38 protein-coding genes, 6 tRNA genes and 1 pseudogene (1 of these 45 running past the window's edge) are annotated in these 57671 nt (G+C 63.5%); 17 read left to right on the top strand and 28 right to left on the bottom strand.

Going from position 1 to position 57671, the window contains the following annotated elements; genetic code table 11:
- From HY019_RS08100 to gmd, 6 genes and pseudogenes are all read left to right on the top strand, one after another.
- Positions 1–2940: pseudogene (locus tag HY019_RS08100) on the top strand (heme utilization protein); the annotation flags it as partial.
- Between the two features lie 139 nt (positions 2941–3079).
- Positions 3080–4069 carry a UDP-glucuronic acid decarboxylase family protein gene (locus HY019_RS08105; protein WP_290690123.1) on the top strand — a complete coding sequence of 330 codons (990 nt, stop codon included), beginning with the start codon at positions 3080–3082 and terminating at the stop codon, positions 4067–4069.
- A gap of 33 nt (positions 4070–4102) precedes the next feature.
- Positions 4103–5002 carry an exostosin family protein gene (locus HY019_RS08110; RefSeq protein ID WP_290690125.1) on the top strand — a complete coding sequence of 300 codons (900 nt, stop codon included), beginning with the start codon at positions 4103–4105 and terminating at the stop codon, positions 5000–5002.
- Between the two features lie 45 nt (positions 5003–5047).
- On the top strand, positions 5048–6148 hold the full coding sequence (locus HY019_RS08115; RefSeq protein ID WP_290690127.1) for a glycosyltransferase family 8 protein: 1101 nt from the start codon (positions 5048–5050) through the stop codon (positions 6146–6148).
- A 45-nt stretch (positions 6149–6193) separates the two neighbouring features.
- Positions 6194–7213, top strand: a complete 1020-nt coding sequence (locus HY019_RS08120; RefSeq protein WP_290690129.1) for a GDP-mannose 4,6-dehydratase — start codon at positions 6194–6196, stop codon at positions 7211–7213.
- A 16-nt stretch (positions 7214–7229) separates the two neighbouring features.
- The gene (gene gmd, locus HY019_RS08125) at positions 7230–8372 is read left to right on the top strand and encodes a GDP-mannose 4,6-dehydratase (RefSeq protein WP_290690131.1); all 1143 of its coding nucleotides are present in this window, start codon (positions 7230–7232) and stop codon (positions 8370–8372) included.
- A 120-nt stretch (positions 8373–8492) separates the two neighbouring features.
- Here gmd and HY019_RS08130 read toward each other — a convergent pair whose 3' ends face one another.
- From HY019_RS08130 to HY019_RS08150, 5 genes are all read right to left on the bottom strand, one after another.
- Positions 8493–10400 (bottom strand): glycosyltransferase, encoded by a 1908-nt coding sequence (locus HY019_RS08130; RefSeq protein WP_290690133.1) that lies wholly within the window; start codon positions 10398–10400, stop codon positions 8493–8495.
- Positions 10401–10472: 72 nt separating this feature from the next.
- Positions 10473–13763, bottom strand: a complete 3291-nt coding sequence (locus HY019_RS08135; RefSeq protein WP_290690139.1) for a tetratricopeptide repeat protein — start codon at positions 13761–13763, stop codon at positions 10473–10475.
- Positions 13764–13903: 140 nt separating this feature from the next.
- Complete coding sequence (locus HY019_RS08140; RefSeq protein ID WP_290690144.1) at positions 13904–15301, bottom strand: TolC family protein; 1398 nt, start codon at positions 15299–15301, stop codon at positions 13904–13906.
- Positions 15302–15304: 3 nt separating this feature from the next.
- A complete protein-coding gene (locus HY019_RS08145) occupies positions 15305–16540 on the bottom strand; it encodes an HlyD family type I secretion periplasmic adaptor subunit (RefSeq protein WP_290690146.1) in 1236 nt (411 codons plus the stop codon).
- A gap of 8 nt (positions 16541–16548) precedes the next feature.
- Complete coding sequence (locus HY019_RS08150; protein ID WP_290690149.1) at positions 16549–18849, bottom strand: type I secretion system permease/ATPase; 2301 nt, start codon at positions 18847–18849, stop codon at positions 16549–16551.
- A 298-nt stretch (positions 18850–19147) separates the two neighbouring features.
- On the opposite strand from HY019_RS08150, the gene HY019_RS08155 reads away from it, so the two are divergent.
- Positions 19148–19840, top strand: coding sequence for a hypothetical protein (locus HY019_RS08155; protein ID WP_290690151.1), 693 nt, complete (start codon positions 19148–19150; stop codon positions 19838–19840).
- Between the two features lie 56 nt (positions 19841–19896).
- Here the strand turns inward: HY019_RS08155 and HY019_RS08160 are convergent.
- Both HY019_RS08160 and HY019_RS08165 read right to left on the bottom strand, forming a co-directional pair.
- Positions 19897–19970, bottom strand: a tRNA-Cys gene (locus HY019_RS08160).
- 64 nt (positions 19971–20034) lie between these two features.
- A tRNA-Gly gene (locus HY019_RS08165) sits at positions 20035–20110 on the bottom strand.
- Positions 20111–20334: 224 nt separating this feature from the next.
- On the opposite strand from HY019_RS08165, the gene HY019_RS08170 reads away from it, so the two are divergent.
- Both HY019_RS08170 and HY019_RS08175 read left to right on the top strand, forming a co-directional pair.
- Positions 20335–20426 (top strand) — tRNA-Leu (locus HY019_RS08170).
- A gap of 152 nt (positions 20427–20578) precedes the next feature.
- Positions 20579–21946 (top strand): D-amino acid dehydrogenase, encoded by a 1368-nt coding sequence (locus HY019_RS08175; protein ID WP_290690152.1) that lies wholly within the window; start codon positions 20579–20581, stop codon positions 21944–21946.
- Positions 21947–21950: 4 nt separating this feature from the next.
- On the opposite strand, the gene HY019_RS08180 is transcribed toward HY019_RS08175, so the two are convergent.
- The 5 genes from HY019_RS08180 to HY019_RS08200 all read right to left on the bottom strand — a co-directional run bounded on the left by HY019_RS08180 (position 21951) and on the right by HY019_RS08200 (position 28051).
- A tRNA-Cys gene (locus HY019_RS08180) sits at positions 21951–22024 on the bottom strand.
- A gap of 125 nt (positions 22025–22149) precedes the next feature.
- Positions 22150–23280, bottom strand: a complete 1131-nt coding sequence (locus tag HY019_RS08185; RefSeq protein ID WP_290690153.1) for a carotenoid 1,2-hydratase — start codon at positions 23278–23280, stop codon at positions 22150–22152.
- A complete protein-coding gene (locus HY019_RS08190) occupies positions 23280–25769 on the bottom strand; it encodes an ABC transporter permease (RefSeq protein WP_290690154.1) in 2490 nt (829 codons plus the stop codon). Before HY019_RS08190 ends, HY019_RS08185 begins: the two co-directional genes overlap by 1 nt.
- Before the next feature lie 117 nt (positions 25770–25886).
- Positions 25887–26936 (bottom strand): putative solute-binding protein, encoded by a 1050-nt coding sequence (locus HY019_RS08195; RefSeq protein ID WP_290690159.1) that lies wholly within the window; start codon positions 26934–26936, stop codon positions 25887–25889.
- A gap of 20 nt (positions 26937–26956) precedes the next feature.
- Entirely contained in the window at positions 26957–28051 is a 1095-nt protein-coding gene (locus HY019_RS08200; protein ID WP_290690161.1) for a putative solute-binding protein, read from the bottom strand.
- Between the two features lie 250 nt (positions 28052–28301).
- On the opposite strand from HY019_RS08200, the gene HY019_RS08205 reads away from it, so the two are divergent.
- Complete coding sequence (locus tag HY019_RS08205) at positions 28302–29057, top strand: PEP-CTERM sorting domain-containing protein (protein ID WP_290690163.1); 756 nt, start codon at positions 28302–28304, stop codon at positions 29055–29057.
- Between the two features lie 156 nt (positions 29058–29213).
- Here the strand turns inward: HY019_RS08205 and HY019_RS08210 are convergent.
- The 8 genes from HY019_RS08210 to HY019_RS08245 all read right to left on the bottom strand — a co-directional run bounded on the left by HY019_RS08210 (position 29214) and on the right by HY019_RS08245 (position 40277).
- Positions 29214–29289 (bottom strand) — tRNA-Gly (locus tag HY019_RS08210).
- 196 nt (positions 29290–29485) lie between these two features.
- Positions 29486–31915, bottom strand: a complete 2430-nt coding sequence (lon, locus tag HY019_RS08215; protein WP_290690165.1) for an endopeptidase La — start codon at positions 31913–31915, stop codon at positions 29486–29488.
- Between the two features lie 122 nt (positions 31916–32037).
- Positions 32038–33315 (bottom strand): ATP-dependent Clp protease ATP-binding subunit ClpX, encoded by a 1278-nt coding sequence (gene clpX, locus HY019_RS08220; RefSeq protein ID WP_290690169.1) that lies wholly within the window; start codon positions 33313–33315, stop codon positions 32038–32040.
- Positions 33316–33461: 146 nt separating this feature from the next.
- On the bottom strand, positions 33462–34070 hold the full coding sequence (clpP, locus tag HY019_RS08225; RefSeq protein ID WP_290690171.1) for an ATP-dependent Clp endopeptidase proteolytic subunit ClpP: 609 nt from the start codon (positions 34068–34070) through the stop codon (positions 33462–33464).
- Between the two features lie 283 nt (positions 34071–34353).
- Positions 34354–35676 (bottom strand): trigger factor, encoded by a 1323-nt coding sequence (tig, locus tag HY019_RS08230; protein WP_290690173.1) that lies wholly within the window; start codon positions 35674–35676, stop codon positions 34354–34356.
- A 32-nt stretch (positions 35677–35708) separates the two neighbouring features.
- A tRNA-Leu gene (locus HY019_RS08235) sits at positions 35709–35795 on the bottom strand.
- A 148-nt stretch (positions 35796–35943) separates the two neighbouring features.
- A complete protein-coding gene (locus HY019_RS08240) occupies positions 35944–39108 on the bottom strand; it encodes an efflux RND transporter permease subunit (RefSeq protein WP_290690175.1) in 3165 nt (1054 codons plus the stop codon).
- Positions 39109–39125: 17 nt separating this feature from the next.
- Positions 39126–40277: an efflux RND transporter periplasmic adaptor subunit gene (locus HY019_RS08245; protein WP_290690178.1), complete on the bottom strand. Its 1152-nt coding sequence runs from the start codon at positions 40275–40277 to the stop codon at positions 39126–39128.
- Positions 40278–40448: 171 nt separating this feature from the next.
- On the opposite strand from HY019_RS08245, the gene HY019_RS08250 reads away from it, so the two are divergent.
- A complete protein-coding gene (locus tag HY019_RS08250) occupies positions 40449–41324 on the top strand; it encodes a squalene/phytoene synthase family protein (protein ID WP_290690179.1) in 876 nt (291 codons plus the stop codon).
- Between the two features lie 39 nt (positions 41325–41363).
- Here the strand turns inward: HY019_RS08250 and HY019_RS08255 are convergent, their stop codons facing one another.
- A complete protein-coding gene (locus HY019_RS08255; protein WP_290690181.1) occupies positions 41364–42530 on the bottom strand; it encodes a TIGR03790 family protein in 1167 nt (388 codons plus the stop codon).
- A 174-nt stretch (positions 42531–42704) separates the two neighbouring features.
- On the opposite strand from HY019_RS08255, the gene HY019_RS08260 reads away from it, so the two are divergent.
- Entirely contained in the window at positions 42705–43436 is a 732-nt protein-coding gene (locus HY019_RS08260) for an IclR family transcriptional regulator (protein ID WP_290690184.1), read from the top strand.
- A 93-nt stretch (positions 43437–43529) separates the two neighbouring features.
- Here HY019_RS08260 and pbpG read toward each other — a convergent pair whose 3' ends face one another.
- The 6 genes from pbpG to HY019_RS08290 all read right to left on the bottom strand — a co-directional run bounded on the left by pbpG (position 43530) and on the right by HY019_RS08290 (position 50365).
- Positions 43530–44627 carry a D-alanyl-D-alanine endopeptidase gene (gene pbpG / locus HY019_RS08265; protein ID WP_290690256.1) on the bottom strand — a complete coding sequence of 366 codons (1098 nt, stop codon included), beginning with the start codon at positions 44625–44627 and terminating at the stop codon, positions 43530–43532.
- A gap of 162 nt (positions 44628–44789) precedes the next feature.
- Complete coding sequence (locus tag HY019_RS08270; RefSeq protein WP_290690186.1) at positions 44790–46331, bottom strand: 2-isopropylmalate synthase; 1542 nt, start codon at positions 46329–46331, stop codon at positions 44790–44792.
- Between the two features lie 288 nt (positions 46332–46619).
- Complete coding sequence (pssA, locus tag HY019_RS08275; RefSeq protein WP_290690259.1) at positions 46620–47429, bottom strand: CDP-diacylglycerol--serine O-phosphatidyltransferase; 810 nt, start codon at positions 47427–47429, stop codon at positions 46620–46622.
- 38 nt (positions 47430–47467) lie between these two features.
- A complete protein-coding gene (locus tag HY019_RS08280) occupies positions 47468–48115 on the bottom strand; it encodes a phosphatidylserine decarboxylase (RefSeq protein WP_290690188.1) in 648 nt (215 codons plus the stop codon).
- A gap of 18 nt (positions 48116–48133) precedes the next feature.
- A complete protein-coding gene (locus HY019_RS08285) occupies positions 48134–49417 on the bottom strand; it encodes a mechanosensitive ion channel domain-containing protein (protein WP_290690190.1) in 1284 nt (427 codons plus the stop codon).
- 12 nt (positions 49418–49429) lie between these two features.
- Positions 49430–50365, bottom strand: coding sequence for a histone deacetylase family protein (locus HY019_RS08290; RefSeq protein WP_290690193.1), 936 nt, complete (start codon positions 50363–50365; stop codon positions 49430–49432).
- Positions 50366–50414: 49 nt separating this feature from the next.
- Here HY019_RS08290 and HY019_RS08295 point away from each other — a divergent pair, with 49 nt between their 5' ends.
- The 5 genes from HY019_RS08295 (at position 50415) to HY019_RS08315 (ending at position 56468) form a co-directional block, all read left to right on the top strand.
- A complete protein-coding gene (locus HY019_RS08295; RefSeq protein WP_290690194.1) occupies positions 50415–51383 on the top strand; it encodes a MoxR family ATPase in 969 nt (322 codons plus the stop codon).
- Entirely contained in the window at positions 51380–52486 is a 1107-nt protein-coding gene (locus HY019_RS08300; protein WP_290690196.1) for a DUF58 domain-containing protein, read from the top strand. Before HY019_RS08295 ends, HY019_RS08300 begins: the two co-directional genes overlap by 4 nt.
- Positions 52483–54591: a DUF3488 and transglutaminase-like domain-containing protein gene (locus tag HY019_RS08305; protein ID WP_290690198.1), complete on the top strand. Its 2109-nt coding sequence runs from the start codon at positions 52483–52485 to the stop codon at positions 54589–54591. The genes HY019_RS08300 and HY019_RS08305 overlap by 4 nt, the downstream gene beginning before the upstream one ends.
- Before the next feature lie 40 nt (positions 54592–54631).
- Positions 54632–55849 (top strand): lytic murein transglycosylase B, encoded by a 1218-nt coding sequence (mltB, locus tag HY019_RS08310; protein ID WP_290690200.1) that lies wholly within the window; start codon positions 54632–54634, stop codon positions 55847–55849.
- Between the two features lie 283 nt (positions 55850–56132).
- Complete coding sequence (locus HY019_RS08315) at positions 56133–56468, top strand: H-NS histone family protein (protein ID WP_290690201.1); 336 nt, start codon at positions 56133–56135, stop codon at positions 56466–56468.
- Positions 56469–56521: 53 nt separating this feature from the next.
- On the opposite strand, the gene HY019_RS08320 is transcribed toward HY019_RS08315, so the two are convergent.
- Positions 56522–57671, bottom strand: the 3' end of a protein-coding gene (locus tag HY019_RS08320; protein ID WP_290690203.1) for a pitrilysin family protein. 1655 nt of this gene lie beyond the right edge of the window; 1150 of the gene's 2805 nt are visible here — the last part of the coding sequence; its start codon lies off the right edge, out of view; the stop codon is at positions 56522–56524.

The raw sequence follows: 57671 nt of genomic DNA on the forward strand, positions 1-57671 counted from the left end.
GCCGCCATGCGCGCCATGAGCACCGAGGCCTTTGGCAGCCTGAGCACCGCCCAGATCGCCGTGCTGAGCACCGCGGACATCGCCGCCCTGACCACCGACCAGATCAGTGTGATGAACACCGATCAAGTCGTGGCGCTCACCTCTGCCGATGCGGCCGTGTTGAGTTCCACCCAGGCTGCCATGTTCAGCAGCGAACAACTCGCCGCCCTGGAAACGGTCGACTTTGCCGCCCTGCGCACAAGCGCCGTTCGCGCGCTCAACATCGACGCCATCGCCGGCCTGAGCACCGCCCAGGTCGCTGTGCTGACCACGGCGCAGATCATCGCCATGACGACCGCGCAAATCGCCGCGCTCGACACCGCAGACATCGCTGCGATCACCAGCGCCGACGCCGCCGTGCTGACCTCGGCCCAGGCTGCCGTCCTCAGCAGCGCCCAGTTCGGCGCCCTGAGCACGATGGACACCAGCGTGCTGAGCACTGCCGACATCCGCGCCCTGAGCACCGACGCCATCACGGGCATGACAGCCGCGCAAGCCCAGGCCCTGTCCTCCGCCCAGGCCATGGTGCTGACGTCCTCGCAGACCGCCCAGCTCACCAGTGCCCAGATCGTGACGATGCAGACAGAAGCCATCGCCGCCCTGAGCACCGCGGCCGTGCGCGCCCTGGCCAGCGACGTGATCGGCAACCTGGGCACCGCGCAGATCGCCGTGCTGGGCACTGCCGACATCGTGGCGCTCACCACCGAACAGTTCAGCGCCTTCAGCACCGCCCAGATCGTGGCCCTCACCTCGGCCGACACCGCTGTCATGAGCACTGCCCAGGCCGCCGTGCTCAGCAGCGAACAACTGGCCGCCCTGGAGACCGACGACTTCGCCACCTTGCGCACCGCCGCCGTCCGCGCCCTGAGCGTTGACACCCTCACCGGCCTGAGCACCGCCCAGGTCGCCGCGCTGACCACGGCGCAGATCGTGGCGATGACGACCGCGCAAATCGCCGCGTTCGACACCGCCGACATTGCCGCGATCACCAGCGCCGATGCCGCCGTGCTGACATCGGCCCAGGCCGCCGTCCTCAGCAGCGCCCAGTTCGCCGCCCTGAGCACCCTGGACACCAGCGTACTGAGCACTGCCGACATCCGCGCCCTGAGCACCGACGCCATCACGGGCATGACCGCCGCGCAAGCCCAGGCCCTGTCCTCCGCCCAGGCCATGGTGCTGACGTCCTCGCAGACCGCCCAGCTCACCAGCGCCCAGGTTGTGACCATGCAGACCGAAGCCATCGCCGCCTTGAGCACCGCGGCCGTGCGCGCCCTGGCCAGCGACGCGATCGGCAACCTGGGCACCGCCCAGATCGCCGTGCTGGGCACCGCCGACATCGTGGCCCTCACCACCGAACAGTTCAGCGCCTTCAGCACCGCCCAGATCGTCGCCCTGACCACTTCGCAGGCCGCCTCGCTCACCACAAACGACATCCGTGTGCTCAGCAGCGCCCAGTTCGGCGCTCTCCAGACCGAGGATCTGGCCTCGTTCACCACGGCCGAGATCCGCGCACTGACCAGCGACACGCTCACCGGCATGTCGACCGCCCACGTGACGGCCCTCACCACAGCCCAACTGGCCGCCTTCACGACCGACGCGATCGCTTCGCTGAGCACCGCCCAGGTCCACGCGATCCTGACCGAGCAGATCACAGCCCTGACCAACGCCGAAGTGATGGCGCTGACCACCGCACACATCGTTGCCCTGAGCACGGACCAGTTCGTGGCACTCACGACCGCCGAGTTCGCCATCATGAGCACCACCCAGGTGAGCGCCTTCACCTCGGCGGACATCGTCGCGATGGAGACAGCTGACCTGATCGTGCTGTCCACGCAGCAATTTGCCGCACTCAGCACGGATGCCGTTCACGCCTTCACCGCGACCGAGATCCAGGCCTTGTCGACGGCCCAGATCCACGCCCTGACGGCCGACCAGATCCAGGCGTTGACCACGCAAGACATCGCCGCCTTCCTGACCGCGCAGATCGCCGGCTTCTCGACCGCCCAGATCGCCAGCTTCACCACGGCGGAAATGGCCGCGCTGACCACCACCGAGATCTCGGTGATGACCATGGCGCAAGGTGCCGCGCTGGATGTCAACGCCCTGTCCACGGACCAGACCGCCGCACTCGCCGCCATCTCGCCCATCGTGCTGGACCTGAACGGCGATGGCGTCCACACCATGTCGGCCACCTACGGCACCCAGTTCGACCTGCTGGGAACCGGCTCGACGGCCACCCACGGCTGGGTGTCCAAGGCAGATGGCCTGCTGGCAATCGACCTCAACCACGACGGCCAGATCAATGACGGCACCGAACTGTTCGGCACCGCCACCCGCCTGGCGGACGGCCACAGCGCTGGCAACGGCTACACCGCCATGCTGGCGCAAGACAGCAACCACGATTTCAAGCTGACCGCGGCGGACGCCCACTTCAAGGACCTCAAGGTCTGGGTAGACGCCAACGGCAATGGCATCTCGGACGCCGGCGAATTGAAGGACCTGTCCAGCCTGGGCATCATCGAGCTGGACCTCCACGCCCATGCCAGCTCGACCACCGACAACGGCAACCTGCTGGGCCTGGTCTCCGGCTACAAGACAGCCGACGGCGCCACCCACGCCATGGCAGACGTCTGGTTTGCCAAAGAGCAGCACACTTCGACCGCCGCGCCGGCCACCACGCCATCCACCGATCACGCCGCAGCCGATCACCTCGCCAACCAGCTGCCCATCAGCGCCGGCGACCTGCTCGCCCACCCTGGCGACAACCTGCTGGCCAGCCCCCTGAACAGCAGCCACACCGAGGTAGCCGCGACACCCGCCGTGGTCCACCTTGACGCCCAACTCACCCAGGTGGACCACACCCAACTGGTCGACGACAAGCTCAACCACCCCTTGATCTGAGCGCCTTTCACCATCTGAAGCATGCAAAAGTGCACGGATGGCGCGCCTTTTCGGGCTAATGCAGCAGGCCGAACGCAGCAAAACTGCCTGCTACGTTCCGGGAGAAGGGTCTCCTGGGCGCTCGTCAAGGAGAAGCCTCATGAGCATACGACTCGGCACCAGCAAGACCTGTCTCGTCACCGGCGGCGCAGGGTTCCTGGGATCACACCTGTGTGAACAACTGCTGGAGCGGGGCCATGAGGTGATCTGCCTGGACAACCTGTTCACCGGCACCCGCCGCAACATCGAGCACCTGCTCGATCACCCCCGCTTCGAATTCCAGCGCCACGACGTCACCTTCCCGCTGTACGTCGAGGTGGACGAGATCTACAACTTCGCCTGCCCGGCCTCGCCCATCCACTACCAGCACGACCCGGTCCAGACCACCAAGACCAGCGTGCACGGTGCCATCAACATGCTGGGCCTGGCCAAGCGCGTCAAGGCCAAGATCCTGCAGGCCTCGACCAGCGAGGTCTACGGCGACCCCCAGGTGCACCCCCAGACCGAAGACTACTGGGGCCACGTCAACCCCATCGGCTACCGCTCCTGCTACGACGAAGGCAAACGCTGCGCTGAAACCCTGTTTTTTGACTATCACCGCCAGCACAAGCTGCGCATCAAGGTCATGCGCATCTTCAACACCTACGGCCCGCGCATGCACCCCAACGACGGGCGCGTCGTCTCCAATTTCATCGTTCAGGCCTTGACCGGCAAGCCCATCACCCTGTACGGTGACGGCGCGCAGACCCGCTCCTTCGGCTATGTGGACGACCTGATCGACGGCGCCCTGCGCCTGATGGACACCCCGGATGAAGTCACCGGCCCCATCAACATCGGCAACCCGGTCGAAACCACCGTCAAGGCCCTGGCCGAGAAAGTCATCGAGATGACCGGCTCCAGCTCGCCCATCGTCTACAAGCCCCTGCCGCAGGACGACCCCATGCAGCGCTGCCCCGACATCACCCGGGCCCGCCAAACCCTGGGCTGGGAGCCCACCACGGCGCTGGAGCAAGGCCTGGGCAAGACCATCGCCTACTTCGACAAGCTCCTGTCCACCTCCACCGCCAAAGAGCTGACGGCCGCAGTCTGAGCCTGCCCTCGACATCCCATCAGGAAGCCCCCCATGCGCCCTCTGACCCTGGTATCAGACCCCGCCACCCTCAACGCGGCCCTGGAGGTCTGGTACATCCAGAACCGCATCGCAGGGGGCCTGCCCTTCACGATGGTCCAGGACACCGGCAACCTGCACAACCACGTCATCATCTACCTGGAGCTGGGTGGCGCCGACCTGAACCTGATCCGCTCGCTAAAGAGCCGCGGCAACCGCGTCGTGCTCTTTCAGATGGGCGACGAATACGGCAAGAAAACGCGCGAGGCCTACGACCTGTGCGACGGCGTCATCAAGAACTACTTCTTCCAGGACATCTTTGAAGACATCCGCTGGGTGGGCAAGGTCTTCTGGTCGCCCAACGGCTTCAAGAGCGGCGTGGGCCCACGGGACCACACCCGGCTCAAGCCCACGACAGACCGCAGCTTCCTGTCGGCCTTCATGGGCTGGCTGAGCAACAACGGCTCGTACCACAACGAGCGCGCCCTCTTCCAGGTGCAGATCGAGGCCTGCCAGCCCAACCTCTTCGTGAACCCCAGCGCGGGCTTCTCGGCCGGGTTCAACGTGGGCCTGTATTCCACGGTGCTGGAATCGGCCATTTTCTGCCCCTGCCCCGCCGGCAACTCGCCCGAAACCATCCGCTTGTACGACGTGCTGGAAATGGGCTGCATCCCGATTTCACTGAAGCACGACTTCATGGGCTCGCCCTTTGCCCTGGGTGGCGTGCCCTTCCCGGTGATCGACAGCTGGGAAGACCTGCCGGCCTTCCTGGCCGAACAAGCCCGCATCCGCCAGACACAACCCGAGAGGCTGCTGGACCTGCAGCGCACCACTATCGCATGGTGGCAAATGCGTCAAGCCGAAATCGCCGGACGAATCGGGCACTTCCTGTTCGATCTGCGCACCCGCGCCTGACGCATCCTGCACCTGCTGCACTCAACCTCAAGAACTGACACAGCCATGACGAACACCGCCGACACCCGGATCCAAGTTGCTTACTGCACCGACCTGGCCTACGTTCAACACGTGGCTGTGGCCCTGGCCTCGCTGCTGGAGCACAACGACCCCGCCAATGTCTGCGTGCACGTGGTCTCGCCCCCCCTGCCCCAGCAGGACCTGGATCGACTCAATTCGGTGGCCCAGCGCTACGGCGCCACGCTGAACTACGTGGCCTTTGACGCCTCGGTGCTGTCCTCGCTGCGCGAGCACCTGCACATCTCGCGCGCCACCTACTACCGCATCCTGCTGCCACTGCTGATCAATGTCGACAAGGTCATCTACTTCGACTGCGACATGGTCATGGAAGCCGACGTGACCGAGCTGTGGAACACCGATGTCGAAGGCTGCGGCTGCGCCGGTGTCGATGAAGAAAACCCCGGCCAGACAGGCCGCCTGGGCCTGAGCGACGACTTCTACATCAACGCTGGCGTGCTGGTCATGAACCTGGCCTACTGGCGTGAACACCAGATCGCCGACAAGTGCCTGAAGTGGCTGGCGGCCAACCCCCAACTGGCCATCCTGCTGGACCAGGACGCCATCAACGTCGTGCTCAAGGGCCAAAAGCGCAAGGTGCCGCTCAAGTGGAACCTCAACCCGGTTCCGCTGGAAGACATCAATGTGCTCAAGACCTACCCCTCGCGCGTGATCCACTTTGGCGGCAACATCAAGCCCTGGCACCGTCACTACGACTTCGACCTGCAGGCCATCTACAAGAAGTACCTGGACAAGACCCCCTGGGCCGCCGAGTTCCAGCTCAAGGAGCCCACCAACATGGCGCAAGCCCTGATCGTGGCCAACCAGTGCTTCGAGCGCCAGGATCTGGGTACCGCCGCGTACTACTACGCCCGCGCCATCCGCTTCCGCCTGGTCACCAACAAGCTGGAGTCGGAACTGCTGCTGGACGTGATCAACAGCGCCCACCGCCTGACCAACAGCCAGCGCTTTGACGAAGCCTGTGCCTTGTACCGCGCTTGCTTCAAGAGCTGGGGCATGCCCATCCAGCACTACATCAACATCTACCGCGTCCCCGGCGTGCTGGACAAGCTGCCTGAAGCAGCCTGAGAATGAGCCGCGCTTGTCGCTGCCTGAACACAACCGGGGAAAGACATGGCAAAGGTACTGATCACAGGTGTGTTGGGGCAAGACGGAGCCTACCTGGCGCAGCACGCCCTTGAGCATGGCCATGAGGTCATTGGAGGCGCGCGCGGTGAGCTCACCGACGAGCGCCTGTGGCGTCTGCGCCATCTGGGCATTGCCGACCAAATCGCGTTCATCCCCTTTGACCTGGGTGACAGTGCCTTGATCGAGCAACAGATCAAACAGCATCGGCCCGACTTCATCTTCAACATGGCCGCGCAAAGCTCGGTCGGCGATTCGTTCTCGACGCCTTTGGCCACCGCAGAAATCGGTGGCATGGGCGCCTTGCGCATCTTTGAGGTGGCCCGCTGGGCCGACTGGGCACCGCATGTCTTCCAGGCCTCATCTTCCGAGATCTTCGGTTGCATCACCGATGCCCAACATACCGAAGACTCCAGCTTCAACCCCAAGACACCCTACGGCGCCACCAAGCTGTTCGCGCACATCATGGCCGAGGCCTACCGCGCCAGCTATGGCACCTTCGTGTCCACCGGCATCCTGTTCAACCACGAAAGCCCGCTGCGCGGCGAGAACTTCGTGACCCGCAAGATCACCAAGAGCCTGGCACAGATCAAGGCAGGCCAGCAAGACACCGTCTACCTGGGCAACCTGGATGCCCGCCGTGACTGGTCGCATGCGCGTGATTTCGTTGAAGCCATGTGGCGCATCGTCCAGCTGCCCCAACCGGACAACTTTGTCATCGCCAGCGGCCGGCTGGTCAGCGTGCGGGACTTCACGAGCATGGCGGCTGCCCGCGCCGGCTTCGACCTGGTCTGGGAAGACCACGGCGTCAACGAAAAGGGCTTTGACCGCAAGACCGGCAAGCTCATCGTGGGTGTCGATCCGGTCTTCTACCGGCCCTACGACCCGGCACAGCCCAAGGTCAACACCGGCAAAGCCGCATCGGTTTTAGGCTGGACACCCCAGACCACGCTGGAAGAACTCGTGGGCGAAATGGTGGACTTCGAGCTCCAGCAAATCAAGCATTGATCCTCAAAGGTACATCATGAAGAAAGTGGCATTGATCACCGGCGTGACCGGTCAGGATGGCTCCTATCTGGCTGACTTTCTGTTGAAAAAGGGCTATGAAGTCCATGGCATCAAGCGCCGCTCCAGCCTGTTCAACACCGACCGCATCGATCACCTGTACCAGGACCCGCACGTCAGCAACCGCAACTTCGTGCTGCACTACGGCGACCTGACCGACTCCACCAGCCTGGTGCGCATCGTCCAGAAGGTCCAGCCTGACGAGATCTACAACCTGGCCGCCCAGTCCCACGTGGGCGTGAGCTTTGAAGAGCCCGAGTACACCGCCAATGCCGACGGCATCGGCGCGCTGCGCCTGCTCGAAGCCATCCGCATCCTGGGGCTGGAGAAGAAAACCAAGTTCTACCAGGCCTCCACCTCCGAGCTGTACGGCCTGGTGCAAGAGATCCCCCAGAAGGAAACCACGCCCTTCTACCCCCGCAGCCCGTATGCGGTGGCCAAGATGTACGCCTACTGGATCACGGTGAACTACCGCGAGGCCTATGGCATGTATGCCTGCAACGGCGTGCTGTTCAACCACGAAAGCCCGGTGCGGGGCGAGACCTTCGTGACCCGCAAGATCACACGCGCCATCAGCCGCATTGCGCTGGGCCTGCAGGACTGCCTGTACCTGGGCAATATGAGCGCGCTGCGGGATTGGGGCCACGCCAAGGACTACGTGGAAATGCAGTGGCTGATGCTGCAGCAGGACCACGCGGAGGACTTCGTGATCGCCACGGGCGTGCAGTACAGCGTGCGCCAGTTCGTCGAGTTCGCGGCTAAGGAGCTGGGCATCACCCTCGCGTTTGAGGGCGAAGGCGAATCGGAAGTGGGCCGCGTGACGGGCATAGCGCCTGTGGTCAACGCCAAGGGCGATAGCCAGGTGCTGGCCAAGTGCAAGGTGGGCGACGTGATCGTCAAAGTTGACCCACGCTACTACCGCCCCACCGAGGTGGAGACCCTGCTGGGCGACCCCACCAAGGCCAAGCAGAAACTGGGCTGGGTGCCCAAGATCACCCTGGGTGAGCTGGTCAAGGAGATGGTGCTGAGCGACTACTCGGCGGCCAAGCGCGACAGCCTGGTCAAGCTGGCGGGCTTCCAGGCTTACGACCATCACGAATAAGCGCTTTGGCGCTACAGCCGCAGGCCGGGGGCTGCACCGACAAAGCGCCCCATCCACCCACCAAACAAAATGGCCCAGCTCACAAGCCAGGCCTCATTCAAAAAAGCACGAGTTCAGCAATCACACCGCGTTGGCCTTGTCCTTCAACAACTGGTTGTCCTGCCCTGCATGGAAATACGGCTTGGCAAACATACCCTGCCACAGCCCCACCAGCACATTGTTGAACGCCTGCTGATGCTCGGCCCTCACCGCCCCCGTCGCCGGGTCAATCAGCTTCACCGCAATCTCCGGCGTCACCAGCACCTGAAAGCCAATCACATTGATCGCCACCCGCTGATACGTCTGGCACAACCAGTTCAAGGTCTTTGGCGACATGAAAAAGATGTGCTGCCCGTGCTCTGCCGTCAGATAGTCCCAATCCGCCGCCACCTGGTTGGCGATCCCCGTCTGGATCACCACCACCTTCGGATTGGTCTCAAAGATCGCATCAAACGCCGCCTTGGGCTCATCGAAGTGCTCGACCACCTCGCACAGGTTCACCACATCAAAGCCGCTGAACGTGGGCGTCTGAAAGCCCAATGCCAGCCGCGGTTGGCTGTAGCGGTCATAACCCCAGGCGTCCCAGCCAATGTCGCGCATGGACCGCACAAACAGCCCCGAGCCACAACCGTAATCCACGATGCGGGTCTTGTTGTCCATGCCACACAGCGGCAACAAGGTGTTGAGCACCCCGGCATTGATCAGCGAGCGCGTCACCTGCCCCGTGTCGAACATCTCGTTTTCAGGCACATAGGCCTCGGCCAGCCAATAAGGCTTCTCGGTCTGCACCGCGCCGCAGTGGTCGCACTGGCTGTACTGCACATCAAAGCGATGCAGCACCTGCTTGTTGAAAATCGCGTGGGTGGGCGAGCCGCACAAACGACAGGCTGCATGCGCCTTTGCCACCTTCTTCGCCTTGCAATCGTTGGCCGCATCGCTCAGGAAGCGCTGCATGATGTCGCCCATCGTGTCCCAGCGGAACTTCCTGGCCTGAACGCGCCCTGCTTCGATCATCGTGCGGCGCACTTGCGGGTCCTGGATGGTGATCAGGTGCTCGGCCAGTTGGGTGACGGCGCGGCCATCCATGTGCACATACAGCGGCACATCCCCGCCCACTTCCGGGATCGACGAAGAGTCTGAGGTGATCACCGGGCAATCACAGGCCATGGCCTCCAGCACGGGCAGGCCAAAGCCTTCGTACAAGGACGGGTAGACCAGAGACACGGCGCCTGAGTAAGCCGCCTGCATGTCGTTGTCATCGAGGATGACCACCTTCACGTCGGCCGGGCCGGCCTGCGCCGCGAACTCGGGCTCGATCTGGCCGCCGCCCGTGCAGACAATGCTGTAGCGGGCACGTGCGTCGCCCAGGGTCTCGAATGCCTTGAAGAACAAGGCCACGTTCTTGTAGCCGCCGCGCGTGCCCGAGATCAGGAAGTACGGGTGATCGATGCCGTGTCGGGTCTTGAAGCTGTCAATCGCGGCAGGCGTCGCCGGCACGAAGTCGGTGCCCGTGTAGGCGATCTCGACCTTCAGGTCCGGGCGGTTCAAATGCTTGCGCAGGTCACGCGCCGAGTTCTCGGAAATCGCCGAGAAATACTGGCCGTACTGCATGGCTTCCTGCTTCTGGCGCCACATGGGCTGCGTCAGGTCCCAGCCCAGCGCCTCGGGGATCATGTCGTAGATCAACATGGCCGAGGGCGTGCTCACCGGGAAGGTGTAGTAGCTTGAAATGAAGAGGTCGGCCTGCTCGTCATTGCACAAGGCCTGCACCATGCGGCGGTCTTCGTCCAGGTTGTCATAGCCGAAGGGCGGCACATCGCGGTAGCGCACACCGTCAACGCGCACGCAGGTGCGGTTGCGGTCCAGCACCACCACCTCGCTGGCAAAGCCGGTGTTCACCCAGTGCTGCAGCAGCTTGGTCCACACGCGGGCAATGCCCGAGCGGCCAATCTGAAAGAACACCCCGTCAATGACGATCTTGGAACTCATGTTCATCCTTGTTGAATACGCGGTCGGCCCGACCTGCCCCGCCTGATGACCTGGCTTGCGATGACCTGGTGATCACCAGTTGTGCAGCATGAGGTTGCGCTCGCCCAGGAAGTCCGCCCCCAGCAGGAAGAAGGTGCCCGGGCGCCAGTCCTTGAGGTGACGGATGCCCACGGACACGTTCGAGCCACCGTTGCCCAGGAACATGTCGCAGCGCGCGGCCAGCCAGGAATCGAGGATCACCTGCTCGCCCAGTTCTACACCAGAATGGCCCGCGTAATGCACGCCTGTGTCATTGCTGCTGCGCACGCAATCCAGGCTCAGCACCTTGTCGCCAAAGCGCTGCTTGAACTCGACCAGCAACTGGTCGCTGTCGGTCAGCAGGAAGATGTTCAGGCCCGGGTTGACCTTGAGGATCTGCTCGATCGAGGTCCAGTAGGCCTGGTTGATCGTGTCCAGATGGGCCATCTCCTTGACCTTGTCGCTGCCGCGCATGTGCACGGCCAGCCATTGCTTGCCGGCAAACAGCGTGGCGGCCTGCTGGTCCACCTTGGCTTGCAGCGCGGGCTTCAGGCGCAGGTACTTGGTGAAGATGTGGCGGTAGAGCTGGTTGCGGTCCTTGCCGAACAAGGGGCTGCTCTCAGGGATCCAGGGGATCAGGTCGTTGACCTTGGTGTGGAAGTCGCTGACGACCACGTCCTCTTCACGGCGCAGCTGGTACAGGCCGGTGATGCGCGAGCCCTCGCCCGACCACTTCTGGTGGTCTTCCAGTTGCAGGTTGCTGCTGCTCCACTTGGCCGGATAGAAGCTCAGGCCCTCACGCGTCAGCGCGTCCATGGAGAGCGTGCTCACGGGTTCGAAGAAGTTATCGAAGGCGTTGCCAGTGGCATGTGGGTTGCGGAACAGGCTGTTGCTGCCCCAGTTCACGATGGGCTGGCGGCCAGTGATCTCGGCCAGCAGCAGGCCGGCGGCCACATGGTCCAGATCCGACCAGAAGCCGTAGCCCCAGGCCTTGATCAGCAGGTACTTGTCTTTGGCGTTGGCACCAGCCGCTGCAAGCTTGGCCTTGGTCTGTGCCTGGCTCAGCAGCGCGTTGACGCTGGAGCCCAGAGCCTGCACTTCAGGCATGGTCTTGAGCGCGTCGGCGTAGTAACGGGCAGCGAGGTCGTGCGCGCCAATGCGGCTGGCGATGTCACCCAGCAGCTTGAGTGCGCCGGTGTGGCCAGGCGCCTGCTCCAGTTGCTGGCGGCACAGCATCTCGGCCTTTTGCAGGTTGCCGCGCTGCAGGTCGCTTTCGGCCGTGCCGACCGAGAAATCTTCGACCAGGGCGGGCGCGGCGGCAACCACACGCGGGGCTGACTCGACCACATCGGGCGCACCGATCAGCTTGTTGACCTGCGAGTCATGCCAGATGGTGGTGTAGACGTTCTCAAGCTGGCGGCAGAACTCGGCGGTGTCGAACAGGGCCGTGGTGTGGCGGTTGGCGGCCAGGCGGGCCTTGACCTCGGCCAGCTCTTCAGGATGAGTGGCCAGGCGCAAGGCCAGGGCTTCGTAGCCTTGCACCGAGTCGGCCACCAGATCAGGCATGTTGATGGCATGCAGCAAGCTGCCGGCCACGCGAGATGGGAAGGCCCCACCCAGGTAGGTCACCACAGGCAGACCGGCCATGAGCGCGTCGGCAGCGGTGGTGTGGGCGTTATAGGGTTGGGTGTCCAGGAAGATGTCGGCCTGGCGGTAACGTGCCAGGTGGTCTTCCACCATGGGCACGCGGCTGGCGAACACGATGCGTGACGGGTCCACACCACGCTTGGCGGCTTCGGCGCGCAGATTGCGCTGCGAGGCTTCGCTGCGCGACATCAGCCACAGCACGCTGCCGGGCACCTGGCTAAGCAGGCGCATCCAGATGTCATACAACGCCGGGTTGATCTTGTAGTCGTGGCTGAAGGAGCAGAACACGATGCCTTCGTCGGGCAGACCGCACTCGGCGCGCGTGGGGGTGCGCTCCGAAATCTTCAGGCTGGCATCGGTGGGCAGGTAGGCATCGGGCAGGTAGACGACCTTCTCGTCGTAGTAGGGCTGGTGCGCCGGCGGGATCACGAAGCGGTCCGCCACGATGTAGTCCATATAGGGCACGCCCATGGTGCCAGGGTAGCCCAGGAAGTTGACGTGGGCCGGCGCCGGGCGGTGGCCGAACACATCGGTGCGCGAATCGGCGGTGTAGCCGGCCAGGTCCACGGCGATGTCCACTTCCATCTCGCGCATCAGCTCGGCAATGGCGCGCGAGCTCATCAGGCGCGCGTCCACGAACTTGTCGAAGGCGGCCAGCATGCGGCCACGCAGGCGGCTCTTGTCGTCGATGCCCAGTGAAATGGCGATGGTCTCGAAGCGGGATTTGTCGTGGTGCTCGAAGATGCCAGCCATCAGGTGGCCCACGGGGTGTTCGCGCAGGTCAGGCGACACGTAAGCCACGCGGATCTTCTTGTGGCGGTAGCGCTGGCCCGTCCACAAAGGCTGGGCCGAGATGGGGAAGCGTTCGCCGAACATGCGGGCGCTGAGCTGGTGGCTGGCGCAATCATCGGAGATGGCCATCAGCGGCAGGGATTTGCAGGTGTGCTTGCCCTGCTTGATGCCGTCGATGATCTGCTTGGCCAGGGGCTCGAAGTCGGTCCAGTCGCAGGCGTGCATGCGTTCGTAGACCAGCAGGCCCAGGCCCCACTCGTAATTGGGGTTGAGGGTCAGCAAGCGCTGGAACATGGCGACGGCTTCGTCCGTGCGCTTGAACTCCGTCAGGATGATGCCGCAGTTGCCCAGGGCGGTTTCGTGGTCGGGCTTGATGGCCAGCACGCGCTGGAAGAAGTCCAGTGCCTCGGCATGGCGATGCTGCTCGCGCATCAGCACGCCGCTGTTGACCAGGGCTTCGATGTACTGAGGGTTCAGGGCGATGGCCTTGCCGTAGGCCGCCAGGGCCTCATCGCGGCGCGCAAAGCCCTGCAGCACGCTGCCATAGGCCATCCACAACGGCGCAAAGTTCTGGTTGGTGGTCAGGCAGTTGGCCAGCAAGCGCAAGGCACCGGCCTGGTCCTGCCTCTGGGTCATGATCAGCGCCAGGGAATACGTGGCGATGCCGTCAAACGGGTGCGTCTGCAGGTAGTCGCTGAAAACGACTTCCGCCTCGGCCAGCCGGCCAGAATTTTGCAACTCCAGCCCGCGCATCAGGGCGCTCTGGTCGACCGTTGCCTGGGGCGCGGCCGCAGGCGCCGCCGGCACCGGATCGCCTTTGCCACCCTGGCTCACGTCACGCAACACTTTGGACACGGCTTGCGGAGCGGGGCGCTTGGCGGCGGCGAGGTGGGGGCGAGTTCCCATTTGGTCATTCCGGTTGTCACGGCACGCAGCGCCGCAGAGCCAAGAATATGGGGGTACGCCCAGGGGTGATCCCGCCAAGAGTGCGTGAAAAACCCCACAAATTGAGCTTGCCGGTGGCAAGCGCCCGGCTTACCGGGTCATCACTGCGGCATCTGGTCAGGAATCAGCCAGGCCGTCAGGCCCGACCCCAGGGAGCGCAACTGCGCGCTGGCCATGTAACCGTCATGCAGGGCATTCACGTAGGCAATACGCAAGTTGAAATGATCGCTCTCTGCCGACATCACGTCAAACAGAGAGCGGCGCCCCAGTTGCGACCACTGCTGGAAAGTGAAATTGCGAACGCGCTCGCTGTCGCGCAGCACGTCGACATAGCGCTTGGCCCGCTCGAACGAGGTGGCCGCCACGTCATAGGTTTCGGCCGTGCGCGAGAACTTGGTGTTGAGCAGGTCGGCCAGTTGCTGGCGCGCGGCCTCGGCCCGCTTGACAGCAGCCTGGGACACCGCGTCATCGGAGAAGCCGTTGAACAGGCTGTAGCTCACGGTCACGCCGGCGTGCCAGGCAGACACCTGGCTGGAACCCTGCACACCGGAGGATTTGCCCACGCTCCAGTTGAATTGAGGGCGCTGGCCTGCCACCACGGCTTTGGAATAGCTGTCAGCCGCATCGGCCTGGGCCCGCAACTGCTGTGCGTCATTGCCCATTTCGATCTGGCGGTTGATCTCGCCGATTTCCGGCACAGTGGCCAGCGGCAAGGTGATGCCATCGCCCGGGGGGGGCGTGTCGCCAATCAACTTGCGCAGCTTGATCTCGATCTGGCGGCTTTGAGCCAGGGCCTGGTCACGCTGCAGCTCGGTCTGGGCCTGTGTCTTGCGGGCCTGCACCAGTTCGCTGGTACGGCCCTTGTCCTCGGCGACGATGCCTTCCAGCGCCTCCACCAGGCAGCTCATCTTGCGCATGTACTGCTGGTAGACCTGGGCCTGCAGGCGATAGCGGTTGCGCTCCAGCGCGGCCGAGACGGCCTCCAGCACCACCTGCTCGCCGGTGATCGCCGCGCCGAACTTGGCGGAGCCGGCCAGTTGCGAGCGCCAGTCCGTCAGGTGGCTGATGCGGCCGTTGTCCCACAAGGGGGCCGACACGTTCAGGCTCACGCTGGACTGGTTGCCGCTGGTCACGGTCGTGCTGTCCTGCTTGCTGCCACCCGTCCCCAGGTTGCCGCTGACCGACACCTGGGGCCAGCGCCCTGCCTTCACCTCCGTCACATCCAGTGCGGCGGCTTCGGCCAGCAGGCGCGATGCCCCGAAGGCGGCGCTGCGGCGCGAGGCCTCCCGCGCGATCAGTTGCAGCTGCTTCATCGGGTCCATCGGCTCGGCTTCTGCAGGCGCGGCAGCCGCTGCCGCCTTGGCCGTGCGGGACGCGGCCTTGTCCGCCTTGCCGTCACCGGCAACGTCATCACCGCAACGGGCCCAGGCGCTGCCCTGCGCGGCCAATACGGCCACGGCCAGGCACAGCGCGGTCTTGATGAGTGTGGATTGGCTCATGTCTTAACGCTCTCGAAAAGCTTCCTGGGACTTGACCAGGGGCAGCAGCAGGTACTCCGCTACTGTTCGTTCACCGGTTCGCACCTCAACCGTTGCCGTCATGCCGGGCATCACGGCCAGCGGCTTGCTACCCTGGTGCAGGGTGGATGTGTCCGAGCGGATCATGGCGCGGTAGTAGGTCGCGTCCTTGGCGCCCGTCTTGGCGTCATCGCCCAGGGCATCGGGGCTGATGTACTCGATCACGCCCTTGAGGCCGCCATAGATGAAGTAGTCGTAGGCGCTCAGCTTGACCGTGACCGGCTGGCCCACGCGCACAAAGCCAATGTCCGATGGCTTGACGCGTGCTTCGATCAGGATCTTCTTGCCCACCGGCAGGATTTCCATGATGGGCGCGCCCGCCGGCACCACACCACCCACGGTGGCGATGCGGATGTTCTTGACCAAGCCGCGCACCGGCGACTTCAGGATCGTGCGGGTCAGCATGTCCTGCTTGACCACCATCTGCTCTTCGAGCTGGGCCAGTTCGGTACGTACGCGAATCAGTTCGGCGCTGGCATCCTGCCTGAAGCGGTTCACCCGCTCCTGGATCTGCAAGGTCAGGTCATTGACCTGGCGCTGCAAGCGCATCACCTCCACCTCGGACATCAGCCCTTTGGCCGACATGCGCTCGGCCATGCTCAACTCGCGGCGCAACAGCGCCTGGCTGCGGCGGGTCACCGAGACGGCCTCTTCCAGCGACTGGCGCCGGGCCTCGTAAGACTCGGTCTCGCCCTGCACGATCTGGCGATCGGCCAGCACCTCGGTGGGGAACACCAGCTTGCGCCCGGTGGACTCGGCCAGCAGACGCGACAGCGTACCGGTCAAAGCCAGGCGCTTGGCCAGGCCTTCGTTCTGCTGCGCTTCAGCGCGGGTCGGGTCGATCTGAACAAGGTCCTGCCCCTTCTCGACCATCATGCCTTCACGCACCAGCACATTGCTCAGGATGCCGCCTTCCAGGCTGGCAATGACCTGCTCGCGGCCATCCGACACCACGCGCCCGTCGGCCTTGGTGATCTGGTCCACGCGCGCCAGAAAAGCCCAGGTGATGGCCACGACCACGGCGGTCAACATCAGGTAGAGGGCCCAGATGGCCTGGGGTGTGGTCTCGACCAGCTCGGCCTGCTTGATGCCAGACAGGAACTCGTCATCGCCACGGAAATACTGCCCGTCGCCGCGTTTTCTGGAGAGAAACAATGCCATGGCGGGCCTCAACCTGCTGCGGCCAGCTCACGCGGCGCGGCGGGCCCCGCTGGCGATGCAGGCGCCTGCTGCGGCACGGGTTGCACATGGCCGGGCTTTTGCCCTGCCAGCATGGCCAGGACCTTGGCCTTGGGCCCGTCCGCCAGGATCTTGCCGCTGTCGACCACGATGATGCGGTCCACCACGTCGAGCAAGGCGGGGCGGTGCGTCACCACCACCAGGGTCTGGCCATGCACGGCCGAGCGCAGGTGATTGATGAAACCCGCTTCGGATTGCGCGTCCATCGAGCTGGTCGGCTCGTCCATCAACAGGATCTGGGAGCGCGTCACCAGGCAACGCGCCAGTGCCACCAATTGGCGCTGGCCACCCGACAAGAGCGAGCCCATCTCACCCACAGGCAGGTCATAGCCCATCGGGTGGGCTGCAGCCAGCTTGTCCAGACCGGTCTGGCGCGCCACTTCAAGGAAGTGCCCTACATCGGCATTGGGGCGGCCCAGCAACACGTTTTCTTTCAGCGTGCCGTAGAACAAGCGAGGCTCTTGCGACACGAAACCCACGTGGCTGCGGAAGTCGACCGGGTCGATCTGGCGCAGGTCCAGGCCATCGACCTCCACAAAGCCGTCGGTGGGCTGATACAGCCCGGCCAGCATGCGCAGGATGGTCGATTTGCCACTGCCTATCTTGCCCAGAATGGCGATGCGCTCACCGGGCTGGATCTCCAGGTTGATGCCTTTGAGCACCGTTGGCGCGTGGTCATGCTTGCCCTTGGGGTAGGCAAAATTCACATCGTTGAGCGCCATCTGCCCTGTGATCTTGCGGCGCGTCAGATATTGCTTGCCCGGCACACGTTCGGTGGGCATGGCCATCAGGTCATTGAGCACCATCAGGGCTGCCTTGGCACCTTGATACCGCCCGGCCAGCGCGACCAGCGATGTCAACGGCGCCACCGCGCGCCCGGCGAACATCACGGCACCGATCAAGGAGCCGCCAGAGATCTGCCCATCCTGGATCAGGATCACGCCCCAGATCAGCATCACCACCGTGACCAGAGGCTGCAACACGGTCGAGAAATTGCTGACGATGCTGGCAATGGTGCGGGCGCGCAGGGACGAGGCCGCGGCCGCCGCGTTGGCATCTTCATACCGTTTGGAGAAGTAACCCGCGGCACCCGCGGCACGCACATCCTCCAGGCCTTCCATGGCTTCCACCAGCACGCCTTGCAGGTCGGCATGCTGCGCCATATTGGCCCGCATGGAGCGGCGCAGCATGCGCTGCACCCCCAGCGACACACCCAGGATCAGGGGCACGGCCACCAGCAGCACGAACACCAGCGGCCCGGCCACCACATAGGTCATCAAGATGAACAGGAAGACAAAGGGCAAGTCCGTCAACACCGAGGCACTGGCCGATGTCGAGAACTCGCGCACGATTTCGATCTGGGACAGGCGGTGCGCAAACGAGCCGGCCGATTCAGGACGATGCTCCAGGCGAATGCCCATGGCCTGGTTGAACAGCATGTTGCCCATGATCAGGTCGGCCTTCTTGCCGGCCGTGTCGATCAGGTAGCTGCGCAACTGCCGCGCGATCAGGTCAAAGCAAATGCCCAGCAAGGTGCCCACCCCCAGGGACCACAGCGTCACCATCGCGTTGTGCGGGATGACCTTGTCGTACACGACCGAGGTGAAAAAGCCCGTGACCAGCATCAGCAGGTTGCTGAGCAAGGCCGCCAGCATGGCCGAGCGGTAATAAGGTACGTAGCGCTTGAGCGTGGACCATAACCAGTGCGAGGGCGACAGCTCCTGCGCCTCGCGGTCACCATGCACGGTGCCCGACTTGAGGGCCGCCAGCAGCGTGTAGCCGGAGTACTCGGGCAACAGCTCTTCTTCGGTGGCGGTGCAAACCTCATTGCCCGACCCCGGCATGATCACTTCATACCGTGCGCCCCCTGCCCGCTTGGAGCGACCGCTGATGCGGCGCGTCAAGATGACCGCATCGCCGTTCTTGAGCAGCATGACCACGGGCATCAGCAAAGACAGGATCTTGCCGGGCGGGCGTCGCACCAGGGTTGCGCTGAAGCCCACCCGTTTGAGCAACTGCACCGCCTGAGGTGCGGTGATGCCGCCCTCACCCGGGTGGAAGCCATCCAGGATCGACGACTCGGAGCGGTCGATGCCGTGGTGATGGCACAGCCACACGATGGCCTCCAGCAGGGGATCTGCCGGCAACGCTGCGCCCACACCTGCCTGCTCGGGCGCTTCAGGTGTGTCTTCAAACGTTTCGATCAGATCGGGCTCGGAGGTGGGGTCCACCAATAGCTCCCATGGTCAACAACAACAGGGCACAGGCCTTTTTGGGCGTGTACCTGGGATGCTAGGTGGGGGGAGCCAGAACCTTAAGCGGCAATAGAGCGGTCTTCTCAGCGCAATTCCCGCACTGCGGCCACGACGTCAGGCGCATCTATATAGCCAATGGCCAGATGCAGCGGCGCCAACCGAACAGGCGGTCAAACCGCATCTTTTTTCACGTTTTTCAACAGCGCAAGGCCCCCACCATGTGCAAGCAGCAGTACGAGCGACCACCTCTGTTCAACTCACACCGAGCCTCAACATGACCCCAAACGAAGAAACCTCCATCCGGATGTCTGGCAATTTCGATCAGAGCACCTATGGCGCCCTGCTGCGTCATGCGCTGCTTCGTTCGCTGGCGATGGACACCAAGTTGCCCGGTGGCATCCTGACCATGCAAGGCATGTCGGGCCGCAAGTACCGCTCGCTGATCAACAACTTCATCGGCAGCCTGTCAGATGCGCGGTATCTGGAGATTGGCTCCTGGGCTGGCTCGACCGCCTGCTCGGCCATCTTCGGCAACAAGATCCGGGTTCGCTGTATCGACAACTGGTCCGAGTTTGGTGGCCCCAAGGCGCACTTTCTGGACAACATCCATCAGGTCAGCTCGCCTGTGGTCGACTTCCAGTTCATTGAAAGCGACTTCCGCCAGGTTGACTACAGCACCATCGGCAAGAGCAACGTCTATCTGTTTGACGGCCCTCACACCGAGGCAGACCAGTTCGATGGCGTCATGATTGCCCAGCCGGCACTGGACGATCACTACGTGCTGATCGTCGATGACTACAACTGGCAGGAAGTGCGCGACGGCACGCACCGCGCCATCAAGACACTGGGTGCCAGCGTCGAGTGCGCCATCGAGATCCGCACGACACACGACAACTCGCACCCGCTCAACGGCATGCAGACCAGCGACTGGCACAACGGCTACTACCTGGCCGTGTGCCACAAATAAACGCCCAAACAAAAACGCACCGTCATCGGTCAGATGAAGGTGCGCGCAAGGATGGGTGGAGGCGCGGCCCGGAGTCGAACCGGGCTCAACGGATTTGCAATCCGACGCATAACCGCTTTGCTACCGCGCCTCAAAAACAGCATCCAGCGGGGGGGCTGGAAAAAAGGGAAGCACGCTGGCTTCCCTTTTGAATTTGGAGCGGGATAAGAGACTCGAACTCTCGACCTATACCTTGGCAAGGTATCGCTCTACCAACTGAGCTAATCCCGCATATCGCCAGACTTGATTCTGGCAATTTTCTTCGCTTTGACTTGCGTCTTGATCGTTTCTGGTGTCGCGATCAGCGAAGACCTGAACTATACATCGAATTTAGCCCTTCGCGCAAGGTGTTGCAACTTTTCATCAAGATTTTGTTGGCCTGGCTGCCCGCGGCGGCGCCTTCAAGCCTGGGCGTCCAAGCCTGATCTGGCCAAGGACGTACACTTGCGCCCCAGGCCCCGATGGTGAAATCGGTAGACACAGCGGACTTAAAATCCGCCGCTTGCTGAAAGGCGGCGTGCCGGTTCGACCCCGGCTCGGGGCACCAGGCCGTTTACCGATGACACGGCACCCGCGGCAAGGTTGCAGCAACACGACTGCGGCACTTCAGCACAAATGGCTGGCCGGCAAAGCCCCAGCCTGCTGCTCTCCCATCCCCACATGCCTAGAATGGTTCCAGCGACAAGCGGGAGCCACACCATGCGTGTACTCGTCCTCGGAAGCGGCGTGATCGGCGTCACCAGCGCCTATTGCCTGGCGCGAGCCGGTGCCAAGGTCACCGTGATCGACCGGCAACCCGGGCCTGCGCTTGAAACCAGCTTTGCCAATGCGGGCCAGATCTCGCCGGGCTACGCCTCCCCCTGGGCCTCACCCGGCCTGCCGCTCAAGGCCTTGCAGTGGATGCTGCAGCGCCACTCGCCCCTGTCCATCCGCCCCGATGGCAGCTTTTGGCAATGGCACTGGATGGCGCGGATGCTGCGCGAATGCACACCCGAGCGTTATGCCACCAACAAGGAGCGCATGGTCAGGCTGGCCGAATACAGCCGCGACTGCCTGCGCCAGTGGCGCCAGGAGCTGGACCTGCGCTACGAAGGCCGTGCACTGGGCACACTGCAGATCTTCCGGACGGCCGAGCAACTGCGCAGCGCCCACAAGGACACCACCGTGCTCGACCGTTGCGAGGTGCCCTACAGGCTGATGACGCCCGACGATTGCATCGAGCAGGAACCTGCCCTGGCCGCCCGCAAGCACCTGTTGACCGGCGGGCTCTACCTGCCCGGCGACGAAACCGGTGACTGCCAGCTCTTCACCCAGCTGATGGCCGACAAGGCGCGGGCCCTGGGCGTGCAGTTCCGCCACGATGTGCAGATCGACCAGATCCTGCATGACGGCCAACGGGTCAACGGCGTGCGCCTGCTCACCCCGCAAGGCGCCGAAGTCCGCCTGGCAGACGCCTATGTGGTGGCCATGGCCAGCTACTCGCGCGCGCTGCTGCGTGAGCTCGGTCTGGATCTGCCGGTCTACCCGGTCAAAGGCTATTCCCTGACCCTGCCCATCACGCAGCCCGATGCGGCGCCCCGCTCCACCGTGCTGGACGAAAGCTACAAGGTGGCACTCACCCGTTTTGATCAGCGCATCCGCGTCGGCGGCATGGCCGAGCTGGCAGGCTTCGACCTGACGCTGCGCCCCAGCCGGCGCGCCACACTGGAGCGCGTGGTGCAAGACCTCTTCCCCGGCGCCGCGCCACTTGATCAAGGCGAGTTCTGGACAGGCCTGCGCCCCATGACACCAGACGGGACACCAGTCATCGGCCCCACCCGCATCGACAAGCTGTGGATCAACACCGGCCACGGCACCCTGGGCTGGACCATGGCCGCCGGCAGCGGCCAGTTGCTCGCCGACCTGCTGCTGGGCCACGCACCCGCCATCCGCAGCGATGACCTGGCCCTGCGCCGCTATGACCGCGCCTTCTCGCACACGGGCCTGGGCGCGCCCCCCACACCCGCGGCACACGCACCTGCGCGCAAAAGAAAAGCCCCTCCAGGTTCGCTGGAAGGGCTTGTCTGAAAGCTGGAGGCGCGGGCCGGAGTCGAACCGACCTACACGGATTTGCAATCCGGTGCATAACCGCTTTGCTACCGCGCCTTGGGTATCGACGAACAAGCCGGTTGACCGATCTTGTTCGTCGAGGCACGAAGTATCTCTGAAAATTCAAACACCTGCAGGCGGCCCTCCAAATTTTGTACAAGGCCACTGCGCCGGGCGGTGCCTCACAACATCAACTCGCCGGCATAGCCCGTCATCTCGAGATAGCCCGAGCCGATGACGCGCCCCTGCGCGTCCAGCAGGTCGCTCAAGCCCTCCCAGTAGACGTCGCCAATGCCATTGCCACCGTCCACCTCCTGCTGGTTCATGCGCGCCTTCACCGTGTAAACCGCGCCGGCCAGATCGATGCGCCAGCTCACCGGGTATGAGGCCCCCGTGGCGGGGCTGCGCCAGGTCTGCCCAGGCGTCATGCGGATCTCCTCGTGCTTGAAGACGTGGTCAGGCCGGCCGGGTTGCCTCAGGGTGGCGCCTTCCCACACCGCACTGCCATCGCCTCGCCGCATGCGAAAGGCCATCAAGGCCGAGCCATCGTGCAGGTTCATGCACACCCAGTCCGCCCCCACGGCGTCGGGCGCCATCATGCGCCGGCCCCAACCGTGGTCCAGCCAGGCTTGGCCCGTGACCTGCACCGTGCGCCGCTGGTAACCCACCCGCCCCGCCACCTTCAATTGCGGCTGCGAGTAATAGCGCGTGGGGTAGCCCAGGAAAGGGTCCCGGTGGATGGTGCCGCCCTCGCCATGCAGCATCACGGCTTGTGTCTGCGTGCAACGCAGATCCAGCATGAAGTCCGCCGCGGTCGCGCGCCCCAGGAACACGCCCTGCCCCACCGCGCCACTGCGGGCCAGCAGCCAGTCCTGCAAGGTGACACGCATGTCGTCCTGCGCCACGTCCACCAGGCCGAAGCCCACGCGCGCCATGCGCTGGTTGTGCCATGCGGCGCCATGGAGCGGGTCGCTCAAGGAGGCGCGCGCCCCGATCAGGTGCCTGGGCGCAAAGCGGCTGGGGTTGTGCTCGGCAGACTCCACGGCCGTGCGGAAGTAAGCGATGTGAAAGCCCAGCGTCTGGCGCCCCTCCAACTGCAACACCCCTTTGAGGTTCCACCACTCGGCACGCGATGCCAGGTGCGCCCCCTCGTCCTGCGGAAAGCGCAAGGGCACATCGGGCGGGTGCGCCGCGCTCACCACAGGCAGGCTTTGCTGAGCCCCAGCGCCCAAGGGCAACAGGCCCGACGCGCCAGACAAGGCAGACACGGATGACAAGCGCAGCCATTGGCGGCGCGTCAGGCCCCAGCTCATCACCAGTCCTCCTTCACGGCGCTCACCACGTCGCGCCCGATCGCCGCCCTGGCGGCCACCCCGGCGGTGACCGTGCCGGCCACCACCACACCCAGGCACAAGGCCACCAGACGCAGCCAGGGCAGCGACATGTCCATGGTCCAGTGAAAGCTCTGCGGGTTCACCACCTGGACCAGGATGAAGCTCACGGCCAGGCCCAAAGCGAGCCCCATCAAGGCCCCGACACCCGTCAGCACCGCGCCCTCGCCTGCCAGCACACGCCGGATCTGCTGCGGCGTGAACCCCAGGTGGCTGAGCAAACCAAACTCCTTGCGCCGCGCCAGCACCTGCGCCGAAAAGCTGGCCGACACACCGAACAGACCGATACCCAGCGCCACCGCCTGAAGCCAGTAAGCCACGGCAAAGCTGCGGTCAAACACCTGCAAGGTGGACTGCCTGATATCGCGCGGCGACTGAAAACTCAGCAGCGAGCCATCCAGGCCCTGCCCGCCGGCCACCTGACGTATGCCTTCCTGCACCTGCGCGACCCGGGCCTGCGGCCTCAACCACAAAGCCAGATCGTTGACGGCCCTGTCGCCCGTGAGCCGCTGGTAGTCATCGGCCTGCATGATGAGTGCGCCCTGCTGGTGGGCATAGTCCCGCCACACACCCAGCACCTGGGTGCCGACAGGCGCATGCCCAGCCAGGAGCGGCAAGGGCAAGGGCGAGCCAGGCCGCAGCCCATACAGCTCGGCCATGGTCTCGCTCACATACACACCCACGTGGCCCGCTGCCGCCGGCAAGGCCGCGCCCACCAGCGGCAGGGCCAAACGCTGGTCGCCCCCCGTGGCACTGAAGGGCCGTGAAATCAGGACCACCGGCGCTTTACCCGGCTGCAAGCTCAGCTTGCCCACGCGCACGCCCATCACCTGCGCCACACCGGGCTGATGCGCGATCGCATCCAGCAGCGCAGGCGCCAGGTGCAAGGTCTCGCTGCCGTTGTTGGCCGCACCCGTGCGCACATACAGGTCAGCGGGCAACAGCGTATCCAGCCAGGATGTGATCGAGGCTCTGAAGCTGGACACCATCACGGTCAGCGCAATCGACAGCCCCAGGCTGACCACGATGCCGGCAATGGCCACCGATGCCGACTGCCGCATGTGCCGCACGCGCTCCAGCGACAACAGCAGCGAGGCCCGCCGCATCAGGCTGGCGCGGGGCACGCCCTTCATCACTGCATTGAGCAGCAGGCTCACCGTCGCCGGCACGCACTCGATGCCGCCCAGCATCACGCAGGCCATGGCCAGGTAGGCCCACACGGGCACACCACGAACCGGAGGCATGCAACTCAACAAGCCACCCATCAGCAACAAGATGGGGCCCAGCCAGATCGCGTGGCCAGATCGCTCCGCCAGCGTCGCCCCTTTGAGCGCCTGTGCAGGCGCGAGACGCTGCGCCATGCGCGCAGGCAGCACGCCACCCCAGATGGCCGCCAGCACACCCAGGCCGCCATACAGCAGTGCCGCACGCCATGACCACTGCAGCGCGGGTGCACTGCCGGCAAAATAATCACCACCCAGGTCACCACCAGACACGGTCAAGGCCAACTGAGCCAGGCCCGTGCCCAGGGCAATGCCCATCACGCCCCCCAACACGCCCAGCACACCGGACTCCAGCAACACCAGGCGCAAGCGCTCGCGCGCACTCAGCCCCAGCACACCCAGCAAGGCGAACTGCTTCTGGCGCTTGGCCACAGACAAGGACAGGGTCGAAAACACCAGAAAACTGCCTGTGAACAAGGCCATCAAGGCCAGCACACCCAGGTTGACCCGGTAGGCGCGAGACAACTGCGACGCCTGCGATGACGCGGCCTGAGGCGACTCCACCAGCACGCCGGCCAGTTGAGGGATCGAGCCCAGCACCGCGTCCGGCTGCCGCCCCCCCTTGAACTGGATGTCCAGACGCGTGACTTGCCCCAGCATGGCAAAAGCCAGTTGGGCACCCGCGATGTCCATCACGCCCAGCGCCTCCCCCCCCGCGCTCACGGTCCCGGCCACACGCAACTCGACAGTCTGCAAGCCAGCCTGAACCTTGATCTCGCTGCCAGGCACCACTCCCAGCACAGCTTGCGCCCGCGCATTGAGAAAGATCACCTTGGGGTCGAACAAGGTCAGCCGCTCATTGCCGATGACATCGCGCGACACCTGGGGCATCAGCGCCGGTGTCAGCAGCCTGGCGGCCAGCGGGTCCAGGCCCAGCACCCGCAAGGGATGGCCGCCCGATTGCGTCTGTACGTCGATGATGGGACTGACCGAGCGCACGTCCGGGTGCCCGGCCAGCAAGGGGTACAAGGCCTCGTCAAGCCCACCTCTGGCCGCATGCAGGCTCACATCGGCCTGGCCACTGACGGACCTCACCGCGCCATCGAACTCGCTCAAGGCTGATTCGTGGATCAGGTGCACCGAGAACGCCTGCGCCACACCCAGCATCACCGCGAGCAGGGCCGCCATGTGGCGTGCACCATGCCGGCGCCATTCCTGCCAGGAAAAAGTCAGCAGCAAGCGCCAGATGGGTGAGCGTACAGGCCGCAGAGTGCGCGCTTCAGCAGACATCGCGCGCGGGGCTCATCACCACTCTTCAGTGGGCTCCGAACATTCGGATGCCACCGGGTTCACGCTGCAGCGGATCTTCTTGATCAGCTTGAGGCCCTTCTTGTCGTACAGGCCCTTCTCCGCCATGAGCACCCGCCCCTGTCGCAAGAGCAAGGCGTAGCGCTCGTTGTCACGCGGCGTCAAGTCAACCCAGAAATGCTCCGGCACGTCTTTGTCGGCCAACTTCAGCGTGGCCATGGCCAGCTCGAAATTACCTGCAATGTATTGCCGCGCCCTTTGCCCGAAGCCCTTGGGGAACTTGGCCGACCGGATCACCATCTGGTAGGTGCTGATGGTCATGGGCATGCGGATCACGGCGCCCTTGCTACCCAGGCCCCGGTACAGCTCGAAGGGCATGTAGGCAATGGTGGGCAGCACCACCATGTCCACATTGTGATTGTTGAACATGGGGCCCACATTGCTGATGTCCACCGACACGGGGCGCGCGCCAATGCGCTGCACCAGTTGCGACTCCGCCTTGTCCTGGTCAAAGGTGCCGAAACGCTTGCCGGCCTGCCCGTCAATGGAGGCGTTGGACTTGTCGCTGGTGAACACATAAGCCGCACCCAGCGGGAAGATGCCGGCAACCTCGTACGGCCCCTCCACCATCATCTCGGCGGCTTTGGGTGTGCTGACCAACTGGATGAAGCGGCGCACCACGTCGTAGCTGGCATCCAGATCGACCTTGCCGTTGCGCACGATGCTGGACGCACCGACCGCATCCAGAGAGGCCGCCATGGCATGGAAGGATTTGGTACGCAGCCCCGTGGCCATCACCGCATCGCACTGGCCGGTTCTGAAATCCTCGACGGCCACACGCTCGTCCACATAAGGCTTCACATCGATGTCGACACCGGCCTCCAGCATTTCCACGCGGAAGTCACGGGCGGCGCGAAAGCCATCGCCCTTGGCCCCCAGCGGATCGAAAACACACATCTTGGCGGGCAGCAGCGCCGGTTCGGCCATGGCGCCCGCAGACACCCCCAACAACGCGCACCACACAACGCATGATCTGAACAAGTTCATGACAAGAGCTCCTCGCTTGATCACCAGTTTTCAGTGAGTTCCGTGCACTCGGATGCTTCCGGGTGGATGCTGCAGCGGATCTTCTTGATCAGCTTGAGGCCCTTCTTGTCATAGAACCCCTTCTCCGCCATCAACACGCGGCCCTGGCGCATCAGCAACACATAACGCTCGTTGTCGCGTGGCGTGGAGTCGATCCACAGCTTCTCCGGGATCTCGCGGTCGCCCTTGACCACGATGTTCAAAGCTGTGTCGTACTGTGAGGCGAAATAGTCTCGCGAATCCTGCCCGAAGCTCTTGGCAAACCGTGCAGACCGGATGATGGCCTGCCCCGTCAGGATGACCACCGGGAAACGTGCCACGCCCCCTTTGGTACCGATGCCTTTGTACAGCTCCAGCGGCTTGTACACCATGGCCGGCGCCATGATCACGTCCACCAGGCCATTGTTGAACATGGTCGAAAAGTTGCTGATGTCAGCGGCAACCGGCTTGGCACCCACGCGCTGGATCAGCTGGGCCTCGGCCTTGTCGTAGTCCATGGCGGCCACACGTTTGCCGGCGGCTTTCTCCAGGGTGTCGATGTTGCGATCGTTCACAAAAGGATAGACCGCGCCCAGCGGGGCAATCCCCGCCAGCTCATAAGGGCCGGCCACGATGAAGTCCAGCGCCTTGGGCGAGCTGATGACATTGACGAACTGGCGCACAACCTCATAAGAGGCTTTGAGGTCCACCTTGCCATTGCGAACGATGGTGGACGCCCCCACCGAGTCCAGCGCGGCAGAAAACGGCACATAGGGGCGTGTCCGCAAACCGGTGGCCATCACGCCATCGCACTGGCCGGTGCGAAAGTCCTCCACAGCCACACGCTCATCGACATAGGTCTTGAGTTGCACGACGTGGCCCTTTTTCAGCATTGCCAGGGCGTAGTCCTGCATGGCGCGGTGCGTCTCCCCGCTGCCGATCGGGTCGAAGACGCAGAACTGGGCGCCATTGCCCTCGGGTTTGGCGTCCGGCCTGGCATTGGGTGCGGCCTGAGCGGCACACACGCAAGCCGCCAGAAAGGCGGACGCCAGCAAGGTGGATGAGAACTTCATGATGTTGAGCAGGAAAAAAGACAAGGATCGTTGACTTCTGCGCTGGCAGGTTAACTGCCATCAGGACAGGCATCCCTTGAGGAAACCCCGCCCCGCCCTCGCCCAAAACCCCTCATATGGCGCCTCATCGCCCCTCACATATGGGGCAGTCCCGAGGGAACCCTGATATCTGAGCCCCGACCCTTTGCTAATCTGACGGTGCCGTACATCAAATCGCTTTACGTATGACGTGCAGCATTACATTCACACATTTGGAAGAGATCGAGGAACACTCATGAAATTCACCAAGCACCTGTTTACCGCCGCCGTCCTGGCGGCCATGGGCACGGCCGCACACGCCGACATCCTGACCGTCGTCAACGGTGGCGCCACCTTCACGGGTTCTGGCGCACTGACATTCAGCGCCGACCTGCTGGGCGCGCTGGACACCGGCAAGATCGCCGCCACGGGTTACGGCGCTGCCACCCCGTCCATCCTGAAGGACACCGACGGCTTCTACACCAGCATCCAGGTGTCGGCCCCGATGGCCACCCTGTCGCTGGACACCGATACGCTGGAAGTGGTCGGCGTGGGCACCAAGGGCGGCCTGACCCTGACCGCCCCCGTGGTCAAGAGCGTGTCGAGCGGCGGTTCGCTGACCGTGACCGACATCAAGGCTGACCTGACCAGCAAGACCATTTTCGCCACCATCATTGGCGCCAATGGCGTGGGCACGGTCAACAACTTTGCGTTGTGGAACTTCAGCACCATCACCGGCACCACCGCCTACGCTGGTCCTGGCAACTACGTGAACGACATCAGCGGCCTGAGCCTGACGACCGACGGCTTCACCAAGTTCTCGCAAGCCCTGGGCCTGCTGAGCCTGGGCAAGGCTGCCATGAACGGCATCACCGACTACGGCACGATCCACTCCACGCTCAACACGACGCTGGACCTGGGCACACCAGCCATCCCCGAACCCTCGACCTACGCCCTGATGGGCCTGGGCCTGGTCGGTGTGGCTTTTGCTGCACGCCGCAAGTCCGCCTGATTGCCGCTGTCCGCTTGACTCCACTGGCGGGTGGCTGACAGGGTCACCCGCATCTTTCAAAACACACGGCCGTGAAAACGGCGCGTGTGTTTTTTTATACCGGGGCGTAGCGCAAATGAAAAAGGGCCCTTCTCAGCGAAGGGCCCTTTCAAAATTTGGAGCGGGATAAGAGACTCGAACTCTCGACCTATACCTTGGCAAGGTATCGCTCTACCAACTGAGCTAATCCCGCATTGTTCACTTTGCAGTGACATCACCTTGAAGTGACGTTTCGCCTTATGCAGATGCTCTAGAGTTGCCCCTTGCTTTGCTGCATCGACCCCTGTTGGTCACAAGCATCTTGCGATGTTTTGTGCAGTGATCAGCGAAGAACTGAACTATACAACGTTTTTGACGTTTTAGTCAAACCGTCGCATTTTTTTCAACCATCAGTGCTTCATCACATCGGTGGTGGTTGCTGCGGGTGCAGCAGCCGCGGCGGCTTCTGGCTTGGCTTCCACCTTCACCTCTTCGTCGGGCAGCGGCTGAGGCTGACGCTCCAGCGCGACTTCCAGCACCTTGTCGATCCACTTCACGGGCACGATCTCGATCTGACTCTTCACGTTCTCGGGGATCTCGGCCAGGTCCTTCACGTTCTCTTCGGGGATCAGCACGGTCTTGATGCCACCGCGGTGTGCAGCCAGCAGCTTCTCCTTGAGGCCACCGATGGCAGTGACTTCACCACGCAGGGTGATTTCACCCGTCATGGCCACGTCAGCACGCACCGGGATGCCTGTCAGGGCCGACACGAAAGCCGTGGTCATGGCTGCACCAGCGGACGGGCCGTCCTTCGGTGTGGCCCCATCAGGCACGTGGATGTGGATGTCGCGCTTCTCGAACAGATCATCGGTGATGCCCAGGCGGCGAGCGCGTGAACGCACCACCGAACGAGCAGCCTCGACGGACTCCTTCATCACATCGCCCAACTGGCCGGTGCGAATGATGTTGCCCTTGCCGGGCATGATCGCGGCTTCGATGGTCAGCAGATCGCCGCCCACTTCCGTCCATGCCAGGCCCACGACCTGACCGATCTGGTTGTCCTTCGTGGCTTCGCCGTAGCTGTACTTGCGCACACCCAGGAAGTCATTGAGGTTCTCGTCGGTGACGACCACCTTCTCGGTGTACTGCTTGAGCGCAAAGCCCTTGATCACCTTGCGGCAGATCTTGGAGACTTCGCGTTCCAGCGAACGCACACCGGCTTCACGGGTGTAGTAGCGGATGATGCCGCGGATGGCGCTTTCAGCCACTTCCAGCTCACCGTCCTTCACACCGTTGTTCTTGATCTGCTTGGGCAGCAGGTAAGTCTGAACGATGTGCACCTTCTCGTCTTCGGTGTAGCCAGCCAGGCGGATCACTTCCATCCGGTCCAGCAGAGCTGGCGGGATGTTCAGCGAGTTCGAGGTGGCCACGAACATCACATCCGACAAGTCGAAATCGACTTCGATGTAGTGGTCGCCGAAGGTGTGGTTCTGCTCGGGGTCGAGCACTTCCAGCAGCGCCGATGAAGGGTCGCCACGGAAGTCCATGCCCAGCTTGTCGATTTCATCGAGCAGGAACAACGGGTTGCGCACACCGACCTTGCCCAGGCTCTGCAGCACCTTGCCCGGCATGGAGCCGATGTAGGTACGACGGTGGCCACGGATCTCGGCTTCGTCACGCACGCCGCCCAGGGCCATGCGCACGAACTTGCGGCCGGTCGCACGGGCGATCGACTGCCCCAGCGAGGTCTTGCCCACACCAGGAGGGCCAACCAGGCACAGGATGGGCGCCTTGACCTTGTCCACGCGTTGTTGCACAGCAAGATACTCAAGGATGCGTTCCTTGACCTTGTCCAAGCCGTAGTGCTCTTCGTTGAGCACCGATTCGGCCAGCGACAGGTCATGCTTGACCTTGGACTTCTTGCTCCAGGGCAGGCCGACCAGCGTGTCGATGTAGTTGCGCACCACCGTGGCTTCGGCCGACATGGGCGACATCAGCTTGAGCTTCTTGAACTCGGCATCCACCTTCTTGCGTGCCTCCTTGGGCATGCGGGCGGATTCGATCTTCTTGGCGATTTCTTCGAGGTCTGCGCCCTCTTCGCCCTCGCCCAGCTCCTTCTGGATGGCCTTGACCTGCTCGTTCAGGTAGTACTCGCGCTGAGACTTCTCCATCTGGCGCTTGACGCGACCACGGATGCGCTTTTCGACCTGCAGGATGTCAACTTCATGTTCCAGTTGCTCCAGCAGCTTTTCCAGGCGGCCAGTGACCGAGAACAGGTCCAGCACCGACTGCTTGGCTTCGAGCTTGAGCGGCAAGTGAGCGGCGATGGTGTCAGCCAGGCGGCCAGCATCATCGATACCGGAGATCGAGGTCAGGATCTCGGGCGGGATCTTCTTGTTGAGCTTGACGTACTGGTCAAACTGTTGCGTCACCGCGCGGCGCAGGGCTTCGACCTCGGGCGTGATGTTGCCCTCGGGCTGCACCGGCACCACGTCAGCGGTGAAGTATTCGTTTTCGTCGTGGATGGCCGACGTGTTGGCACGCTGAACGCCTTCAACCAGCACCTTCACGGTACCGTCAGGCAGTTTCAACATTTGCAGGATGCTGGAGACGCAACCGATGTCGAACATGTCTTCCGCCTTGGGCTCATCCTTGCCTGCGGCCTTTTGGGCCACCAGCATGATTTGCCGGCCAGCTTCCATCGCGGCTTCAAGCGCCTTGATGGACTTGGGGCGCCCCACGAACAGCGGGATCACCATGTGCGGAAAGACCACGACATCGCGCAATGGCAGCAGTGGCAGCGTGATGGGTTCAGAAGGAAGAATGGGGTGTCCAGACATATTGGGCTCACTTTCTCTGATGCCCACATGGGGCTTCAGCGATAAAACACAAGGGCACCGCGAAAACCTTAAGAATCAGGGTTTTCAGCGGTGCCCATCAGAGCTGACCTATAAGGTTTCGCTCAGGCACTGGCCTTAGCCTGTTCCCGATACACCAACAAAGGCTTGGCGTTCTCTTCGATGGTGGACTCATCCAGGACCACCTTTTGCACTCCTTCCTGGGTAGGCAATTCGAACATCGTGTCAAGCAACGACTGTTCCAGGATGGAGCGAAGACCACGTGCGCCGGTCTTGCGGGCCAGGGCCTTGCGGGCGATGGCAGCGAGCGCCGGTTGACGGATCTCGAGTTCGACCCCATCCATGCTCAGCAGTTGCTGGTATTGCTTGAGAAGCGCATTCTTGGGTTCGGTCAGGATACGCACCAGCGCATCCTCGGTCAACTCGCCCAAGGTGGCCACAACGGGCAGACGGCCAACCAGTTCGGGAATGATGCCGAACTTGATCAGATCCTCGGGCTCGACCTCGCGGAAGACCTCGCCGAGCTTCTTTTCTTCCTTGCTCTTGACCGCAGCGCCAAAACCGATGCCGGACTTGACCGAGCGGTTCTGGATGACCTTCTCCAGGCCATCAAACGCCCCACCGCAGATGAACAGGATGTTGGTCGTGTCGATCTGCAGGAAGTCCTGATTGGGGTGCTTGCGGCCACCTTGCGGGGGCACCGAAGCCATCGTGCCTTCGATGAGCTTGAGCAAGGCCTGCTGCACGCCTTCACCCGACACGTCACGCGTGATGGAGGGGTTGTCGGACTTGCGCGAGATCTTGTCGATTTCGTCGATGTAGACGATGCCGCGCTGGGCCTTCTCGACCTCGTAGTTGCAGTTCTGCAGCAGCTTCTGGATGATGTTCTCGACGTCTTCACCCACATAACCGGCTTCGGTCAGGGTGGTGGCGTCGGCGATCACGAAAGGCACATTCAGCAGGCGGGCCAAGGTCTGGGCCAGCAGCGTCTTGCCGGAGCCCGTCGGGCCGATCAGCAGGATGTTGCTCTTGGCCAGCTCGACATCGGGCTTCTTGTTCTCGCCCGTGCCCATGTGCTTGAGCCGCTTGTAGTGGTTGTAGACCGCCACGGACAGCGTGCGCTTGGCCGTGTCCTGGCCAATCACGTACTGGTCCAGGCTGGATTTGATCTCGCTGGGCGTGGGCAGGTCGCTGCGCGCAGGGCGTGACTGTTCGGCTTCGGCTGCGACCTCATCACGGATGATGTCGTTGCACAGCTCGATGCACTCGTCGCAGATGAAGACCGACGGGCCGGCGATGAGCTTTTTCACCTCGTGCTGACTCTTTCCACAGAAGGAGCAGTACAAGATTTTTTCGCTGGAGGAGCCTTTTTTCTCGGGCATGGTGCAGGCCTGTCAAAGAGTCGGCAAGGGGGTTGGGGACATGATAAGACAAATGCCCTGGCGGCGATCCCCGTGAACTGCCCCATCTTGGCGCGGCTTTTTTGCCACTTCCAGGGGTGTTCCGGGGTGCCCAGGCACCCGTCAGATCACTGTCGCTTGTCCAGCACCTTGTCGATGAGTCCGTAAGTGGCGGCCTCATCGGCCGACATGTAGTAGTCGCGTTCGGTATCGTTCTGGATCTTCTCCAGGGGCTGGCCGGAACGCTCGGCCAGGATACGGTTGAGTTGCTCACGGGTCTTGAGGATCTCGCGGGCGTGGATTTCAATGTCCGTGGCCTGACCCTGTGTACCGCCCAGAGGCTGGTGGATCATGATCTTGGAGTTGGGCAGCGCAAAACGCTTGCCCTTGGCACCAGCGGCCAGCAGGAAGGCGCCCATGGAGGCGGCCATGCCCATGCACAGCGTGGAAACGTCCGGCTTGATGAACTGCATGGTGTCGAAGATCGACATGCCAGCGCTCACGCTGCCGCCAGGCGAGTTGATGTAGAACGAGATGTCCTTGTCCGGGTTCTCGCTTTCCAGGAACAGCAACTGGGCCACGACCAGATTGGCAGTGGCGTCGTTGACCGGACCAACCAGGAAGATCACCCGCTCACGCAAGAGGCGGCTGTAGATGTCATAGGCGCGTTCACCACGACCCGATTGCTCGATGACCATGGGCACCAGGCCCAGGTTCTGAATGTCTGTTGCGCTCATGTGCTTCCTTCTGTAGGCGGCACCTTGTCACTGCAAGGTGCGGCAAATGTGAGGTTGTAAAAAAGATTATGACGCTGGATACGCCCCGGCCGAACGCGAGAAAAAGCGCACGACTACCTTGGTCGTCTTTCCGTTGTTTGCAAGCACAGACAAAGTCGCACAAAACAAAAGGCACCTGCCTCCACTGGGGATTGCAGGTGCCCTTTGCAGGATGGTGAGGTTATGCCAGCCAACCGCCCGGCGTTCACCGGGCAGCGGCATATCCCACTGCCCTGGTGGGTAATCAGGCTGCGGCCTGCTGACCCATCAGTTCCTCGAAGCTCAGCGCCTTGTCAGTGACCTTGGCCTTGGACAGCACGAAGTCAGCCACATTGCCTTCGATGACGACGGCTTCCACTTCAGCCATGCGCTGACGGTCGCTCATGTACCAGGCCACGACCTGGGCAGGCTGCTCGTAGCTCTGTGCCAGCTCTTGAATGTGGGCTTGCAGTTGCTCGGGCTTGGCTTGCAGGTTGTTGGCCTTGACCAGTTCAGCCACGGTCAGGCCCAGACGCACGCGGCGCTCGGCTTGGGGCTTGAACATTTCGGCGGGGATCGGGGCCTTGTCGGCGTCCTTGATGCCACGTGCCTTCAGGTCTTCGCGGGCGCCTTCGACCAGACGGTCGGACTCGGCTGCCACCAGCGACTGGGGCAGATCGAAGTCGACCAGCTTGAGCAGGGCTTCCATCACGCCAGCCTTGTTGCGCGCGGCCACGCGGAACTTGACTTCACGCTCCAGGTTGCGCTTGATGTCGGCGCGCAGGGCGTCGATCGAACCGTCGGCCAGGCCCAGGCCCTTGATGAACTCGTCGTTCAGCTCGGGCAGGTTCTGGGATTCGACCTTCTTGACCGTCACCAGGAAGTCGGCTTCCTTGCCGGCCACGTCCTTGCCGTGGTAGTCCTCAGGGAACTTCAAGGGGAAGGTCTTGGAGTCGCCAGCCTTCATGCCGCGCACGGCCTTCTCGAAAGCTTCGAGCATCTGGCCTTCGCCCACCAGGAACTGGAAGCCTTCAGCCTTGCCGCCTTCAAAAGGCACGCCGTCGATCTTGCCTTCGAAGTCGATGGTCACGCGGTCGCCGTCGGCAGCGGCTTCAGCAGCCGGACGCTGGGCGAACGTGCGACGCTGCTTGCGCAGAATCTCGATGGTGCGGTCGATGGCGGCATCGTCGACTTCGGCGGTCACGCGCTCGACTTCAACCGAGGCCACGTCGCCGAGTTTCACTTCGGGGTAGACCTCGAAAGTGGCGTCGAATTGCAACTGGCCTTCAACCGGGCCGCCTTCCTTTTCGGAGATGCGGGGTTGGCCGGCCACGCGCAGCTGCGCTTCTTGAGCAGCTTGAGCGAAAGCCTCGCCCAGCTTGTCGTTGACCACTTCGTATTGCACGGAGTAGCCGTAGCGCTGGGCCACCACGTTCATCGGCACCTTGCCGGGACGGAAGCCGTCTGCCTTGACAGTGCGGGCCAGCTTTTTCAGGCGGGCATCGACTTCAGATTGCAGAACGTCAGCTGCCAGGGACAGCGTGATGCGGCGCTCCAGCTTGTCGAGGGTCTCCACGTTGATCGCCATGATGTGATCTCTCAGTAAATAAGAATTAAGTCTGGTGCGCGGGGGGGGACTCGAACCCCCACACCATTGCTGGCGTCAGGACCTAAACCTGGTGCGTCTACCAATTTCGCCACCCGCGCATTGACTGTGAAAAGTCCGGCCGCCGATCGTGCCTGCGAAGCGGCTCACGAAGTGAAACGGTCTCACGCAGGCCCGCCCGGCACCCGGACAGGCTAATTTGGTCTGAACCGCCGATTCTAGCGCGGCTCAGACCGTGTTTTTCACGGCTCAGGCCGTTGTCGACTGGTGGCGAACCCTGAACCAGGCCGCGTACATGGCGGGCAAGGCCAGCAGGGTCAGCAAGGTGGCCACGATCAGCCCGCCCATGATGGCCACCGCCATCGGGCCCCAGAAGGCGCTGCGCGTCAGCGGGATCATGGCCAGCACGGCAGCGGCGGCGGTCAGCACGATCGGGCGGAAACGGCGCACGGCCGCCCCGACGATGGCATCCCAGGCCGGCACGCCCCGGGCGCGGTCCTGCTCGATCTGGTCGATCAGGATCACCGAGTTGCGCATGATCATGCCCATCAGCGCGATCACCCCCAGCATGGCCACGAAGCCAAAAGGACGATCGGACGCCAGCAAGGCCATGGCCACCCCGGCGATGCCCATCGGCCCGGTCAGGAAGACCAGCAGCGCACGCGAGAAGCTCTGCAACTGCAGCATCAGCAGCGTGAAGATGATGAACAGCATGGCCGGCACATTGGCAAAAATCGAGCCTTGCCCCTTGCTGCTTTCTTCGGCCGTGCCCGCCAGCTGCACGTGGTAGCCCTCGGGCATCTTCGCTTCCAGCTCCTTCATCTTGGGCCACAGCGCCTGGCTGACGGTCGGGCCCTGAATGCCCTCACGCACGTCACCCTGCACGGTGATGGCGAAATGGCGGCCCTCGCGCCACAGCACGCCCGGCTCCCACACCAGCTTGGGCTTGGCCACCTGCAGCACCGGCACCATCTTGCCGGAGGCGGTCGGCACGTAGGCGTTGTCCAGCGCACCCAGGGTCTGGCGTTCAGACTGGGGCGAGCGCAAGGCGATGTCGATCAGGCGGTCACCCTCGCGGTACTGGCCCACGGTGGTGCCCGAGGTCAGCACCTGGCTGGCCTGGGCGATGGACTGCGTGGTCACGCCCATGGCGCGCGCCTTGTCCTGGTCCACGCTCAGGCGGATGGATTTGACGGACTCGTTCCAGTTGTCATTGACGCCACGCATATCGGCGTGCGCGCGCATCATGGTCTTGGCCTCTTCCGCCCAGTGGCGCAGCGTGGTCACGTCGTCACCCACGATGCGGAACTGCACCGGGTAAGGCACGGGCGGCCCGTTGGGCAGCAGCTTGACGCGGGTGCGCACTTCAGGGAACTCGGTGGCCAGGATCGTTGGCAGCTTGTGGCGGATCTGCTCGCGCATGGCCGCGTCTTGCGGCAGGACCACGATCTGGCTGACGTTGCTCTGCGGGAAGATCTGGTCCATCGGCAGATAAAAACGCGGCAGGCCCGAGCCGATCCACGAACTCACCGTCTTCACGCCGGGCTCTTTCATCATGCGGGCTTCGAAGCGCTGCGCCACGGCCTCGGTCGAGTCGAAGCTGCTGCCTTCGGGCAACCACAGGTCCACGATGATCTCGGGGCGACTGGAGTCCGGGAAGAACTGCTGCTGCACCTTGCCCATGCCCACAAAGCCCAGGAACAAGGCCCCCAGGGTGATGGCGATGGTGATCCAGCGGTGCGCCACACACCAGTTCACCAGCGCCTTGAAGCGCGAGTAGAACGGCGTGTCATACAGGTCGACCAGTTCGCCCTCGCCCGCCTGGATCTTGGGGCGGGTACGCAGCAACCATTGGCCCAGATAAGGCACGAAGTAGACCGACACGACCCAGGAGATCAGCAGCGCGGCGGCGGTCACGGCAAAGATGGCGAAGGTGTACTCGCCCACGGCCGAATTGGCCATGCCGATGGGCAGGAAGCCTGCCGCCGTGATCAAGGTGCCGGTCAGCATGGGCATGGCGGTGATGTCGTAGGCGGCCGTGGCCGCACGCATCTTGTCGTAGCCCTCTTCCAGCTTGTGCACCATCATCTCGACGGCAATGATGGCGTCGTCCACCAGCAGGCCCAGCGCGATGATGAGCGCGCCCAGCGAGATCTTGTGCAGCCCCACGCCCCACAGGTCCATGATCAGGAAGGTCACGGCCAGCACCAGGGGGATCGTGATGCCCACCACCAGCCCCGGCCAGACGTCCAGGCGCAGTGGCTTGGTGTGCAGGCCCAGGCTGAGGAAGCTCACGGCCAGCACGACGACCACCGCCTCGACCAGGGCATGCACGAACTCACCCACCGAGTTGGACACGGCTTGCGGCTGGTTCTGGATCTGATCAAGTTCGATGCCGACAGGCAGGCTGGCCTTGATGCGCTCGGTGGCGGCTGACAGGTTCTTGCCCAGCTCGATGATGTCGCCGCCCTTGGCCATCGAGATGCCCATGGCGACCACCTGCTTGCCTTGATGGCGCACCTTGGTGACGGGCGGGTCTTCATAGCCACGGCGGACGTTGGCGATGTCCCCCAATCGGAAGGTGCGGGCCTGCCCTGTGACCGGGTTGAGCACACGCAAAGGCATCTGGCGCAATTGCTCGACGTTCTGGAAGGCGCCGTTCACGCGCATCTGCACATTGGTGCGGTCGCCGTTGTAGACACCCGCGCCCTCGATGCCGTTTTGCGCATTGAGTTGCTGGATCACCTGCTGCAGGTCCAGCCCAAGTTGGGCCAGTTTGAACTGCGGGATCTCCAGGAAGATTTTCTCGGCCTGCACCCCGAACAACTCCACTTTCGCCACACCGGGCACGCGCAAGAGATCGGAGCGGGCGCGGTCTGCGAACTGACGCAACTCTTCTTGCGAGAAGCCATCGGCCGACAAGGCGTAGATGGAGCCATAGACGTCACCGAACTCGTCGTTGTAGAACGGGCCGATCACGCCTTGCGGCAAGGTGTAGCGCATGTCGCCCACCTTCTTGCGCACCTGGTACCAGAGGTTGGGAATCTCCTTGGGGGGCGAGGAGTCCTTGACCATGAAGAGCGTGAAAGACTCGCCCGGCTTGGTATAGGACTGGATCTTGTCGGCGTAAGGCACCTCTTGCAGCGTGCGCTCGATCTTGTCGGTCACCTGCTCGGCCATCTGCTGCGCGGTCGTGCCAGGCCAGTAGGCGCGCACGACCATGATGCGGAAGGCAAAAGGCGGGTCTTCATCCTGCCCCAGCTGGAAGTAGGCAGCCAGGCCCAGCAGCATCAGCACCACCATCAGGTAGCGCGTCAGCGCGGGGTGCTCCAGCGCCCAGCGAGAAATGTTGAAGCGCTGGCCTTGCGGCCAAGCAGCTTGCGCCTCGTTCGAGGAATCTGGCTTGTGACTCAAGACTCGCTCCTCGCCGATCAGGGCTTGACCGCCGACGCGGCCGCCGCACCACTGGCCTCAGCCTGCGCATTGCCTGGCTTGTAGCGGTGCACTTTCTGACCCGGATTGAGCGCATGCACACCGGCCGTCACGATCTCCTGGCCGGGCGTGAGGCCCTTGGCAATCAGGATGACATTGCCGGTGACGTCGCCCGTCACCACGGGCAGCGGCTTGACCGTCATGGATTGGCCGTCCAGCACCCAGACCATGGACTTGCCGTCGCGCTCGGCCAGGGCGTACAAGGGGATGCGCACGCCACCGGAGATGCGCACCGGCGTGTTGAAGGCCACGCTGGCGGATTGCCCCAGCTCGAACCCGGCCTTGCCCACATCGGCCTTGGCCAGGAAGGTGCGGGTGGCCGGGTCGGCCGCGGCGGCCACTTCCCGCACCGTGGCTGACACCCATTCACTGCCGCCCCAGCGGCGCACCTTGATGGCGTCCTTCTTGCCCACCAGGCCGCGCACGGCCTGCCCCAGGTCTTCCGGCACGGCAAACACGGCGTCACGCGGGCCGTCATGTGCCAGGGTCAGCACCGGCAGGCCGGCATTGACCACCTGGCCGGGCTCCATGTCCACGGCGGTGATGACACCAGCGGCATCGGCCACCAGGGCCGCGTAACTGGTCTGGTTGCTTTGCACGCCGGCCTGGGCCCGAGCCTGACGCAGGCTGGCCTCGGCCGTGGTGGCCATGGTGTTGTGGCGATCCAGCTCGGCTTCGCTGATGAAGCCTTGTGCCTTCAGCTCCTTGAAGCGCTTGAGATCGGCGGCGGCCTGCGTGGCATTGGCTTCAGCCGCAGCCAGACCGGCGCGGGCTGCGTCTTGCTGCAAACGCAGATCCTGGGGATCGAGTTGTCCCAGCACCTGCCCTGCGCGAACCGGCTGCCCCAGCTCGACCAGCCGGCGCGAGACCTTGCCCGGCACCCGGAAACCCAGGCGCGACTCGCTGCGCGCGCGGATGTCTGCAGAGAACTCGCGCTCCAGCACGCCACCCGTTTCAGTCACCACCAACGTGCGCACGGCCCGCTCGGGTGTGGGCGCGGGCGCCTCCTTGCTGCAACCTGCCAGGGCCAGGACCAGGGCGGACGAGATCAAAACGATGACCGTCGGGACGCGGCGCGCATTCAATTTCATAGGGTGATGTGATTGGAGCAAAGGGTGATGCGCGGCGAATCAACAACAAGAAGACGACGGACATCAGGCGACGACAGAATAACTGACTCGCGGGTCAGTAATGTAGGCAATGATTTCCAGATCTGTCAATTCAGCTATTGAGACAATACGGTTTGCGTCTTGCCATTTGTCATGAATTCATCCTCCCCACTTCCGTCTGCTGACGTTTTTCCGCATCCAGGCAGCAGCCTCTATTACGCACTCGCTACGGCACCTGCCGGACGAGGCGCCGCACTGCGTTTATGGCTGCAATGGTGGCACGAGACTGCCGAGATTCCGTTCAAGATCCACGATCCTGGCGTGGCGGAAACGAAACTGCGCTGGTGGTTGCAGGAGCTGCAGGATGCCGCCAAGGGGCAAGCCCACCATCCGCTGATCAAGAGCCTGCTGTCTGAGGCCGCCATCCAGGCCCCAGGCAGGCTGCCGGACTGGCCTTTGTGGACGAGCCAGATCGAGGGCTTGCTGACCCTGGTCCACCAGACGCGCTGGCTGGATGACACCAGCTTGCAGCGCCATGCGCAACAAACCACGGGGGCAGCCTGTGAAGGCGCCGCCTGCCTGCTGGGCGCCCACAGCGAAGCGGCACGACAGGCCGCGCGTCAGTTGGGCTGGGGCTTGCGTCAGGCACATCAACTGGCCAGGATCGGCCAGGATGCGCGCGCGGGCTGGGTTCAAGTGGGCATCGACGTCCTGCAAGCGCATGACGTCAAGGCACACCAGTTGAGCAAACCTGATAAGAGTCTGCCCCCCGAGGGCTGGCCGGCGCTGCTGCAGCATCTGCACAAGCAGGCCGCCCACAAGCTCCAGGCAGGCCTGCAGGCCTGCCACGCGCTGCCCGCCAAGGAAATGCGCGCCCTGCTCCCGCTGCGCGTGCTGGCGCACCTGCACCTGCAGTTGATCAACGAGGTCGCGGGCCAGGGAGACCGTGTCTTGCACGAACGCATCGTGCTGACACCGCTGCGCAAATGGTGGGTGGCGCAGCGCGTGCGCTGGGGCTTGCTGCGCTGACCTGATGCCAATTCAGCAAGCTACCCGACCTCATCGGCCTCATCGGCCATACGGCGCGGCCAGGGGCTCCCCGACAAACAGCCCTTGCTGCGGCCACATCACGCTTTTCCAGTAAGCCTCCAGGGCAGTGGCGCCCTGGATATAGAAGAGCAACAGCACCTGCGGATTGGGGAACTTCTGCACATGTGCACAAGGCTCGCTGGTGGTGCCATAACTGGCCGTGGCGCCGGCGTCGATCCATGAGAGCACGCTCATCTGGCCATGCGGGTCATCCAGCTTGCCGCCGAACGAGGTCAGGTGATCGGCCAGTGCACCGGGCACGAAGCTGACGCTGTCCAGGCCCTCCACCGTTGCCCTGCCCGTCATGTAGAGCAGCACGCGGTCCACATTGCGCAGCGCATCGGTTTGGTCCAGGAAAACATTGAGCCCCACCTTGGGCTCGGGGCCAGCAGGTGGGAAAAACACCTGCCGCACACTGCGCACCGTGTCCGAGGTGGTCACAAAGTGAACGTCCACGGGCGGTGCGCCACGCAGGCCCAGCGTGCCGTCCGAGCGCACACCGCGGTCTATCAGTGCCTTGGCCGCGTCCACATCCTTGGCCGCCAGCAACATCCCGGGGCGAATGTGGTGGTCCTTGTAGGGCCTGGTCGAAATCGACCCGAAGTAGGAGGATGGGCGGCTCTTGTCACAGGTCTTGCTGCACAAACGGCCGTCATAGCCCAGCGCCAGCGCACCGGTGATGGAGTTGCAATCCACGCTGAAAGGTTGCTTCCAGGCCAGGGCCAGGCCCTGGACACGGCTGCCGTAGAACTCGTCCACCTTCTTCGAGAAGACCTCGAACTCCTGGGGCGTCAGACCGGGTTTGAGCGGCAAGCTGACCCGCAGGATCTGGTCTGCCGGAATGCGGCGGGCTTTGGCGTAATACGCCCCGACCTGCACCGAGTAGGGGTCGTCTTCGTTGATGACCAGGCCCACGTCCTTGGCCGAGAGCCGCCCGTAGACCCGGGGAATGGGTGAGAGCCACTTGCGCACAGGCACCGTGGCGGCGGACGCGGGGGGAGCGCCTGCCACCCCGGACGAAGCCGCCTGAGACGCCGCGTTGCCACTGGGGGGGGATTCTTTCTCCGAAGCACTGGGTTGGGCTGCGGCCAGACAGGTCAGGCTGGCTGCCGTGACGCCCATCAAAAACCGGAGCAGGATGGGCAAAGGGCGTCGAGCGCCGCACCAAAGTGGCGCAATGAAACTGGAAATGGTCATAGGCGTTATGAAATGCCGAAAACGACAGGCCAAAGGGGTGAAATGCGCTCAAGGCACAGTTTATTTCGCCGATTGATGGGGGGTTCCACCTTTCAAAATCCCTTCTCACGGAGGAAAACCCCGATGAGTGACTCCAAAGCAGCATCCACTTCGATCCAGGTTCTCAGCAGAATGTTCAGTCTGCTGGACACACTCGCGCGTGACGGAGATGCGATTTCCCTGAAATTGATCAGCGAGCAGACCGGTTTGCACCCGTCTACCGCCCACCGCATCCTCAATGACCTGGCCGTTGGCGGCATGGTCGAGCGCTCTGGCCCGGGCGCCTATCGCCTTGGCCTGCGCTTGCTGGAGTTGGGTAACCTGGTGCGCGCCCGACTGGATGTGCGTGACCTGGCCGTGCGCCCCATGCAGGAACTGCATCGCCTGACCGGCTTCCCTGTGTCGCTGTTCATCCGCCAGGATGAGGATGCCTTGTGCATCGAACGCACGGTGTCCGAGCGCAATGGCGTTCAGGTCACCCGCGTGATGGGCCTGCGTGTGCCGCTGACCAGCAGTGCCGCCGGCAAGATCTTGCTGCTCAACGAAACAGGCTCGGCCTTGCAGGCTTTGTCCGCCAGCCACCCCGGCCTGCCTTCGGAGCTGTCCCAGATCCGCCAGAACGGCCTGGCCCAGGAAGGCGAAGGCCAGGACCCTTCACTGCAACTGGCTGCCGCACCGATTCTGGATGACCAGGGCCGCGTGACCGCCAGCCTGGCGCTCAACGCCCCCGCTTCACGCATCAGCCCGGAATGGGGCGAAGCGCTGAAGAACACGGCACAGCGTGTCTCAGGCAGCCTGGGCTGGAACCACGCCTGAACCTGAGCAGCACCAAGGCCGGCACCCAGCCGGCACCAATGACAAAGCCTCCCGCGGGAGGCTTTCTTCATGGGCAAATGCGCTGGGGTCAGATCACGAGGTGACCTTGTTGTGCGGCAGGCTGCTCAAGGCGCCCTTTTGCGTGGCCGACTCGATCCAGCGGCGAACGCGCTCGGCATCCGCCTGGCGCGAGTACTTGCCGGAAGAATCCAGGAACACCATGATGAACTTGCGCCCGGCCATCTTGGCCTGCATCACCAGGCAGCGCCCTGCTTCCACGATGTAGCCGGTCTTTTGCAGCCCGATGTCCCATGCCGGGTTGCGCACCAGGCTGTTGGTGTTGTGGAACTGCAGTTGGCGGCTGCCCACACGCACGGCGTACTCGTGCGAGGTGGAAAGCTCACGGATCAAGGGCTGCTGATAAGCCGCCTTGACCAGGGACGCGAGATCCTTGGCGCTGGACTGGTTGCCGCTGTTCAGCCCGGTAGGGTCGACATACTTGGTATCGGCCATGCCCAGGGAACGGGCCTTGGCATTCATGGCGATCACGAAGGCGGGCAGGCCACCGGGGAAGGTACGGCCCAGCGCATGGGCGGCACGGTTCTCGGAGGACATCAGCGCCAGGTGCAGCAACTCGCCACGGGTCAAGGTGGCACCCACAGCCAGACGCGAACTGCTGTTCTTTTCGGTGTCCACGTCTTCCGAGGTGACGGTGATCTGGTCTTCCAGCGGCAGCTTGGCCTCGACCATCACCATGGCGGTCATCAGCTTGGTCAGCGAGGCGATGGGCAAGACCGCATCGGAGTTCTTGGCGAACACCACTTCATTGGTGTCCTGATCCATCACCAGGGCCACGCTGGACTTCAGGTCCAGAGGGTCTTGTGTGTGGTGCAAACCATAAAGCTGGCCAAACGAGGCACCGGACGCACTGGATGCGGCGGACAGATTGGATGCGGGCTTGACGGCGCCAGCCGCATTGATCGAAACGGGTGTCAGCCTGACGGGCTCGGCCGAATCGTTGTCAACGGCAGCGCGAGCCAGCTTGACACGGGATGCAGCCGGCGTGGCACGCACGCGCGATTTGCTCTGGCGTACACCCTTCTTGGCCTTGACGGGAGCCTTGGCCGAACGGACAGACGAATGACGTGCCTTGGTGGCGGCTTCAACAGAGGTCGCCACCGTGAAAGACAACACGGAAACGAGCGCAATAACCAGCCAGTTTTTATTCAATTTCGAGCACACCACGGTACAGCCCTTTCGTCTTCACGCAAGTGTAATAAAAAAACGCGCAAGATCAAAGACTTACGCGTCTTTTATCAAGCGGTCTGGCTGATCAGACCACCGTCGTGCGGGTCAACCCTGTGCGGCCACCCTCTCGGACTTGCTGTGCAGCTTGTTCAACGCAGAGAGATAGGCTTTGGCTGACGCCACAACGATGTCCGGATCTGCGCCGACCCCATTGACAACGCGCCCGCTATGCTGCAAGCGAACTGTGACCTCTCCTTGCGATTCTGTACTTCCGGACGTGATCGCATTCACCGAGTAGAGGACGATTTCCGCGCCACTTTTCACGACAGCCTCGATTGCCTTGACGCTGGCGTCCACGGGGCCATTGCCATCGCTCTCGGAACGGTGTTCCTGGTCACCCGCGGCAAACACGATGCTGGCGTGTGGACGCTCACCCATCTCCGAGCGCTGCGACAGCGCGACCAGGCGATAGTGCTCGTGCTCGTTGGTGACGCTCTCGTCGCCAACCAGGGCAATGATGTCTTCGTCGAAGATCTCGCTCTTGCGGTCAGCCAGCTCTTTGAACTTGGTGAAGGCGGCGTTGACTTCGGCTTCCGAATCCAGGTCGATGCCCAGATCCTGCAGGCGCTGCTTGAAGGCGTTGCGGCCCGAAAGCTTGCCCAGCACGATCTTGTTGGCGGCCCAGCCCACGTCTTCGGCGCGCATGATCTCGTAGGTGTCACGCGCCTTGAGCACGCCGTCCTGGTGGATGCCGGAGGCGTGGGCAAAGGCGTTCGCGCCCACCACTGCCTTGTTGGGCTGCACGACGAAGCCAGTGGTTTGCGACACCAGGCGTGAGGCCGGCATGATCTGCTGGGTCTCGATGCCCACATCCAGGCCGAAGTAGTCGCGGCGGGTGCGCACGGCCATGACGACCTCTTCCAGCGCGCAGTTGCCAGCGCGCTCGCCCAGGCCATTGATCGTGCACTCGACCTGACGGGCACCGCCGATCTTCACACCGGCCAGGGAGTTGGCCACGGCCATGCCCAGGTCGTTGTGGCAGTGCACGGACCAGATGGCCTTGTCCGAGTTGGGCACCTTCTGGCGCAGCTCGCGGATGAAGTTGCCGTACAGCTCGGGGATGGCGTAGCCCACGGTGTCCGGGATGTTGATCGTGGTCGCGCCCTCGTTGATCACGGCCTCGCACACGCGGGCCAGGTAATCCAGGTCGGAGCGGTACCCGTCTTCAGCCGAGAACTCCACGTCCGACGTGAGGTTGCGGGCAAAACGCACGGACAGCTTCGCTTGCTCCAGCACCTGCTCGGGCGACATGCGCAGCTTCTTTTCCATGTGCAGCGCGCTGGTGGCGATGAAGGTGTGGATGCGCCAGGAGTTGGCGCCCTTCAGGGCTTCAGCAGCACGGCTGATGTCGCGGTCGTTGGCACGGGCCAGCGAACACACGGTCGAGTCCTTGATGACATCGGCGATCGACTTGATGGCTTCGAAGTCACCATTGGAGGAAGCGGCGAAACCGGCTTCGATCACGTCGACCTTCAGGCGCTCCAGCTGGCGGGCGATGCGCAGTTTTTCTTCACGCGTCATGGACGCGCCTGGCGACTGTTCGCCGTCGCGCAAGGTGGTGTCGAAAATGATGAGCTTGTCGGTCATGGTGGTCTCCGTGGGACAGAAGTCGGTCAAGTCGGTCGGGTCAGGTTTGAGCGGGCCGAGGACTTCTTCCATCCAAAACAAAACGGCCCGCAAGAAGCGCTTGGCGGGCCGTGATGCAAGGGGTACTTTTGGTACAGACGATAGCGATCAACGCGCCCGGGGCACTCCTAGCAGTAGTAGCAGCGATGCGTTGAAGGTATTCATGGGTATCAATATAGCATGCGTGCCCAGGGCTGGATGCCGGCAAATACGCCTATTAATACGGCCATTGCGCCCGGGCAATAGCGATCAGCGATGCAGGCCGGCCTCTTCGGGCTCGTCGGTGGAGGTGGAGATCACGCTCACCGGCTTGCCCTTCATGCGCTTCCACACATACACGCCGTAGCCCGACACTCCGTAGATCACGAAGATGCCAAACAGCACGATGGGCGGATGGATGGTGATCACGGCGATACCCAGGGCAATCGCCACGATGGCGATGAAGGGCACGGTGCGGCGGAAGTTGACGTCCTTGAAGCTGTAGAACGGGATGTTGGTGACCATGGTCAGGCCCGCATACAGCGTGAAGCCGCAGGCCAGCCAGACCATGCCGGGCAGCGAACGCGCGGTTTCACCCAGGTCGGTCACCACCCAGATCAGGCCCATGACCAGGGCCGCAGCGGCCGGGCTGGGCAAGCCCTGGAAGAAGCGCTTGTCCACCACCGCGATGTTGGTGTTGAAGCGGGCCAGCCGCAAAGCCGCGCCAGAGCAGTACACGAAGGCGGCGATCCAGCCCAGCTTGCCCATGTCCTTGAGCGCCCATTCGTAGGCGATCAGGGCGGGGGCCGCACCAAAGGACACCATGTCGGACAGGCTGTCCATCTGCTCGCCAAAAGCGCTTTGCGTGTTGGTCATGCGCGCGACGCGTCCGTCCAGGCTGTCGAGCACCATGGCGCAGAAGATGCCGACCGCAGCCTGGTCGAAATGGCCATTCATGGCCATGACGATGGCGTAGAAGCCACCGAACAAAGCGGCCAGGGTGAACAGATTGGGCAGGATGTAGATGCCCTTGCGGCGCGGGCGGGGTGCGTCGTCGGCATCGTCCAGGCTCAGATCCACGTTGGGATCAGCCTCTTGCGGGGAAACAGGTTGCACAGTCAAGCCTTGTTCAGGGTTGCCAGAATGGTGGTGGTGGCCGAGACCTTGTCGCCGGGGGCGACTTTAGGTACGGCGTTGGGCGGCAGGTAGACGTCCACCCGCGCGCCAAAGCGGATCAAACCGTAGCGCTGACCACGCGTGAGCGTGTCACCCGGCTTGACCCAGCACAGGATGCGGCGCGCGATGAGCCCCGCTACCTGCACCAAGGTGACCAACTGGCCGTTGGACTCGATCACCAGCGCATTGCGCTCGTGGTGACGAGAGGCCGTGTCCAGATCCGTGTTCAGCAACTGGCCGGGAATGTACTCGACCTGCCGGATCACGCCGTCCACACTGGCACGGTTGGCGTGCAGGTTGAACAGGCTCATGATCACGCTGATGCGCAAGGCATCGCGGTTGGCGTAGGGATCACGGGCCTTTTCAATGCGGACGATGCGGCCGTCTGCGGGCGACAGCACGACGCCAGCCTGCGAGGGGATGACACGCGGGGGGTCGCGAAAGTAAACCGTGTGGACAACCAGCCCGGCCAGTGCCAGCGCACCGGCAACCAGGGGGCCTTGCCAGGCCAGCGCAATCAGGCAGACCAGCAGGAGCACGCCCAGAAAAGGCCAGTTCTCCCGGCTCGGTAGGGGAAAGGGAAAGCTCATCGTGCGGCGGAGGATACCTCAAGCCGCGTGTACTTGGTGCATAACCCGCTGCGGGTACGGAATGTCCACCCCCAGGCGATTGAGCGTGTCCAGGATCGCCAGGTTGACCGCAGAGCGTGCGCCAAGCTGGCCGTTTTCGGGGTCGGCGATCCAGAAGGCGATGGTCAACTCCAGGCCGTCCGAGGCGAAATTGCTCAGGTGCACGGCAGCCGAGGGCTCCGTCACGACACGGGGCACGGCCGTCACGGCATCCCGCAAGGCCGGCATCACCATGGCCAGGTCCGTGTCGTAGCCCACCTGCACCACCGTGGTCAGCATGAGTTTGTTGTCCGCCAGCGAAGCGTTTTCGACCCGCTGGGTGATCAGCAACTCGTTGGGCACGATGGACTCGCGCCCGGAGGACGAGCGCAGCACGGTGTAGCGGGTGTTGATGTCGGTGATGCGGCCCTCGAAGTTGTCCACCTTGACCAGATCGCCAATGCGCAGGCTGCGTTCAGCCAGGATCACGAACCCGCTCACATAGTTGGCGGCCAGCTTCTGCAGGCCAAAGCCCAGGCCCACGCCCACGGCCCCGCCCAGCACGGACAAGGCCGTCAGATCGATGCCTGCCGCCGACAGGGCCATGATCAGGCCCAGGGTCAGCAAGATGGCGCGGATGGCGTTGGCCGCGATCTTGCGCATCGACAGGTTGTCGGTGGCGCCCTTGAGCAGCTTGGTCTCGATGGCCGACGACAAGCTCAGGCTCAGGATCAGGACCAGCACGGCACTGAGCGAGCCTTCGATCAGGTTGCGCAGGCTGACCTGCGTGGCGCCGATCTTCCAGGTGATGCCCTCCAGCTCGCCCATGACCATGGGCATGATGCCCGTGACCCACAACACGGTGACGATCCAGGCCAGCCAGGACACGGTGCGCTCGACCACCCTCACCGTCTGCGATTTGGGGAAGGCCACCCGCAGCACCTTGACCGTCAGGCGGATCACGGCCAGGGAGGCCAGCACCGGGATGACGAGCCGGAAAACCGTCAAGGGCAGCATGCCCATGAAGGCGCGCCGGGCCGCCAGGGAAAGCAGCAAGGCCAACACGGGGAACAGCACCCCGTCGACCACATGGCGGCCAAACCAGACGGAATGGGGATCGCCCTTGGCGCCGCGCCACAAGCGCAGCAGCAACCATGACAGCGCCAGGCAGCCCAGCAAGATGCCGGCCTCGGCCAGGGCCGAGCGCTGCTGAAGCCCGTCTAGCAGCTGGATCAGTTCTTCGGAGGTGATGGGATGGGTGACCTGCGCGGTGCTCACTGACATGAAGGTGTGTATTTAGTTTTCGATCAGCGTTCGCACATGCGCCGCCACGCTGCGGGCCAGCGCGCTGAGGTTGTAGCCGCCTTCCAGGCAGGACACGATGCGCCCCTTGCTGTACTTGCTGGCCACTTCCATGATTTTCGCCGTGATCCAGGCGTAGTCGGCCTCGACCATGCCCAGGCCACCCATGTCGTCTTCGCGGTGAGCATCAAAACCGGCGGAGATGAAGATCATCTCGGGCTGGAAGTCCTCCAGCCGGTACAGCCAGTAGCTCTCCACCACGTCCCGGATCAGCTTGCCGTCGCTGCGGGCCGGTATGGGGATGTTGACCATGTTGCCCGCACGCGACTCGGCACCACTGTATGGATAGAAGGGATGTTGGAACAAGCCCACCATCAGCGCCCGGTCGTCGCCCGCGAGGATGTCTTCGGTGCCGTTGCCATGGTGCACATCGAAATCGACCACGGCCACGCGTTTGAGGCCACGCACATCCAGCGCGTGCCGTGCCGCCACGGCCACATTGTTGAAGAAGCAGAACCCCATGGTCTGGTTGTGGGTGGCATGGTGGCCAGGCGGGCGGATGGCGCAAAAAGCGTTGTCCAGCTTGCCGTCGATCACGGCATCCGTGGCGGCGATGGCCGCCCCCGCGGCGCGCCAGGTGGCGGCGCGGGTGCCTGGGCTGGCCCAGGTGTCCGGGTCCAGCGCGCGGGTGTCGCCCGTGGCCTCCAGTTGCTGCAGGAAGTCGTCCAGTGTCAGCACGTAATTGAGGTCGTGCGCCAACGCCAGATCGGTGTTGCTGGCCAGTGGCACGTCGGGCGAGAGCATCAGCACGTCCAGCCCCTGCGCACGCAGTTGATCTTCAATGGCCCTGATGCGCTGGGGGCATTCCGGGTGCCCTGCCCCCATGTCGTGTGCCAGACAATCGGAGTGTGAAAAATAGCCGGTAGCCATGGGTCAGCTTTGCCCCGCATGCTGTGCGGGTTTGAGTTAATGTCGCGTCATGCTGCGAAACGACTCGAACCACGTCCTGCCGACTAGCGGCGCCACGTCCATCAAGGGCTCGCAAATCACTCAGCTCATTGATCAGGTTAGCACGATCATTGTGGGCAAGCGCGAGCAGGTCACGCTCAGTGTGATCTGCCTGCTTGCCTCAGGTCATCTTTTGATCGAAGACGTGCCGGGCGTGGGCAAAACGACCTTGTCACAGGCCCTGTCACGCAGTCTGGGTCTGAGCTTTTCACGCATCCAGTTCACCTCCGACCTGCTGCCCTCCGACCTGATCGGGGTGAGCGTGTACGAGCGCCAAAAAGAGGCTTTCGTCTTCCACCCCGGACCGGTGTTTGCCCAGGTGCTGCTGGCCGATGAAATCAACCGTGCCGGCCCCCGCACCCAAAGTGCGCTGCTGGAAGCCATGGAAGAGCGGCAGGTATCCGTTGAAGGTGAGACACGCCCCCTGCCCGCCCCGTTTTTCGTGATCGCCACGCAAAACCCGTCCGAGCAACTGGGCACACACCCCTTGCCCGAGTCCCAGCTGGACCGCTTTGCGATGCGGCTGTCTCTTGGCTACCCCGACCCGGCCGCCGAGCGATCCTTGCTCACGGGCGTGGACCGGCGTGGCGCGATGCTGGCCTTGCAGCCCGTCATCACACCGGCGCAGTGGCAGCAATGGCAGGCCCGCGTGGACGAAATCCATGTGGCAGACAGCCTGATTGACTACCTGCAGGCCCTGATCACGGCCACGCGAGACGGACGCTGGTTCGCCCTGGGTCTGAGCCCCCGCGCCGGCCTGTCACTGCTGCGGCTGGCACGGGCCCGCGCGATGGTGCTGGGGCGCCAGCATGTGTCACCCGAGGACATCCAGGCCTTGTGGATTCCCGCTGTCGCCCACCGGCTGATGCCCTTGCCACAATCGGGCCGCAGCGCCGCGGCCCAGGCCCGCGCCCTGCTGGAGGCCACGCCCGTTCCATGATGAGCCGAGCACGGGCGCTCTTCTCGTTGGGCCGCTCGCCAAAAGGCGCGGGCTGGATCGTGCAGCGCGTGTCGGCCTGGTGGGAAGCCAGGCTGCCTCGGCGCGATCAGCTCACATTGAACCAGCGCAATCTGTACATCCTGCCCACCAGGGCGGGCTGGAGCTTTGCATTGGTGTTCACGGTGCTCCTGCTGGCCTCCATCAATGAACAGGTCAACCTGGGTTACGCCCTGAGCTTCTTGCTGGGGGGCGCGTCCATGGCCGCGCTCTACCAGACGCACGGCAACCTGCATGGTGTGAACCTGCGCCTGCTGACGCTGCGAAGCGTGCACGCCGGCCAGGTGCTGCGCGTGGGCATCACCTTGAGCAACCAGCATCGCAAACTCGGCCGCTACGGTTTGCGGATCACGGCCGGCCCCAAGGCACCCGAGGGCACAACAAAAGGCCCGGGCTCGCCCCAGCACGCCGAACTCAGCCCGGGCAGCGACTGCACGGTCGAGGTGGACGTGGCCACGCGCCAGCGTGGTTGGCTGACGCTGCCCCGCATCACGATTGACACCTGCTTCCCTCTGGGTCTGTTTCGCGCATGGGCCTATTGGCTGCCGCAGACAAGGGTGCTGATCTGGCCCGCCCTGGACGCCCATGCCCCTGCCCTCCCGCATGAGCACCGGGTCGTCTCGTCCGAGCAATCTCACCGAGCGACCTCGGTCAGTTCCGACATGCCCGAAGGCCTGCGCGACTACCGCCGAGGTGATCCGCAGCGCTGGATCGCCTGGAAGAAATCCAGCCATGCACTGGCTTCAGGCACCGGGCTGGTCAGTCGCGAACCGGCCCAAGGCCACAGCCCCGATCTCTGGCTGGACTTTGAGCAAAGCCCCGGCATGAGCGGCCTGGATGCCGAGGCGCGCTTGTCCCGCCTGGCCAGCTGGCTGATCCAGGCTGAACAACAGGCTTCATCGCAAGGCCCGATTTATGGCTTGCGCCTGCCTGGTGTCTCGTTGAGCTGCGGCGCAGGGCCGCATCACCTGCGTCACTGCCTGGATACCCTGGCCACCTGGGCACCGTCCGGCGCTGAGCAAGCCCGGCAGCGGAGTGCAGCATGAAGCGGCTCCAGGCCACGGCGATCAGCCGGGAAGGCCGCGACAACCTGCTGCTGCTGGCCGTGCTCGCGCTCAGCATCCTGCCTCACCTGCCGCGCCTGCCGCTGTGGTCGTCCATCAGCACGGTATTGGCCATCGTCATCCGGGCGCGGCTGGCCTGGCGCGATGCCCCCTTGCCCCCGCGCTGGATCCTGCTGGTGTGCCTGGCCGCTGGCATGGGCATGACGGTCTGGACCTTCCACACCTTGTTTGGCCGGGAGGCGGGCATCACCCTGGTCTGCCTGCTGGCCGGGCTCAAGACCCTGGAGCTGCGCGCGCGCCGGGATGCCTTCGTGGTGACTTCGCTGGGCTTTTTCCTGATCCTGACCCAGTTTCTGTATTCGCAAAGCCTGTTCATCGCGGCGCTGATGCTGGTCGTGCTGATGGGCATGCTGACCTCGCTGGTGCTGGCGCAAAGGCCAATGGGCCGCCCCACCATCTGGTCGGCGGTCAAGATCGCGTGGCGCAGCGTGCTCATGGGCATCCCGGTGATGCTGGCCTTGTATGTGCTCTTTCCGCGCCTGGGGCCGCTGTGGAGCGTGCCCGCCGATGCTGGCCCACGAACAGGCCTGTCAGACCGCATCAAGCTGGGACACGTGGCCGAGCTGGCCCAGGACGACTCGGTGGCCATGCGCGTGAAGTTCATCGATGTGCCCCCCGTCACGGCCAAGTTGTATTTCCGTGGACCGGTGCTGGATTATTTCGATGGGCGCAACTGGGTGGCCCGGCCACGCGCCCAGGAGCCGGTCAGTGTCGATGACGTCTACCAGCCCACCCCAGTGGGCGCGGCCACCCGCTACCAGGTCACGTTGGAGCCCAGCAAGGTCAGCACGGTGCCGCTGCTGGACGGCACGCTGATGGCAGGCCCCACGCCCCCGCTCACCGAGCCTCGCCTGGAGCGAGACGGGTTGAACTGGACCTCGTCGCAAACGCTGGCAGACCGCACCCAGATTGACGCGCAGGCGTGGCTGACCATCCTGCATGGCCCCAAACAAGGCACGCCATTGCTGCGCCCCTGGCTGCAACTGCCCGCAGGCTTCAATCCCCGCACCCTGGCCTGGGCGCAAGCCTTGTTGCAACGCCCGGAGCTGGCCAATGCCGACCCGAAAAGCCTGTCCAACGCGGTGTTGAGGCACATCCGGCAAGGCGCCTACCACTACACCATGACCCCCGGCGAGGATGGGATCGACACCCAGGGCCGCCCCGTGCGCGACCTGATCGACCACTTCTGGCTCGATACCCGAGAGGGCTTTTGCGAACACTATGCGACGGCCTACGTGGTCATCATGCGCGCCATGGGCATCCCCAGCCGCGTGGTCACCGGGTATCAGGGTGCCGAAATCAACCCCGTCGACGGCCTGTTCGTGGTTCGCAACAGCGACGCCCACGCCTGGGCCGAGTTCTGGCAGCCTGGCGAGGGCTGGGTGCGCGTGGACCCCACGGGGGCGGTCGCGCCTGAACGCATTGAACGGCCACGCCAATCCGCTGGCAACCGTGGCGCGCTGCAAAACGCCTTGTCCAGCATCGATCCGGCCGTGTGGGGCCGTATGCGCGACTATATGGACGCCACCAACCACCGCTGGAACATCTGGGTCCTGCAGTACTCCCGCCATCGCCAGATGCAGTTGCTCAAGGACTGGGGGATGCCCTCCCCAAACTGGATGGACCTGGTCAGGCTGTGCGGCATCGTCATCATGTGCACCAGCCTGCTGGGCATAGGCTGGTTGTGGTGGACCCGGCCGCGTACACCACGCACGCCCTGGAGACGGCCCCTGATGCGGGTGCACCGGGCCCTGCAAGCGGCTGGGCTGCCGCCCCCCGAAGACAGCCCGATGCCCGCCCCAGCCATGACCTGGGCCGCACGCATCGAGCGCCTTGACGCGCCCGAGCCGCTGCAACCCGTGAAGCAGGCGCTGATCGACGCGCTGCGGCAACTCGACGCCCTGCGCTACGCGCCGCATCAAGGCAGCACCCGTCAAGCCCGCCAACTGCGCACGGCCTTGATTCAAACGATTCAACAACAGGCGCAGCAGTGGCGCGCCATCAGGCGACGGGATCGGGCAAACTAGGCTCATCCTGCTTCATGCGCGTCCCGCGCGATCTTTGACCATGCCTGCGGTGCCCCCAGCCACCTTCTTTCCTTGCCACCGCGGTGTGATCGCCGCCACCTTGTGTGCCCTGTTGGCGGCATGTGGCTCCAGCAAGCCCACCCCGCCCGCGCTCGGCACGCTGCCCTCGCTGAGCATTTCCAGCTCGGCGGTGCAAGCGGTTGAGGCCGCGCCCGAGGATGGCCTGTCGGCCTCGGCCAAACCCACGGCCATCCCCGACACCCCGCCGCTGAGCACCCGCTCACTGCAAGGCAACCCTTCACCCGACAGCTACGCCGCCCGCGAAGACGCCAGACAACTGGCCAGCGAACTGGCGCGGGCCCAGGAGCTGAATGAAGCCTGGGTCTGGGAAGCCGTATCCAGGGCGCGCTACAAGGAGAGCGTCACCAGGCTCATGATGCCGGCTGGCCCCGGCACCGCCAAGAACTGGGGCGTATACCGCAGCCGCTTCGTGGAGCCGATCCGCATCCGCGCTGGCGTCAACTTCTACCGTCGTTATGAGGCCGACCTCAAACGCGCCGAAACCATCTACGGCGTGCCTGCCAGCATCATCGCGGGCGTGCTGGGCGTGGAAACCATCTATGGTCGCCAGACGGGCACCTTCCGCGTTCTGGACGTGCTGACCACGCTCACGCTCGACTTTCCAAAAGGCCGAAGTGATCGCAGCGCCTTTTTCAAGGCCGAACTGGGCCAGTTTCTGAAACTGTGCCAGGAACAACAGATGGAGCCCGATAGCGTGCTGGGCTCCTACGCCGGCGCAATCGGGTTGCCGCAATTCATGCCCAGCTCGATTCGGCGGTATGCGGTGGACTTTGATGCTGATGGCCACATCGACCTGCTGCGCAGCCCAGTCGATGCCATTGGCAGTGTGGCCCACTACCTGGCCGAGCATGGATGGCAAGCAGACTGGCCGGCCTATTTCGATATCAAACCGCCGCAAGACGAACAGGCCCTGGCCAAACTGCTGGCACCAGATATCGTGCCCAGTTTCTCTGCCACAGCCATGCAAGGGCTTGGAGCGGCTTTGTCAGCCAGCGGACAAAATCACCCCGGCCAACTGGCGCTGGTACTGCTGCAAAACGGCACCGAGGCCCCGACGCTGGTTGCAGGCACATCTAATTTCTACGCCATTACGCGATACAACCAGTCCAGCTATTACGCCATGGCCGTGATTCAACTGGGTGAGGCCGTTTCCCGCGAAGCTGCGCGCGTAAATTGACAGAGCCCGCATCCTGAATTTTCGAGTTGAAAAACAGTTGCGGAAAGCACTGCATCGCAGATGAAGCGGATCGTGCACGTTTCACGCCATATACGGCACTTTCGGACTGCGCTTTACCGATGCCAACATATTGAGTTTGCACAGGCATTTATTTTGTGTTTAGAATTCGCGCATGCCGAAGGGCCTGCGCCGTCAAAAGCTTGATCTGGTTCAGGGCCTCGGCAGTCGGCATCTTCCAATAAGTATTCATTGCCCTTGATACCCGGGCCATAAAGGACACCACATGAGCAACTACCAAGAGCTTCTCGCACAGAAAGCCGCGCTCGAAAAGCAGGCGGCAGATCTGGAAAAGCAACTACAGGACGCACGCCGTGCTGAACGTGCTGGCGTGATTGCTCAAATCAAATCACTGCTGGCTGAACACGGTCTGACCGTGGCCGATCTGGGCCTCAAGCCCGGCAAGCCTGCAGGTGGTGGTAGCGCATCCGCTGGCCGCAAGGTGGCCCCCAAGTACCGCAACGCCCAGACCGGCGAAACCTGGACGGGCCGTGGCCTGCAACCCAAGTGGGTTCAAGCTGCTGTGGCCTCCGGCAAGAAACTCGAAGATTTCGCGATCTGAATTTCAGATTGAAACAAAAAAAGGCCGGTTGCAAGACCGGCCTTTTTTATTGCTCAGGGCTTGGCAGGTTTGAAATCACCTGCAAGACCCAATACAAACTGTTCAGGCTTCAGATACCGCTTCAAGGCCTGATTGACCTGATCCAGTGTCAGAGATTCCAGCGCCGCATCGACTTGCGCCGCCAGCGCGAATGTGCGGTCAAGGTAAAGGTTGCTGACCCAACCCGCCGCCAGGCGTGCATCCTGAGCACGGCTCAAACGGCGGAAATTCAGCAAGCCACGCTTGCCCGATTCAAACTCGGCCTGCGTGAAGCCCTGCGTCAAGGCGCGGTTGACCTCTTCCTTGAAAGCAGCCTCCACCTTGTCCCGATTCTGTGGGGCAAAGATGGCCGATGCCGTCCATTCCGAATGCTGCTCGATAGGGTTCCAGTTGACCGAGCTGTACACGCTGTAAGACAAGCCTTCCTTTTCGCGGATGCGATTCCACAAGCGTGAATCACCACCCGCGCCAAGCAAATGATTGGCCAGCATGAATGCCGCGTAATCCGGATCACGGTCGCTCAAAGGTACCGGCAAGGTCACGGACATGGCTGCATTTTGTTTATCCGGTGTTGGCAGCACCATGCGGGCGGGCGGCAGTTTGATCAGCGGATTGGGCACGCGCACAAATGGTTTGTCATTGCGCCAATCGCCAAAGCCGGCTTGCAGAGCCTGTTTCACAGCATCGGCATCCAGATCGCCCACGGCAGAGAACTGCGCGTTATTGGCCGCCAGGAAGGCCGAGTGGAAAGCGCGCACGCGATCGATCTGCACGCCCTTCCAGTCCGCTTCGGTTTCAGCAAAGGTACGGGCGTAGCGCACATCGCCCACGGGGTAAGGGTTGCCGTGTCGACCAATGGCCTCGGCCAGCACCGCTTCGGGCTCCTTGCTTTGCTCTTCCAGCGCCGCCAGGGCCTGATGGCGCACTTCCTCCAGGGCATCAGCAGGCAAGGCGGGATGGCGCAGGACATCAGCCACCAGCGCCACCACGGCCGGCAGGTGCTCACGCTTGGTCGCCAGGTTGACCATCAACTGCCCGGGCGCCGAGTTGAAACTCACCTCGGCCTGCAAGGCATCGAGCTTGTCTTGCAGTTGCTGGCGATTGAGCGTGGTGGTGCCTTTGTCCAGCAAGGCGGCCAGTGCGGCGGGTGCCTCACCCCAGTTT

It is taken from the genome of Aquabacterium sp., from assembly GCF_016195855.1.
GTDB lineage: Bacteria > Pseudomonadota > Gammaproteobacteria > Burkholderiales > Burkholderiaceae_C > Aquabacterium.

What these genes read in the sequence shown, in the direction of transcription:
- HY019_RS08105 (WP_290690123.1), top strand. Translation starts at nt 3,080, where the DNA reads ATGAGCATACGACTCGGCACCAGCAAGACCTGTCTCGTCACCGGCGGC.
- HY019_RS08110 (WP_290690125.1), top strand. Translation starts at nt 4,103, where the DNA reads ATGCGCCCTCTGACCCTGGTATCAGACCCCGCCACCCTCAACGCGGCC.
- HY019_RS08115 (WP_290690127.1), top strand. Translation starts at nt 5,048, where the DNA reads ATGACGAACACCGCCGACACCCGGATCCAAGTTGCTTACTGCACCGAC.
- HY019_RS08120 (WP_290690129.1), top strand. Translation starts at nt 6,194, where the DNA reads ATGGCAAAGGTACTGATCACAGGTGTGTTGGGGCAAGACGGAGCCTAC.
- gmd (WP_290690131.1), top strand. Translation starts at nt 7,230, where the DNA reads ATGAAGAAAGTGGCATTGATCACCGGCGTGACCGGTCAGGATGGCTCC.
- HY019_RS08130 (WP_290690133.1), bottom strand. Translation starts at nt 10,400, where the DNA reads ATGAGTTCCAAGATCGTCATTGACGGGGTGTTCTTTCAGATTGGCCGC.
- HY019_RS08135 (WP_290690139.1), bottom strand. Translation starts at nt 13,763, where the DNA reads ATGGGAACTCGCCCCCACCTCGCCGCCGCCAAGCGCCCCGCTCCGCAA.
- HY019_RS08140 (WP_290690144.1), bottom strand. Translation starts at nt 15,301, where the DNA reads ATGAGCCAATCCACACTCATCAAGACCGCGCTGTGCCTGGCCGTGGCC.
- HY019_RS08145 (WP_290690146.1), bottom strand. Translation starts at nt 16,540, where the DNA reads ATGGCATTGTTTCTCTCCAGAAAACGCGGCGACGGGCAGTATTTCCGT.
- HY019_RS08155 (WP_290690151.1), top strand. Translation starts at nt 19,148, where the DNA reads ATGACCCCAAACGAAGAAACCTCCATCCGGATGTCTGGCAATTTCGAT.
- HY019_RS08175 (WP_290690152.1), top strand. Translation starts at nt 20,579, where the DNA reads ATGCGTGTACTCGTCCTCGGAAGCGGCGTGATCGGCGTCACCAGCGCC.
- HY019_RS08185 (WP_290690153.1), bottom strand. Translation starts at nt 23,280, where the DNA reads ATGAGCTGGGGCCTGACGCGCCGCCAATGGCTGCGCTTGTCATCCGTG.
- HY019_RS08190 (WP_290690154.1), bottom strand. Translation starts at nt 25,769, where the DNA reads ATGGCGGCCCTGCTCGCGGTGATGCTGGGTGTGGCGCAGGCGTTCTCG.
- HY019_RS08195 (WP_290690159.1), bottom strand. Translation starts at nt 26,936, where the DNA reads ATGAACTTGTTCAGATCATGCGTTGTGTGGTGCGCGTTGTTGGGGGTG.
- HY019_RS08205 (WP_290690163.1), top strand. Translation starts at nt 28,302, where the DNA reads ATGAAATTCACCAAGCACCTGTTTACCGCCGCCGTCCTGGCGGCCATG.
- lon (WP_290690165.1), bottom strand. Translation starts at nt 31,915, where the DNA reads ATGTCTGGACACCCCATTCTTCCTTCTGAACCCATCACGCTGCCACTG.
- clpX (WP_290690169.1), bottom strand. Translation starts at nt 33,315, where the DNA reads ATGCCCGAGAAAAAAGGCTCCTCCAGCGAAAAAATCTTGTACTGCTCC.
- clpP (WP_290690171.1), bottom strand. Translation starts at nt 34,070, where the DNA reads ATGAGCGCAACAGACATTCAGAACCTGGGCCTGGTGCCCATGGTCATC.
- tig (WP_290690173.1), bottom strand. Translation starts at nt 35,676, where the DNA reads ATGGCGATCAACGTGGAGACCCTCGACAAGCTGGAGCGCCGCATCACG.
- HY019_RS08245 (WP_290690178.1), bottom strand. Translation starts at nt 40,277, where the DNA reads ATGAAATTGAATGCGCGCCGCGTCCCGACGGTCATCGTTTTGATCTCG.
- HY019_RS08250 (WP_290690179.1), top strand. Translation starts at nt 40,449, where the DNA reads ATGAATTCATCCTCCCCACTTCCGTCTGCTGACGTTTTTCCGCATCCA.
- HY019_RS08260 (WP_290690184.1), top strand. Translation starts at nt 42,705, where the DNA reads ATGAGTGACTCCAAAGCAGCATCCACTTCGATCCAGGTTCTCAGCAGA.
- HY019_RS08270 (WP_290690186.1), bottom strand. Translation starts at nt 46,331, where the DNA reads ATGACCGACAAGCTCATCATTTTCGACACCACCTTGCGCGACGGCGAA.
- HY019_RS08280 (WP_290690188.1), bottom strand. Translation starts at nt 48,115, where the DNA reads ATGAGCTTTCCCTTTCCCCTACCGAGCCGGGAGAACTGGCCTTTTCTG.
- HY019_RS08285 (WP_290690190.1), bottom strand. Translation starts at nt 49,417, where the DNA reads ATGTCAGTGAGCACCGCGCAGGTCACCCATCCCATCACCTCCGAAGAA.
- HY019_RS08290 (WP_290690193.1), bottom strand. Translation starts at nt 50,365, where the DNA reads ATGGCTACCGGCTATTTTTCACACTCCGATTGTCTGGCACACGACATG.
- HY019_RS08295 (WP_290690194.1), top strand. Translation starts at nt 50,415, where the DNA reads ATGCTGCGAAACGACTCGAACCACGTCCTGCCGACTAGCGGCGCCACG.
- HY019_RS08300 (WP_290690196.1), top strand. Translation starts at nt 51,380, where the DNA reads ATGATGAGCCGAGCACGGGCGCTCTTCTCGTTGGGCCGCTCGCCAAAA.
- HY019_RS08305 (WP_290690198.1), top strand. Translation starts at nt 52,483, where the DNA reads ATGAAGCGGCTCCAGGCCACGGCGATCAGCCGGGAAGGCCGCGACAAC.
- mltB (WP_290690200.1), top strand. Translation starts at nt 54,632, where the DNA reads ATGCCTGCGGTGCCCCCAGCCACCTTCTTTCCTTGCCACCGCGGTGTG.
- HY019_RS08315 (WP_290690201.1), top strand. Translation starts at nt 56,133, where the DNA reads ATGAGCAACTACCAAGAGCTTCTCGCACAGAAAGCCGCGCTCGAAAAG.